The sequence below is a fragment of the Actinosynnema sp. NPDC053489 genome (assembly GCF_044544865.1).
Taxonomy (GTDB): Bacteria; Actinomycetota; Actinomycetes; order Mycobacteriales; family Pseudonocardiaceae; genus Actinosynnema.
This window is the reverse complement of sequence record NZ_JBITXT010000004.1, coordinates 171,247-226,896: the sequence shown is the minus strand read 5'-3', so window position 1 is coordinate 226,896 and position 55,650 is coordinate 171,247. Positions and strand designations below refer to the sequence as shown.

Below are 55,650 nucleotides of genomic sequence, written 5' to 3'. Positions count from 1 at the left end.
CACGGAAACAAACCGCGCAAGACGTCAGGCGCGCTAATCCGCCGGCCCGTTCGGTCCCGTCCGGACGGACGGGTGGTGTGAGAAGTTAACGACCGGGTGTGCGCTCTCGGTCACAGTCCGAGGCGGGTGACGGCGTTGTCCTCCAGCGGGTTGGCGGTGCGGATGTAGCGGTGCACCGTGCGCGGGTTCGTCCAGCGGCCCTGCCGCATGATCTCCCGGTCGCTCGCGCCGCCCAGCGCCGCCTGCGTCGCGAACCCGGCCCGCAACGAGTGGCCGCCGAACAGCGCCGGGTCCAGCCCCGCCCGCGCCGCGTACCGCTTCACCACGTCCGACACCGCCCGGTCCGACATGGACCGCCCGCCCAACCGCCCGTGCCGGCTCACCGACGGGAACAGCGGCCCGCGCGCGGCGACCGGCCGGTAGGAGTGGCAGCGGTGCGTCGTCCCCGGGTCGCCCTCGTGCTCCAGCACCGCCCGCGGGTCCGCCGCCGTCAGCACGTCCACCCAGTCCGCGAACGCGCACACGGGGCACGTCGGCCGCCGCGCCCCGCGGGGCAGCACCACCCGCTGCCGCTGCGCGCCGGTCCGGTCGGTCTTCGTCACGCCCAGCTCGACCAGCAGCAGCGGCTCGTGCGTGCGCGGGTCGGCGTCCACGGCCACGTCCTCCAGGGCCACGGCCGCCAGCTCGCTGCGCCGCAACGCGCCCGCGAACCCGACCAGCAGCAGCAGCGCGTCCCGCCGCCGGGCCGCGCCCGTGGGCCACCCCGGGGGCGGCAGCTCCGCCAGCAACGCCTCCAGGGTGCCCAGCAGCACGGGTCGCTTGCGCCGGGGCTGCGCCTGCCGGGTGCGGCGGACACCGCGCAGCGTCAACCGCACGACGTCCGAGCGGGTGGGGGAGGGGAGGCCGCCCGCCGCGTGCACCGCCGCGATCGCCGCCGCCTTGCGCTCCAAAGTGGACGGCCCGAACGCGGGGGAGCCGTCGGGCCTGGTAGCGTCCGCGGCCACCGCCAGGTACACCGCGACGTCGACCGGGTCGGCCGGCAGCGCCGTGCGGCCCTCGGCCTCGCACCAGGCGGCCCACGCCACCCAGTCCGACCGGTAGGCGCGCAGGGTGTTCGCCGACTGGGCGGCCCGCAGGTAGCCCGCCAACGCCTCGGCCTGCTCGTCGTCGAAGCGGCGCCGCACCTGCTCCAAGGCCGCGTGGTCGACCAGCGCCGCGTGCCGCACGCGGTCGAGCCCGGCGCGCACCGGCTCAGGCAACGTCACCGCGCCACCTTAACATGCTTGAAAGTTTTAATACCTTCAGTGTGGACTAATAGACCCCTTGACCAGGGTCGCTACTATGCGAAACCGTGCGCGCCCTACAACACCCGGACGTGGAGGACCTCCGACTCCCCACGGTGCTGAGCGCGCTCGCGGACCCCGTGCGGCTGCGGATCGTCGCCGAGCTCGCCCGGTCGGGTGGGATCGTCTGCGGGCAGTTCGACGTGCCGGTGAGCATGTCGACGTTGTCGCACCACCTGAAGGTGCTGCGGGAGGCGGGCGTGCTGCGGGTGACGCCGCAGGGCAGCTACCGCACGCACGAGCTGCGGCGCGAGGAGATGGAGCACCGGTTCCCCGGCGTGCTCGACTCCATCACCAGGGCCATCGGCTCGCCCTGACCGCCGGTCACCAGCCCTCGAGGAACAGGCAGAACGGGTGGCCCGCCGGGTCGAGGTAGACCCGCACGCCCTCCTGCGGCTGGTAGTCGGCCAGGGTGGCGCCCAACGACTCGGCGTGCGCGCCGGCGGTGTCCAGGTCGTCGACCAGGATGTCGAGGTGGGCCATCATCCGCTGCTCGCCGTCCTTGCCGGGCCAGGTGGGGCGCCGGTAGTCCGGTTCGGTCTGGAACGACAGCCCGGCGCTGCCGTCGGTCGGGCGGAGGGTGGCCCAGCCGGGCTCGTCGTCGCGCAGCGGCCAGCCGAGCAGGTCCCGGTAGAAGCGGGCGAGGGCTTGGGCGTCGGGTGCGTCCAGGACGGTGGCGGTCAGCTTCAACATGTCCCGATTTTCACTCGGCCGGGTGATCTTCGCATGTCGGGTGGAATAGCGGTGGGGGGCGGCCGGATCGCTCCGACCGCCCCCCCACCGGTGGCACCGCTCAGCCCGCGGGTGGCGGGTGCGGCAGCTCGCCGCGCTTCGGTGTCAGCTCCGCGAGTTCGAGCAGCGTCTCGCCGAAGCGGGGGTCGCTCAGCTCGAAGCAGCCCTTGCCCAGGGTGTGGGCGTAGGCGGAGCAGCTGCCGTCGGGCTGCTTGACCAGGTGGGCGCTGGTGGCGAGGTAGCCGAGGGAGTTGTCGGTGCGGGGCATGTAGCGGTCGCCGAGGGAGGAGCCGGCGGAGGCGATGAGCAGGAGCAGGGCGGCGAGCACCCCGATGCCGGTCGACGGCGCGGCCAGGGCGGTGCGGACGCGGGTGACGGCGTCGAGGCGGCGCGTGCCGTAGTAGGCGGCGAAGCCGGTGAGCAGCAGTAGGCAGTAGAGCAGTTCGGCGGTGCTGCGCGGCCACAGCTGGACGGCGTCGGCGCCGTACATCTGGGCGCCGAAGTGGAAGCGCAGGAGCCAGGCGCCGGCGAAGACCGAGGTCAGGGTGATGACGACGGTGCGGCTGCGTGCCACGGCGATGGCGGTGGCGAGGCCGACGAGGGTGAGGACGGTGAACAGGCCGACGCCGCCGAGTTCGCCGGGCGGGGGCCAGGGTCCGGTGTTGCCGGGCAGGTCGCCGCGCCACATGGCGAGGTAGGTGGGTTCGGTCCAGGTGTCCCAGTAGAAGTAGCGGTCCTTGACCGAGCCGGAGGCGGTGAGCAGGCCGAAGAGGTGGCGGGAGGAGACGGCGACGAAGACGGCGGCGGTGATGGCGAGCAGGGCGAGGCCCTTGAGGCGGCCGGTGCGCCAGGGGAACAGGACGAGGGCGGAGAGCAGCACGCCGGGCGCGGACCAGACGAACCAGCCGGAGTAGACGAGGAAGACGAGGCCGAGGGCGATGCCGTAGCCGGCGGCGTGCAGCGCGATGCGGCCCCAGGTGGTGTCGCCGGCGCGGCGCAGTCGGCGCAGCAGGGCGAGCAGGACGGGGATCATCACGACGAGCATGAGGTTGGTGTAGGGCTTGTAGGGGTCGATCAGGGTCGTGGCGGGCACGACGCCGATGCCCAGGGCCCACACGGGGGTGAGCAGGAGTCGCCAGGTGAGGTAGGCGACGGGTCCGAAGAGGGCGGTGCCGAGGATCTGCAGCACCTTGAGGGAGTGCTCGGGCGGGGTGTCGGTGAGCTGGGAGTACCAGGCGATGGCGTGGACCCAGCCGGGTGGGTAGTCGGCCTGCATGGTGCCGGTGTCGATGAGGGTGTGGGCCCAGGTGATGAGGGCGCCGGAGTCGCCGCCGTTGGCGTTGAGGCCCCAGGAGGTGCCGCGCAGGGCGACGAGGACGGCGCCGGCGACGAGTCCGCTGAACAGGCCGGCGGCGGTGGCGGCGGCGAGGCGGCGGGCCAGGGGCGCGTGGGCGGTCCAGCGGGTGCGGGCGGTGACGACGGTGAGGACGAGCAGGAGCGCGGCGACGACGGCGAAGCGGAGTTGCAGGGCGGCGAGGCCGCTGATCTGGCCGATGCGGTCGAGCGGGTTGACGTCGATGCGGCGCGCGAGGAGCACCATCAGCGCCGCGGCGGCCACGGAGACGACGGCTTCGGCGGCGTAGAGGGCGCTTCGGCGGGGTCGTGCGGTGGGTGGCGGCGGTGGTGCGGGCTCGGGGCTGGTCCGCGGCGGTTGTTCTGGCGCGGTCGGCAGCACCGTCGATCACTTCCTCACGGGTTTGGTCGGCCCGAACGCGTGGCGGGCCAGGAGTTTCGCGCTGGCGGTTTGTCTGGAGGCGACCGCTCCGGGGAGCAGGAGCAGGGCGTGCAGGCGGGAGGAGAGGTGGTGGCGGGCGGCCTTGGCGGCGCGGTGCCAGCCGATCTGGTCCATGCGCCGGGCGACGTCGAGGAAGAAGTCGTGCTCCTCGGTGAAGCGCCTGCCGAGTGAGGCGAGGGAGGAGGAGACGCTGGCGTCGTGGCGGCGGTACTGGAAGCAGGTGTCGGGGACGACGGCGAGTTGGCCGCCGCGTTCGAGCAGGTCGAGCATGAGGGCGAGGTCGAGGACGACGCTGAGGCCCTGGCGGAAGGCGAGGTCCTTGAGGGCTTCGCGGCGCCAGCACAGGGAGGGGAAGTAGGTCCAGTTGCCGCGCAGGAGGCTGATGGCGAGGGCTTCGCCGGCCATGACGCGGGGTGTGGTGGTGTCGGGGGCGTAGAGGCTGCGCTTGACGCGGTCGGTGAGGGGCCGGACGACCCGGCCGGTGTGGTCGATGACCTCGACGCCCGCCTGGACGACGTCGGCGTCGGGGTAGCGGCGGGTGGTGCGGCGGATGGTGCTGACGTAGTTGGGCAGCATGGCGTCGTCGCTGCCCATGATGACGAGGAAGTCGCGTTCGGCGAGGTCGAGGCACTTCTGGAAGTTGGCGTTGATGCCGAGGTTGCGCTCGTTGCGCCGGTAGTCGATGCGGTCGTCGCGCAGGGAGTCGAACCACTCGGGCAGGCCGTTGTCGGTGACGCTGTCGTCGACGACGGTGAGGTGCCAGTCGTGGTCGTCCTGGGCGATGACGCTGCGCACCGCGATCTTGAGGTACGAGGTGTCCCCGTAGTGGGGGAGCATGATGTCGATGTCGTTCATGGTCACCTCGTGCCACCGACGATCAGGCTGCGGTGTGGAACACCCATCCCCTTTGCCACGACCCTTCCCCTTGCGCCCTGTCCCTCGTGGTTCCACCCGAGTGCCGGGGACACCGGCTTTCAGGAGGTGGCGACGAGGCAGCCTACTGTGTTGGCGGTGAGCGCAGACATCATGCCCCCGCGTCGGTTGAGCCCCGCTGTCGTCGTGGGGTTGGGCACGTTGGTCCTCGGTGCGTCGGGTTACGCGTTCGTGGCGATCGCGGGTCATTCGCTGTCGGCGGTGGACGCGGCGGCGGTGGCGGCGTTCTACCTGTTGGTGAACATCGTGGGTCCGGGGATCTTCTCGGCGTTGGAGCAGCAGGCGAGCCATGCGACGTCGCGGGCGTTGGCGAGGGGTGAACGGCCTGGTCGGGCGGTGCGCCGGGTGGGTCGTGAGGGTGTGGTGCTGACGGCGGTGGTGGTGGCGGTGCTGGTGGTGGTGTCGCCGGTGCTGGTGGAGCGGTCGTTGAAGGGTTCGTGGTCGTTGTTCGTGGCGGTGGTGGTGGCGGTGGTGACGTCGGCGGCGATCTACCTGGCGCGCGGTGTGCTGGGTGGGATGCGTCGGTTCACGGGTTACGCGGCGACCTTGGCGGGTGAGGGTTTCGCGCGGTTGTCGGGTGCGGTGGTGCTGGCGGTGCTCGGGGTGGCGGTGGCCGGGGTGTTCGGGTTGGTGTTCGCGTTGGGGACGGTGGTGGGCGTGGCGGCGGGTGCGGTGTGGTTGCGGTCGCGGCCGTCGCCGGCGCCGGTGTCGGGTGCGCCTGCGTCGGGTGCGGTGTCGGGTGGCGAGGACCGGGTGGACAGCCTGGTGCCGCTGGTGATGGCGGGGTTGTTGGTGCAGGCGGTGGCGAACGTGGCGCCGATCGTGGTGACGGCGCGGTTGCCGCGGGACGCGGCGCTGGCGTTGGCGTTCTCGTCGGCGTTCATCCTGGTGCGGGTGCCGTTGTTCGTGTTCTCGCCGGTGCAGGCGTTGTTGTTGCCGGGGTTGACGGAGGCGGCGACGCGGGGTGACCTGGGCGCGGTGCGGGGGGTGTTGCGGCGGATCACGGTGTGGGTGCTGGTGGTGGGGGTGCTGGGCGCGGTGGGGTCGGCGGTGCTGGGTCCGTGGGCGGTGCGGGTGTTCTTCGGGGCGGAGGCGCCGTTGTCGTGGGTGTTGATGGGCGCGTTGGGGGTGGGGACGATCCTGTTGATGGTGGCGCAGGCGGTGCAGCCGGCGTTGATCGCGTTGGGGGCGCGGTCGGCGATCACGGGGTCGTGGGTGGCGGGCACGGCGGTGTTGTTGGGGGTGCTGGTGCTGCCGGGGTCGCCGGTGGTGGTGGCGACGGTGGCGCAGTTGGGGGGTCCGTTGGTGGTGGCGGCGGGCATGGCGGTGGCGTTGGGGCGCCGGTTGGCGCGGGTGGGTGCGCCGCACCCCGCGTGAGGTTCACCCGATGGTGAGGATTTCACCTGGTCGTGCGACGGGGGCGTGGGCGCGTTCGGCGGCTTCGGCGGTGGTGAGGGTGTGGCCGACGTGGCTGAGCAGGAGGTGTCGGGCGCCGCGGCCGGCCGCGGCGGCGTCCTCGGGGGAGCAGTGGTGGGGTCCGGCGCCGTCGGCTTCGCACAGGAGCAGGTCGGCGCCGTGGGCGAGGTCGTCGAGGGCGGGGCAGGGGCCGGTGTCGCCGGAGTAGGCGAGGGTGGCGCCGTCGTGGGTGGCGCGCAGGCCGAAGGCGGGCAGGCCGTGGTCCACGGCGCGGCTGGTGAGGGTGAGGTCGCCGACGTCGGCGCGGTGGCCGTCGTGCAGTTCGTGGACGTCGAAGGCGGCGGCGGCCGGGTTGGGTGCCGCGCCGGCGAGGAAGGTCTCGAGCCGGGCGGCGAGGCCGGGTGGCCCGTAGAGGGGGATGGGGGCGCGGGGTCGTTGGTCGGCGAACAGCAGCGCGTAGTAGTAGGGCAGCAGGTCGGCGGTGTGGTCGGCGTGGGTGTGGGAGATCCAGACGGCGTCGATCCGGTCGGGTCGGTGGTGGCGTTGCAGCGCGGCGAGGGTGCCGGGGCCCGCGTCGACCCAGACGGCGGTGTGCCCGGTGCGCAGGAGGTAGCCGGAGCAGGGGTTGTCGGGGCGCGGGTAGGGGGTGGCGGTGCCCAGGACGGTGAGGCTGAAGGTCACGGGGCAGTGTGGCGCAGGACGTGCACGCCCGCCGCGGTTTTGAGGTAGGCCCAGGTGGTGGTGCCGGTGGTGGTGAGGCCGACGTGGGAGGCGGGGGTGGCGGCGAGGTCGTCGGGCAGGGCGACGGGGGTCCAGTCGTGGCCGGTCCAGCGGTGGAAGGCGGGTCTGGTCTCGAAGGAGCGGCGGGTGGCGCGCACGCCCCAGGTCCAGCCGGCGGCGACGCCGTGGACGCTGAGGCGGCCGGTGTCCTCGGGTGGCGGCACGGCGGTCCACTGGCGGCCGTCCCAGCGGTGCACGTGCAGCCCTTCGGTGTCGCGGACGTGGCCGAGCCACACGTCGTCGGGGGCGGCGGCGGCGAGGCGGGCGACGTGGCCGCGTTCGGCGCGGGGTCCGGCGACCTCGGTCCAGGTGTCGCCGTCCCAGCGGACGAGGACGGGGTAGTCGTAGGTGGCGGGTCCGGCGCCGGCGAGGCCGCCGCCGCCCGCCCACACGTCGCGGGGTCCGGTGGCGGTGACGGTGCGGAGCCCTTCGCGGTCGGAGGACAGCGCGGTGCACAGCCGCCAGTCGTCGCCGTCGAAGTGCAGGGCGTCGCGGCCGGTGCCGACCACGTGCACGTCGCCGTCGACGGCGGTGACGGCTTTGGCCCACCTGATGGCGGGTGTGCGCACGACGTGCCAGCGGGTGCCGTCGTAGTGCAGGACGAGGGGCCGGCCGGCGCTGTTGCCGACCGCCCAGACGTCGTCGGGGGCGGCGGCGGACACGCCGGAGAGGCTGGCGGGGGCGGGCAGCTCGGGCAGCGGCTCGACGCGCCAGGACGCGCCGGTCCAGCTCAGCACCAGCGGCGCCGTCGGGCGGCTGGTGAACACGCCGGTGGTGCCCGCCAGCCAGGCGTGGTGCTCGCCGGCGGTCGCCAGGTCGGCCAGTGCGGTGCTGGGCGGCAGCACGGGCACCGGCACGGGTCGGAACACGCGCTCTCCCCTTCGCTGGGCCGTCCCCCGACTCGTCGCGTGATCCAGCTCATCGGGCGCGGTGCCGGCGCGCCAGCCGCCGAACGGCGGTTTGTGGTTGACGCCCCCGGCGGGTGGCCGAATCAGGCGCAGCGGACAAACCCGTCGGTGGCCGACCTACCCGGGTGGCGGCCGGCCGCCGCGCGTACTGTCGTGGATCTTCACCCGCGCCGTGGCCGGGCCTCAGGAGAGCAACCGCGCACGGTGTCCCAGGGGGGTCGGGCCGGCAGTATTGGTGCGGGTGATCACGGTGATCAACGCGTAGACCGAGCCGGGGCCGCCGCACGACCGCGGGCCCCTGTCGTGACGGGAGTCGATGTGACCAGGACCGATGTGACCGAGGCGGCCAAGGCGCTGCGGGCGCTGCACGTGCCGGGCACCCCGCTGGTGGTGCCCAACGCGTGGGACGTCTCGTCCGCGCGGGTCTTCGCCGAGGCCGGCCACCCGGTGGTGGCGACCACCAGCGTCGCGGTGGCGGCGGCCTTAGGCTTCCAGGACGGGCACGACATGCCCGCCGACGTGGCGTTCGACGCGGTGCGCCGGATCGCCGCGGCGGTGGACGTGCCGGTGACGACCGACATCGAGCGCGGCTACGACCTGCCGCCCGCGGAGATCGCCGCGCGCCTGGCCGAGGCCGGCGCGTCGGGCTGCAACCTGGAGGACTCCGACCCCCGCACCAAGGCGATGATCGACGTCGCGGAGCAGGCCGACTTCCTGGCCGCCGTGCGCGCCGCCGACGCCGACGTGGTGATCAACGCCCGGATCGACGAGTTCCTCAACGGCCCCGGCTCGTTCGACGACGCGGTGCGCCGCGCGGAGGCGTACTTCGAGGCGGGCGCGGACTGCGTCTTCCCGATGCGGCTGCCCGGCAACCGGGTGGCGGAGTTCGTGGAGGCCGTCGGCCGCCGTCCGGTGAACGTCGGCCACGGCCCCGGCGCGCCCACCCCGAACGACCTGGCCCCGCTGGGCGTGGCGCGGGTCAGCTTCGGCCCCGGCCTGCACAACGTGCTGATGATGAAGGCGCTGAAGAAGATGGCCACCGACATGCTGGACGGCGGCAGCCCCTACCGCGGCTGAACTACCCGCCGGTAACGCCCATTAGGGTGAGTCCCATGCACGAGTGGGACGCCGACACGCGGGTGGACGCGACGGGGGACGGGCGGTTCGCCGCCCACCTCGGCGACCGGTGGACCAGCGCCGGGGGCCGGCCCAACGGCGGCTACCTCGTCGCGTTCTGCCTGCGGGCGCTCGGCGAGGTGCTGCCGCACCCCGACCCGCTCGCCGTCGGCGCCCACTACCTGCGCCCCGGCGTCACCGGACCGGCCCGCGTGGACACCGAGGTCGTGCGCGCCGGGCGGCGGCTGTCCACCGGGCAGGCCAGCCTGACCTGCGGCGACCGCGAGGTGCTGCGCGTCGTCGCCTCCTACGCCGACCTCGGCGACCCCGCCGGCCGCACCGTGGCCCTGGGACGGGCGCCCGAGCTGCCCCCGCCCGACGAGTGCGTCGACCCCTACGGCGGCCTGCGCCTGCCCGGCGTCACGGTCGCCGACCGCGTGCGGCTGCGCGCGCCCGAACCGTTCGGCTGGGCCGCGGGCAGGCCCACCGGCACGCCCCGCGCCGAGTTCTGGATCGGCTTCGCCGACGGCCGCCCCGCCGACACCGCGAGCCTGGCCACCCTGGTCGACTGCGCCGCCCCCGCCGTCCTGGAACTGGGCGTCGCCGACTCGGCCACCGTCGAGCTGACCGTCCACGTCCGCGCCCGCCCCGGATCGGCCTGGCTCGCCGCCCGCGTCGCCACCCGCCACCTCGCCGGCGGCTACTACGAGGAGGACGTCGAGCTGTGGGACGCGACGGGCCGGTTGGTGGCCCAGTCGCGGCAGCTCGCCGTCTCCGCGGACCGATAATCGGCGGCCCCGCCGGCCCACCCTGGATATCCTTGACCCAAATGAACCAGATGTCGCACGCTGACCTGCGCGAACGCCTGTCCGAACTCATGTCGCGGGACCAGCGGAGGCTGGCACGCAGGCTCGACGGCGCGCGCAAGGTCCGCGACGGCTCCGCCCGCGCCGCCGTCCTGGCCGGGATCGAGGCCGACGTGCGGGCCGCCGAGCAGCGGGTGGCCCTGCGCCGCGAAGCCGTGCCCAAGATCACCTACCCGCCCGAGCTGCCCGTCAGCGCCCGCAAGGACGACATCGCCGCGCTCATCCGCGACCACCAGGTCGTGATCGTCGCCGGCGAGACCGGGTCGGGCAAGACCACCCAGCTGCCCAAGATCTGCCTCGAGCTGGGCCGGGGCGTCCTCGGCCAGATCGGGCACACCCAGCCCCGCCGGTTGGCCGCGCGCACCGTCGCCGAGCGCGTCGCCCAGGAGCTGGACACCCCGCTGGGCAGCGCCGTGGGCTACAAGGTCCGGTTCACCGACCAGTCCGGCGACGACACGCTGGTCAAGCTCATGACCGACGGCATCCTGCTGGCCGAGCTGCAGACCGACCGGACGCTGTCGCGCTACGACACGATCATCATCGACGAGGCCCACGAGCGCAGCCTCAACGTCGACTTCCTGCTCGGCTACCTCAAGCAGCTGCTGCCCCGCCGGCCGGACCTCAAGGTCGTCATCACCTCCGCGACCATCGACCCGGAGCGGTTCTCCCGCCACTTCGGCGACGCCCCGATCATCGAGGTCTCCGGCCGCACCTACCCCGTCGAGGTGCGCTACCGCCCGATCGTGGACCCCGACGACCCCGACGCCGACCCCGACCGCGACCAGACCCAGGCCATCTGCGACGCCGTGCGGGAACTGCAGGCCGAAGGGCCCGGCGACGTGCTGGTGTTCCTGTCCGGCGAACGCGAGATCCGCGACACCGCCGACGCGCTGGCCGCCCTGGACCTGCGCGACACCGAGGTCCTGCCGCTGTACGCGCGGCTGTCGTTCGGCGAGCAGCACCGCGTGTTCCAACCCCACCGCGGCCGCCGCGTCGTGCTCGCCACCAACGTGGCCGAGACGTCGCTGACCGTGCCCGGCATCAAGTACGTGGTGGACCCGGGCACCGCCCGCATCTCCCGCTACAGCCACCGCCTCAAGGTGCAGCGGCTGCCCATCGAACCGGTCTCCCAGGCCTCGGCCAACCAGCGCAAGGGCCGCTGCGGCCGCGTGTCCGAGGGCATCTGCGTCCGCCTCTACAGCGAGGACGACTTCGACGCCCGTCCCGAGTTCACCGACCCGGAGATCCTGCGCACCAACCTCGCCTCGGTCATCCTGCAGATGACCTCCATCGGCCTGGGCGACATCGCCGCGTTCCCGTTCATCGACCCGCCCGAGGCCCGCAACATCACCGACGGCGTGCAGCTGCTGCAGGAGCTGGGCGCGATCCTGCCCACCGAGCAGAAGCTCACCCCGCTGGGCCGCAAGCTCGCCCAGCTGCCCGTCGACCCCCGCCTGGCCCGCATGGTCGTCGAGGCCGACCGCAACGGCTGCGTCCGCGAGGTCATGGTCATCGCCTCCGCCCTGTCCATCCAGGACCCCCGGGAACGGCCCTCCGACAAGCAGCAGGCCGCCGACGAGCTGCACGCCCGCTTCAAGGACCCCGACTCGGACTTCACCGCGTTCCTCAACCTGTGGCAGTACCTGCGGGACAGGCAGAAGGAGCTGTCGTCCAACCAGTTCCGCAGGCTGTGCCGCACCGAGTTCCTCAACTACCTGCGCGTGCGCGAGTGGCAGGACATCTACCAGCAGCTGCGGCAGGTCGCCAAGACCCTCGGCGTGCACGTCAACGACCAGCCCGCCGACCCGCGCAACGTCCACGTCTCGCTGCTGTCGGGGCTGCTGTCCCACATCGGCGTCAAGGACGTCCCCAAGCGCGACCCGGGCAAGCGCGCCGCCACCGAGTACCTCGGCGCCCGCAACGCGAAGTTCGCGATCTTCCCCGGCTCCGCCCTGTTCCGCAAACCACCCCAGTGGGTGATGGCCGCCGAACTCGTCGAGACCTCCCGCCTGTGGGGCCGCACGGTCGCGCGCATCGAACCCGAATGGGCCGAGAAGCTGGCCGGGCACCTGGTCAAGCGCACCTACAGCGAACCGCACTGGGAGGCCAGGCGCGGCTCCGTCGTCGCCCTGGAGAAGGTCACCCTCTACGGCGTGCCCATCGTCACCTCCCGCAAGGTCGACTACGGGCGCATCGACCCCGGGCTGTCGCGCGAGCTGTTCCTGCGCCACGCCCTCGTGCAGGGGGAGTGGACCACCCACCACGAGTTCTTCCACCACAACCGCGCCCTGCTCGCCGAGGTCGAGGAGCTGGAGAACCGGGCCCGCCGCCGCGACATCGTCGTGGACGACGACACCCTCTACGACTTCTACGACCAGCGCGTGCCCGCCGACGTCGTCTCCGCCCGCCACTTCGACACCTGGTGGAAGAAGACCCGCCACACCAGCCCGGACCTGCTCACCTTCGACAAGGCGATGCTGGTCAACGACCGCGCCGCCGTCACCCCCGACGCCTACCCCGACGAACTGCGCCGCGGCGGCATCACCCTGCCCCTGACCTACCGGTTCGAGCCCGGCGCGGCCGTCGACGGCGTCACCGTCAAGCTGCCCCTGCCCGCCCTGACCACGCTGCCCGACGACTCGCTGTCCTGGCAGGTCCCCGGCATGCGCACCGACCTGGTCGTCGCGCTCATCCGGTCGCTGCCCAAGCCCGTGCGCCGCAACTTCGTGCCCGTCCCGGACGTGGCCGCCGCCGCGCTGAGCGGCATCGACCCCGACGAGCCGCTGCTGCCCGCCCTGGAACGCGAGCTGCGCCGGCTCACCGGTGTCGTCGTGCCCCGCGACCAGTGGCAGCTCGACCAGGTACCCGAGCACCTCAAGCTCACCTTCGAGGTCGTCGACGAGCAGGACCGCGAACTGGCCCGCGGCAAGGACCTGGCCGCCCTGAAGGCCCAGCTGCGCGGTCGGCTCCGCGAAACCCTCGCCGCCGCCGCGAGCAACCTCGCCCGCACCGGCCTGACCACCTGGGACGTCGGCGACCTGCCGCGCACCGTGCAGCGGCAGCGCTCCGGCATCGTCGTCACCGCCTACCCAGCCCTGGTCGACAAGGGCGACAGCGTCGCCGTGGAGATCCTCGACACCCCCGGGCGGCAGCGGCAGGCCATGTGGCGCGGCACCCGCCGGTTGCTGCTGCTCAACAGCCCGTCCCCGGTCAAGACGCTGCAACGCGGCCTGACCAACGCCGAGAAGCTCGCCCTCACCCGCAACCCCCACGGCGGCGTCGCGCCCCTGCTGGCCGACTGCATCGGCGCCGCGGTCGACAAGCTCCTGCGCGACGCCGGCGGCCCGGTCTGGACCCAGGCGGCGTTCACCCGCCTCCTCGACCACGTCCGCCGCGGCCTCGGCGAGACCACGTTCGACGTCGTGCACCAGGTCCGCCGCGTGCTGGAGGCCGCCCAGGACGTCGAACTGCGCCTCAACGGCGTGCGCGGCGCGGTGTTCGAGGAGTCCCTGGCCGACATCCGGGCCCAGTTCACCGGCCTGGTCCACAAGGGCTTCGTCACCGAGGCGGGCGCCGACCGGCTCGCCGACGTGCACCGCTACCTGCAGGGCATCTCCCGCCGGCTGGAGAAGCTGCCCGAGAACGTCCGCCGCGACCAGGACTGGATGGACCGCGTGCACGCCGTGCACGCCGAGTACCGGGAACTGCGCGCCGCCCTGCCCGCCGACGAACCGCACGAGGAGCTGGACGAGGTGCGGTGGATGATCGAGGAACTGCGCCTGAGCTACTTCGCCCAGACCATCCGCACCCGCTACACCGTCTCCGACAAGCGCATCCAGAAGGCCCTCGACGCCGTGCCGCGCTGATCACCCCCGCCCGCGGGGTCCCGCCCGCGGAGTCCCCCTCAGAGCGCTACGGGGCCGCTACTCGCACTGCTCCAGCAACGTGCGCAACGCGTCGGCGACCACCGCCCGCGTGCCCGCGTCCAACGGCTCCAGCAGCCGCGCGTACCACCCCATGTGCTCGGCCGGCATCCCGTCCACCAGCCGCGCGCCCCGCTCGGTCAGCTCGATGCGCACCACCCGCCGGTCCGCCGCGTCCGGCACGCGCCGCACCAGCCCCTTGGCCGCCATCCGGTCGATCCGGTTGGTGATCGCGCCCGCCGTGACCAGCGACGCCGACAGCAACGCGCCCGCCGTCAGGCCGAGCCCCGGACCCGCCCGCCGCAGCGCGGTCAGCACGTCGAACTCGCCCGGCTCCAGGTCGAACCGACCCGCGAAGTCCCGCAGCTCCCGCTCCAGCAGCCGCGCCAACCGCGCCAACCGCGTCACCCGCGCCAGCACCGCCATCGGCGCGGTGTCCACGTCCGGGCGCTGCACCGACCACTGCGCCAGCGCCAGGTCGACCGCGTCCGCCATCACCCCTCCCGCCGTGCGGCCCCCCGCCGACCCGCACGGCACCCACCGTATTCGTGATCGACAACCCGCGCGGGCGTCCCGGGAAAAACCGGCACGACGGCCCACCGGCACCCCCGCGCCCGGCCCAGCCGCGGCCTCCGCCCGCCCGGCACCCAGCGTGCGCCGACCCGACGATCGCGGGCCCGTCCGATCAGGCCCCCTGACCGCCCCGCAGCTGCACCACGACCACCGTGATGTTGTCGTGCCCGCCCGCCCGCAGCGCGACGTCCACCAGCTCCCGCGCCACCTCCACCGGCGGCACACCGCGCGGCAGCACCGCCAGCAGGTCCTCCGGCTCGGGCACGTAGTTCCACAGCCCGTCGCTGCACAGCACCAGCAGCCCCGGCGTCTCCACCTTGAACGTCACCGACTGCGGCGCCTCCACCCCCGAGTCCGCGCCCAACCACCGCGACAGCACGTGCGCCCGCCGGTCGGTCAGCGCCTCCTCCTCGGTCAGCACCCCCTCCGCGACCAGCTGCGCCGCCCACGTGTCGTCCGTGGTCAACCGCGCCGCACCCGCCCCGGCCACCAGGTAGGCGCGGCTGTCGCCCACCCACCCCACCGTCGCCGAGTCGTCGGTCACCACCGCCGACACGAACGTGCACGACGGCGCCACCTCGGCCGCCTCCGGCCGCGCCAACCGGGCCACCCCGTCGTTGGCCGCCACCACCGCGTCCGTCGTCGACGCCTCCGCGTCCGTCCCCGACCGCAACCCCGTCAGCAGCACGTCCACCGCCGTGTCCACGGCCAGCTGCGACGCCTGCTCGGCCCGCTCCGAGGACGCCACCCCGTCGCACACCACCGCCACCACACCACGCCCGCGGACCCGGCCGAACGCCATCGAGTCCTCGTTGCGCCGCCGCCGCCGACCCCGGTCGCTGACCCCCGCCACCCCCGGCAGCACGAACTCCACCCGGTCCCGCGCCGACGGCCGCGCCCGCCCGCACCGCTCGCAGAACCCGTCGGCGTCGAACTCCTCCCCGCCGCACTCGCACCCCGGCGGCCACTGCGAACCCGGACCGCCCACCGGTGTCCGCCGCACCCGCAGGTTGCGCCCGCACGCCTCGCAGAAGCGGTCCTGCGCCGCCACCGGCGCCGAGCACTCCGGACACGACTCCATCGTCACACCAACGTCCTGGGCCGGACCGCGTTCGCGCGGTCGACGAGAGCGATGCGCTCCTCGGGGGTGTCGGCCAGCCGCGCCAACTGCCGGTAGCCGCGCTCCAACCCCAGCCGCAGCCCCGACTCGCTCACCTCGCAGCCCAGCAGCACCCCCACCGGCCCCGCCCCGCCGCGCGGCAGCACCTCCAACGCCACACCCAACAACTCCACCGTCAACCCGGCCCGCCTCGCCACGTCCAACTCCAACCCCGACAGCCTCGCACCGGCCGCCATCACCTCGGCCAACGCCTCCGCGCCACCGCCCCCGCGCGCACGCTCCCGCGCCGCGCCCAACTGCGCCCGCACCGCCGCGACCTGCGCCGCCACGTGGTGCACCGACGTGTCCGGCACCGAGTGCAGCACCCGCACCGCCGCGTCCCGCTCGCCCCGCGCCACCAGCACCCGGGCCAACCCGAACGCCGCCGACACGAAGGAGTGGTCCGTGCGCCACACCACCTCGTACCCGGCCGCGGCCGCCGCCCGGTCGCCCAGCGCCTCCGCGCACACCGCCACCGCCAGCTTCGGCGCCGCCTCGCCCGGCAGCGCGTCGCGCACCTGCTCGAACGCCGCCCGCGCCCGGTCCTCGCGGCCCGTCACCAGCGCCGCCACCCCCCGGTACCAGCCGGGTCGCCAGTCGTCCGGCGCGGGCGTGCCCGGGTCCTCCGGGTCGAACGGCGAGGACAACGCGTCCAGCTCGCCCACCGCCTCGGCCACCCGCCCCGCCTCGATCAACGCCCGCACCACCTGCAACCACACCTCGACCGTCCGCACCGGCGCCACCCGCAACGCCGCCACCACCTGGTCCGGGTCACCCGTCGTCGCCGCCGTCGCCAGGAACCCGGCCGCCGGATCGGAGGTGTCCACCTGCGGCACCGGCAACCCCAGCGCCGCCGCCCGCACGTCCACCGCGCCCTCCGCGCCGAACGCCCGCCGCTCCGGCGTGAACTGGCCCGACACCCCCGGCCGCGGCACGCCGTCCTGCTGCGCCAGCACCTCCCGCAGCACCCCGGTCAACTGCTCGGCCATCTCCTCCGCCGACGCGAACCGCTGCTCCGGGTCGCGGTGCGTGGCGCGCAGCAGGAACCGGTGCAACGAGTCGTGGCGGGCCAGCAGCGGCTGCTCCGACGGGGACGGCAGCGACTCCCGGAACCGGCCGCGGAAGTCGAACGCGAAGCTCATCACCGCCAACGCCCGACCCACCGTGTACAGGTCGGAGGCCACCGACGGGCCGACCGTGCCGATCTCCGGCGCCTGGTAGCCGATCGTGCCGTAGATGGGGGAGCGGCGGTCGTCGACGCGCCGCACCGCGCCCAGGTCGATCAGCTTCAACTGCTCCTCGGTCTGGATCACGTTGTCGGGCTTGAAGTCGCAGTACAGCAGGCCCACGCCGTGCAGGTAGCCCAGCGCGGGCAGCACCTCCAGCGCGTAGGCGATCGCCTGCGCCACCGGGAGGGCCTCGGTGCCCGTGCCCCCCGCCCGCAACTGCTTGATCATGTCCTTGACCGACGTGCCGCCGACGTACTCCATCACGATGTAGTCCACGAGCTCGCCGGTCGTCCGGTCGGCGTGCCGCACGAAATTGTGGATCTTGACGATAGTAGGGTGCTCCACCTCGGCCAGGAACCGGCGCTCCGCCATCGCGGCCGCCATCGCGTCGGCGTCGCCGGAGTCCAGCAGGCCCTTCAACACCACCCACCGGTCGCTGACGGCGTGGTCGGCGGCCAGGTAGATCCAGCCCAGCCCGCCGTGGGCGAGGCAGCCGAGCACCTCGTACTGGCCGTGCAGCACCTCGCCGGGCGCGAGCTTGGGCGTGAACGAGTAGTGGTGCCCGCAGTGGGGGCAGAACCCCTCCACCCGGCCCGGTTCGCCGGCGCGGCTGCGGCCGACCTCCTTGCCGCAACCGGAGCAGAACCGCTTCGCCTCGGGCACCTCGGGGTGGGTGAGCACCGCGGTCTTCGGGTCGCGGTAGGGCACCCGGGGCACCTCGACCAGCCCGGCGCCCAACCGGCCCCGCCCCGACGAGCGGGTCGAGGTGGACGCCCGCCGCGACCGCGCCGCGGACGCCGACGTGGGCGACCACGCAGCCGTGCCCGGCCCGCTGAACGCCCCCGTCACCGGTCCGCTGTCGAACCCCGGGCCGGCGTGCGCGCCGGTCACGGGCCCGCTGTCCGCCGCGAGCCCGCCGCGAGCCCTGGTCACCGGCCCGCTGTCCACACCCGCACCCGCCGACCCGCCCGCCCGTCCCGGGGCCGTAGTGGTCAGGACCGGCGCGTCCAGGCCGCACGTGTCGCAGCAGCCGGCGGCGTCGACCTCACCGCCGCAGCCCTCGCGCGGACACGTCCTCATCGGCCCTCCGTCCTCGGCGGCACCGCACCCTCGTCGCGTCCCGCCACACCCGGAGAACGCGCACGCCGCCCGTCCAGTGCCCCGACGCCCACGTCAGTCCCGGTACACCGCGACGGGCGGCTCGGGCGGGTCGCCGAGCCACCGCTGGTGGATCCGCGCCCACGTGCCGTCCGCCCGCAGCCGCTCCAGCAGCGCGTTGACGAACCGCACGAAGTCCTCGCCCGCCTTCGGGAACGCCATCCCGTACGGCTCGGACGTGAACTGCGGCCCCACCACCTTCGTGTACGGGTCCTGCGCGGCGAACCCGGCCAGGATCGTGTCGTCGGTGGAGATCGCGTCCACCTGCCCCTGCTGGAGCATCACCAGGCAGTCCGTCCAGTTCGGCACCGACACCGCCACCGGCCCCGACGCCGCGGCCGCCACGTTGGCCAGCGAGCTGGACCCCTTCGTCGCGCACACCCGCTTGCCGCCCAGCGACCCGATGCCGGTGACGTCGGAGTTCGCCGGCACCAGCACCCGCTGCCCCGCCTGCAGGTACACGGTGGAGAAGTCCACCCGCTGCCACCGCTCGCAGGTCGCGGTCATGGTCCGCACCACGATGTCGACCTCGCCCCGCTCCAACGCCGGTATCCGCTGCTCCGAGGTCAGCACCGTGAATTGGATCGCGCCCGGGTCGCCGAAGACCGCCCGCGCCACCTCCCGCGCCAGGTCCACGTCGAACCCCTCCAGCTCCCCGGAGAACGGGTTGCGGAACCCCATCAGGTACGTGTTCTGGTCCACGCCCGCGACCAGCCGGCCCCGCTGCTGCACCCGCGCCATGGTCGACCCGGCCGGCATCTGCCCCGGCGGCGGCAGCGGCCCGGTCGGGCGCAGGCTCGCCGTCGGGTCGCACGACGCCGGCGGCACGTCCTGCCCGCTCGGCGGCGCGGTCAGCTCCACCGCGTCGGCCGGGCGCGGCGGCACGGGCGAGCCCCCGCCGATCGGCGGCGCGCCGCTGGGCACCGGCGCGCACGCCGCCAGCACGAGCAGCAGCACCGCCGACAGTCGCCTCATCGGTACTCCTTCAACCGCTGCCACAGCCCGAACGACGACGCCACCGCCGCCAGCAGCGCCAACGTCACCACCGCCGGCACCGCGCCGACCAACGCCGCCCGCGCCAGCCCGATCGCGTCGGTCAGGTCCGCCCGCGCCGAGCCGATGGCCCGCACCAGCGCCGAGTCCAACGCGTCGAACGCCGTCGCCGCGCCCCGCGAGTCCTGGCCCAGAGCCAACGCCACCGCCCCGGTGTAGTCGCCCCGGTCGTCGGCCGCGCGGACCGCGCGGTGCGCCGCCTGCCAACGCGCGTGCTGCTCGACGGCCTCCGCCACCGGCTGCGTCGGGCGCAGCTCCCGCGCCCGGCCCAGCAGCTCGTCCAACGCCCGGTCCGACTCGGCGTACTCGGCCTCGTAGTTCGCGCCGCTGCCCCGTGCCACCAGCGCCAACGTCTCGTCGCCCCGCGCGGTCAGCGTCGCGATCCGGGCCCGCGCCAGCACGTCCACCACCGCCGCGCCCTCCCGGCTCGCCGAGGCGTTGCAGACCACCAGCAGGCTCGCCACCAGCACCCACAGCAGCGACACCACCGTCAACGCGGTCGCCACCACCAGCCCCGGGTTGAGCAGCCGGTTCGTCCGCCGGGTCAGGTAGCGCTGCACCCACAGCAGCACCACCAGCGCCGCCGCGCCCAGCAGCGGCTCGGGCCACGGCAGCGACCCGGCGTCCTCCAGGTCGCGCACCACGTTCGCCGTCTCCACCCCGTACAGCTCGCGCGCCGCGGGCAGCAGCCGCGTCTGCATCAACGCCGACGCCTCCCGCAGGTACGCCGCGCCGACCGGGCTGCCCTGCCGGTTGTGCGCGCGGGCGGTCTCGACGAGCCCGGTGTACACCGGCAGCTGACCCGACAACGTCGACAACGCGTCGGTCAGCTCGGGGGAGCGGGTCGGCTCGCTGGTGGCCGCCGACAGCGCCGCCGCGGCCTTGGCCACGTCCGCCTCGTACCGGCCGCGCAACGCGGCCGACTCCACCCCGCCGGACAGGAACGCGCTCGACGCGGTGGCGTCCGCGTCCGCCATCGCCCGGTAGACCTCCTGGGCGGCGAACGCCAGCGGCTCGCTGCGGTCGGCCAACGCCTCCAGCGCCGCCGACCGGCGCTGCACCGACGCCGCCGTCACCGCGCCGACCAGCAGGCTCACCGCCACCAGCAGCAGGGCCAGCAGGCTCAACCTGCCCGGCGTGCTGCGGGCCAACCCCGTCACCCGGCGCAGCGCACCGCGGTCGCGCGAAGCCTCGACCAGCACGACCGCCCCCTTCCCGAGGTGATCGGCGCCACTCCCGCCCCGACAGCGTAGATCGGGGTCCCGCCGATCGGGACGTCCCCGGCGGGGTCGCGTCGACCGGTTCGAGCGGATCGGGTGACACGATCACCCCCGGCGCAGCCGGTCGCGCACCTCCATCAGCGCCACGCCGAGCAGGTTCAGCCCGCGCCAGGTCGCCGGGTCGGCCGCCCGCTCGTCGTCGGCCGCCAGCCCGATGCCCCACACCCGGTCCAGCGGGCTGGCCTCCACCAGCACCCGGTCGCCGGTGCCCAGCAGGAAGCCGCGCAGGTCGTCGTGCGCGGTGAACTTGGCGAGGTTGCCGCGCACCACCACGTCGACCCGGTGCGCGGCCCACACCTCCTGGTCGAAGCCGCGCACCTCGCGGCCCAGCGCCTTGGCCTCCGCGGGCGTGCGGGCGGCGAGCACCCGGTCGGCGGTCTCCTCGTCGCCGAACAGCAGCGCCTTGCCGCGCATCATGAAGTGCTCCGCGGTCCGGTAGGTCAGCCCGTCCGCGGTGAACGGTGCCTCCCACCACTGGCTCAGGCACTGCTTGCCGACCGGCGCGCCGGGCCGCGCCTCGTGGCCCCAGAAGAACAGGTACTCGGTCACGCCGCAGACCGTGCCACACGCCCGGGCGGGCCGGGTCAGCGCGGGGGCAGGGGGAGCGGCAGGGCGGGCAGGCCGTCCATGCTCACCGCGTTGAACTCCTTGCTCTCGCAGTAGGCGCCGAACTCGTCGTCGGACTTGCGGCCGAAGTACTCCGCGTGCAGCGTCCGCTCCTCGCGGTAGTCCATGAACGGCACGGCGAAGCCGCACGTGTCGCTGATCAGCTTCGCCGTCACCACCACGACCGCCCGCACCGCGGGCCCGTCGGCGTCGCCGAACCCGGCCGCCAGCTCCGGGAACCTCGGGTCGTCGCGGAACACCGGCTCGCCCGTGCCGTGCACGCGCACGATGTTGGGCGGCCCGTCGAACGCGCACCACATCAGCGTGATCCGGCCGTTCTCACGCAGGTGGGCGATGGTCTCCGCGTGGCTGCCGCCGAAGTCCAGGTACGCGACCCGCCGCTCGTCGAGCACCCGCCACGTGCCGCGGCGGCCCTTCGGCGACAGGTTGACGTGACCGTCGGCGGCCAGCGGCGCGGTCGCCGTGAAGAACACCGGCTGGTCCTCGATGAACCGGCGCAGACGTCCTTCGATGCGTTCGTAGGTCTTACCCATGGGCCCAGTATCACCCGCCACCGCGCCGCGTCCCCCGACCTCACCCCGCACCGGGCGGCGGACCGGAACCGGCGACGGAGCCGAGCCCGTCGAGCAGCAGGTCCCGCTCGGCGTCGTTGCCCGCCAGCTCCAGCGCCCGCCGGTACGCCCCCTCCGCCTCCCCGTCGCGCCCCAGGCGGCGCAGCAGCTCGGCGCGCACGGCGTGGAACAGGTGGTAGCGCGCCAACGACCCGCCCAGCCCGTCCACCAGCGCCAGCGCCGGCCCCGGCCCGTCGACCTCGGCCACCGCCACGGCCCGGTTCAACGCCACCACCGGGCTCGGCGTCAACACCAGCAGGTGGTCGTACAGCCGCACGACCTGCGCCCAGTCGGTGGGCGGCGGGTCGCTGTGCACCGCGTTGATCGCCGCCTGCACCTGGTACGGGCCCGGCCGGCCCCGGCGCAGGCACCACCGCACCAGCTCCCGCCCCTCGGCCAGCATCGCCGCGTCCCAGCGCGAGCGGTCCTGGTCGGCCAACCGCACCAGGCCCCCGTCCGGACCGGTCCGCGCCGGCGCGCGGGCGCCCAGCAGCAGCATCAGCGCCACCAACCCGACCGCCTCCGGCTCCTCGGGCAGCAGCTCCACCACCAGCCGGCCCAGCCGCACCGCCTCCGCGCACAGGTCCCCGCGCACCAGCGCGCCACCCGAACTGGCCGAGTAGCCCTCGTTGAACACCAGGTACACCACCGCCAGCACGGCCCGCAGCCGCTCCGGCAGCTCCTCCCGACCGGGCACCCGGTAGGGGATGCGCGCGTCCCGGACCTTCGCCTTCGCCCGCACCAGCCGCTGCGCCATCGTCGCCTCCGGCACCAGGAACGCCCGCGCGATCTCCGCCGTCGACAACCCGCCCAGCAGCCGCAACGTCAACGCCACCCGCGCCGCCGGGTTCAACGCCGGGTGGCAGCACGTGAAGATCAACCGCAGCCGCTCGTCACCCACCGCACCCACCTCCTCGGGCTCGTCACGCGCGTGCAGCAGCGCGGACCGCGCCTGCCGGTCGTCCCGCGTGGACTCCCGGCGCAGCCGGTCGATCGCCCGGTTGCGGGCCGTGGTGATGATCCAGCCCGCCGGGCTCGGCGGCACCCCGGTCTCCGGCCACCGCCGCACGGCCTCGGCGAACGCGTCCTGGACCGCCTCCTCGGCGACGTCGAGGTCACCGAAGACGCGGACCAGCACCGCGACCGACCGGCCGTACTCCGCCCGGAAGACCCGCTCGACCTCCGACACGTCAGCCGGGCACTTCCCGGAACGGCCGGACCTCGACCGGCAGCCGGCACGCCGCCGCCAGCCGCCGACCCCACTCCAGCGCCACGTCCAGGTCCGGCACGTCGATGATGCTGAACCCGCCGATGTGCTCCTTGGTCTCGGTGAACGGGCCGTCCGTGACGACCAGCTCGCCGTTCCCGCCGTGGCGCAGCGTGGTCGCCGCGTCCGGGGTGTGCAGCCCGCCGGCGAACACCCACACGCCCCTCTCGCGCATGTCGGCGTCCACCGCCTGCACGTCCGTCATGATCTCCCGCATGACCTCCGGCCCCGGCTCGTCCCCGCCGGTCGGCTCGATCACGCTGAGCAGGTACTGGGTCATCCCGCGCTCCTCCAGGTGTCGGTGTCCTCGCACCCCCTACACGAACGGCCGGCCGCCACATCGACACGACGCCCGGAAACCGGGCGCGAAAAAATCTTCAGACCAGCCCGACGAGCTTGCCGATCCGCCTGCCGTGCTCCAGGTCGTCGTGCGCCTGCCGGATCTCGTCGAGCCGGTACACCGCCGTCGGACCCAACGCCACCTCACCGCCGGCCAACCGGTCGAGGAACCGCTGCAGCACCGCCGCGGGCAGGTCCGAGCTCTCGCCGCCGTACGCCGTCAGCCGCACGCCCTTGGGCAGGTAGCCGATGGGGTAGAAGTCCTTCACGACCCACTCGTTGGACAGCATCCCGGCGAAGCACACCGTGCCGTGCACCCTCGTCGCGGCCAGCGTGTCCGGCAGCGTCGGCGTGCCGACCAGCTCCAGCGCCGCGTCCACCCCGTCGGGGAACAGCTCGCGCACCCGGCCCGCCACCGCGCCGTCGTCGGGCAGCGGGTGCGCCACCCCGTGCTCGCGCAGCACGTCGAGCCGGTCGGGGCGGCGCGTCGTGGCCAGCACCGTCGCCCCGAGGTCGTTCGCCAGCGCCGCGGTGGCGAACCCGAGCGCCGACGTGCCGCCGCGGATCAGCAGCGACTGCCCCGCCCGCAGGTCCAGCCCCGTGGTCAGCGAGCCGTACGCGGTCTGCAACGTCTCCGGCACCGCGCCCAGCACCTCCCAGGGCAGCTCCGACCGGAACGGGATCAGGATCTCCCGCGGCACGACGGTGTACTCGGCGTACCCGCCGTCGAACACCCGGCCCATGCCGCCCATCATCGCCGCCACCTGCTGCCCGCGCGGCAGGTCGCAGTCGCTGTCGACCACGCCGACCGCCTCGATGCCCGGCACGCGCGGGAACGTCACCCCCTCGGCCAGCCCCAACCGGGTGTGCAGCTCCGACCGGTTCAACCCGAACGCCCGCACCGCCACCCGCACCCACCCCGGCGGCGGCTCGGGCACCGGCAGCTCGGCCACGGCCAGGTTCTCCACCGGGCCGGGCCCGCTGAGCACCACCGCCCGCATCGACCGGCTCATCCGTGGTGCTCCAGGACCACGTTCAGCACCCGCACCAGCTCCTCGCGCTCGGCCGCCGACAACGGCTCCAGCAGCGACTCCTGGGCATGCCCCAGCACCCGGTCCAGGAGTCGCAGGTGGGCCGCCCCCGCCGGGGTGACGGTCACGATGTTGCGCCGCCGGTCCCCGGGATCGGGGCGGCGCAGCACGAACCCCTTGTCGGCCAGCTCGTTCACCGTGGCCACCACGTCGCTGCGGTCCAACCCGCCCCGCCTGCCCAGGTCGGCCTGGCTGGCCGGACCGAACTCCTCCAGCGCCGCCAGCAGCGAGTAGTGGTAGCGCCGCGCGCCGACCGCGCCCAACGCCTCCGACACCAGCCGCTGCGCGTGGGTCGTGGCCTGGCCGAGCAGCCAGCTCGGCGTGCCGCGCAGCCGGTGGGGCGCCCCTGAGGTCTCCATGCGGCCGCAGTCTAGTTGGCCCGGCCAACGATCCACCGGTTTATCCTAGTGCTAGGATAAACCGGTGGCCGTCGACCTCACCCCCGCCGAACTGACCCTGCTCGGGCTGCTCGTGGAACAGCCCCGCCACGGCTACGAACTCGAAGAGGTCATCACCGCCCGCGGCATGCGCGAGTGGACCGAGATCGGCTTCAGCTCCATCTACTACCTGCTGGCCAAGCTGCGCGACCGCGGCCTGATCACCGAGGTCGGCACACCGCCGCCCGGCCGCGGCAAGGCCCGCCGGGTCTACCGGCCGACCGACGACGGGCGCGAGGCGTGCGCCCGGGCGACCGAAGCCGCCATCGCCGAACTCCACCCCGTCTTCCCGCGCCTGCTCGTCGGCCTGGCCAACCAACCCGCCGTCCCGCCCGACCGGCTCCGCGCCGCCCTCGCCCACCGCGCCGACGCCGTCACCGCCAAGATCGCCGAACTCCGCGCCACCCGCGCCGCCCAACCCCACGCGCCCCGCTTCGCCCTCGCGATCCTCGACCACTCCCTGTCCCAACTCGACGCCGAACAGCGCTGGCTGGCCGCCTACCGGGCCGAACTCGCCACCGCACCCGACCAGGAGGACCACCGGCCGTGACCACCGACCGCTACGACGTCAAACGCCACCTCAAGCAGCTCTACGCGCCCCGCAACACCGACTGGGCCCTCGTCGACGTCCCCGAGCAGCAGTTCCTCGCCGTCGACGGCCAGGGCGACCCCAACACCAGCACCGCCTACGCCAACGCCGTCGAAGCGCTCTACGCCGTCGCCTACACCCTCAAGTTCGCGAGCAAGCGCGACGGCCGCGACCTCGTCGTCGCACCGCTGGAAGGGCTGTGGTGGGCCGACCGGCCCGAGGTCTTCACCACCCGCGCCAAGGACTCCTGGCACTGTCGGATGCTCATCAGCCAACCGGACTGGATCACCGACGACCTCATCGCCCGCGCCAAGGACTCCGTCGCCGCCAAGAAGGACCTGCCCGCCCTCCCCGACCTCCGCCGCGAGGTCCTGTGCGAAGGGCTCAGCGCCCAGGTCCTCCACCTCGGCCCGTACGACGACGAAGGACCCGTCCTGGCCCGCCTGCACCAGGAGTGGCTGCCCGCCAACGGCCTGCGCGAGACCGGCCTGCACCACGAGGTCTACCTCGGCGACCCCCGCAGGGCCGACCCCGCCAAGCTCCGCACCGTCGTGCGCCAACCCGTCCGCCGCGACCGGCCCGCGTGACCGGCGGCGGGGTCGACCACCCGGCCGACCCCGCCGCCCACGACACCGCGGGACCCGACGACCGCCCTAGATCAACCCGGGGTGCCCGAACTGCGCGATCCGCAGCCCGCCCTCCACCACCACGGTGTCCACCACGCGGAACCCCAGCCCCTCGTACAACGCGATGGCCGGCGCGTTCGCCGCTCCCGTCGACACGATCGCCGGCCCGCCCTCGGCCAACACCTGCTCCACCAGCCGCCGCGCGAACCCCAACCGGAAGTGGCTCGGCGCCACGCCCAACCGGTCGATGTCCAGCACGCCGTCGACCTTGGTGTACCCCACGAAGGCCACCAGCTCGTTGTCGACGTACCCACCCAGCCACCGCAACGGCAGCGTCCGGATGTCCTCCACCGACTCGTGCAACCCCGGTATCGCCGTGCTGCCGATCAGCTCGGCCTCCACCGCGTACGACAGCTGCGCGACCCGGTGCACGGCCTTCGCCGTCTCGTCATCGGTCAGATCCAGCGGGACGATCATGCCGCCATCCTCTCCCACGGGTGATTCCGCCGGTTACCCCAACCGATCAGCCGCGGAACTCCCGACGACGGGCTCGCCGAACCACCGCGCCAGCGGCCCCACCAGCCCACCCTGCTCCTCGCCGACCCACGCCACGTGACCGTCCGGCCGCAGCAGCACCGCCGGCGCGCCCCACCCCTCGCCGCCGTCCACGACCCGGTCCACCACGTGGTCCACCCGGTCCTCCCACCCGGCCACCGACAACCGACCGGTCCCGTCCAGCAGCAACCCGCGACCGGCGTGCGTCAACCCGTACAGCCGCCCCCGCCCCAGCGCCACGTCCCGCAACCGCCTGCCCAGCAGCTCGTGCCCCTCGCCGAAGTCGTAGCGGACCCCGATCGCGGTGAGCTCCTCGACCAGGTACCGCTTCACGTCCTCGAAGTCCATCAACCGCGCCACCAGCCGCCGCACCGCCTGCGGACCCGGCTCGGTCGAGATCAGCTCCATCTGCGCGCGCGTGTTGTCCAGCACCGCGGCCGCCACCGGCCGTCGCTCGGCCTCGTAGGTGTCCAGCAACCCCTCCGGCGCCCACCCGCCGACCACCGCCGCCAACTTCCACCCGAGGTTGAACGCGTCCTGCACGCCCAGGTTGAGCCCCTGCCCACCCGTCGGCGGGTGCACGTGCGCCGCGTCGCCCGCCAGCAGCACCCGCCCCCGCCGGTACCGCTCGGCCAACCGCGTCGCGTCACCGAACCGGGACAGCCACCGCGGCGAGTGCACCCCGAAGTCCGTGCCCGCCGTCGCCACGAGCTGCCGCTTCACCTCCTCCAACGTCGGCGTGCTGCGGCGGTCCTCCGCCACGCCGTCGGCGGGCACGCCCACCCGGTACGCGCCGTCGCCGAGCGGGATCAGACCGAACCGCTTCTGCGTCTTGCGCACCTCCGCGACCACGGCGTCCACCTCCTCCCGGGAAACGCCGATCTCCACCTCGCCCAGCAGCGTCTCGACCCGGGACGGCTCGCCGGGGAAACCGATCCCCACCGCCTTGCGCACCGTGCTGCGACCGCCGTCGCACCCGACCAGGTACCGCGACCGCAGCCGCGTGCCGTCGGCCAGCTCGACCGCCACCCCCTCGTCGTCCTGGTCCACCCCGACCAGTTCGCACCCGCGCCGCACCTGCGCGCCCAGCTCGGCCGCGCGCTCGGCCAGCAGCCGTTCGATCACGGGCTGCGGGATGGCCAGCACGAACGGGTGGGAGGTGTCCAACCGCCGCGGCGCGGGCTTGGTGATGCCCGCGAAGAACCCGTCGAGCGGGTGCCGCCTGCCCAGCGCGAGGAACCGGTCCAGCAGGCCGCGCTGGTCCATCACCTCGATGCTGCGCGCGTGCAACCCCATCGCGCGGACCACCTTCGTCGGCTCGGCGTCCCGCTCCAGCACGAGCACGCGCACGTCGTGCAGCCGCAGCTCCGCCGCCAGCATCAGCCCGGTCGGCCCCGCGCCGACCACGATCACGTCGATCATGCAACCCCCACTGCCGGCCGGGGTTTTCGCAGGTCCCCGGCGTAGGGCGGAGATTCTGCGGCACGGGCGGGGTCTTGCCGCAAGACCCCCTGTGCGCTATACGTTGATGGTGGGGGAGCGGTCCGCCCTCCGCGACCCACCGGTCCACTCCGCCACCGCCGGGAAGCGTCGGGGAACGATCCGGTGGCCCACGGCATCAGTCACCGAAGGCCGCCCGGTGGGCCGCTGCGCAGGTGGGCGGGAGGTCGTCCGGGACGGCGACACTGCCCGTGATCGTCGTGCGCGGCACGAGCGGGAGCGCGCGCACCCGGGTGGACCGGAGCTCGGCCACCTGGTCGGCGGGCAGCACCGTCCAGGCGCGCGGGTCGGAGCCGACCTCGACGATCGTGTCCTGCGCGGTCCCCGCCCGGTGGCCCGGCCGCACCCGGACCCCGGCTTCCCGCAGCGCGGCGACCACGGCAGGGTCGTGGTCCTGGGACGTCAGGAACGGGCCGGTGGCCAGTTCGGCCACCCCGACGACCTCGTCACCGGCGGCGGGGTGCCGCGCGGACACCACGGCGAACAGGGCCTCGGTCCACGTCGGCAGCACCCGCACCCCGGGTGCCGAACGCACCCCCCGTGCCAGCGCCAGGTCGATCTCGCCCTGCCGCAGGGCGTTCAGGCGCGCGGGCAGCGGCAGGTCGACGAGCACGACGTCGAACGCCGGAGCCCGCTCCCGCAACGCGTCGATCCCCCGTTCCAAGCGGGCGGTGAACTGCCCGGTGCCCGTCCCGATGCGCATGACACCCGCCTGCTCGTGCGCCACGACGCGGACCCGGTCGGCGGCCGCGAGCGCCTCCCGCGCCGCGTCGAGCACCCGTCGCCCGGCCGCGGTGAGCCGGACCCGACGCGGTGAGCGGTCGAACAGCCGGACGCCCAGCTCGCGCTCCAGTCGCGCGATCTGCCTGCTGACCGCGGGCTGGGCGATGTGCAACCGGTCGGCGGCCCGGCCGAAGTGCAGCTCGTCGGCGACCGTGGCGAAGTACCGCAACGCCCGTAGTTCCACCGGCCCTCCCCGCGACGATGCCGTCAGGTTATCGTTGCGCGTCGGCCCTGGTCCTGGTTCGCCGCGGGCCGCGGTGCTGTAGTCGGGGCATGAGCATCGATCTCGGCCTGCTCGGCGCCCACCTGCGCGAGCACGAAGCGAACCCCCGAGCCGCGGCGGAACTCGAACGAGCCGGCTACGGCACGCTCTGGCTGGACGCCTCGCCGCCGGCCGACCTCGCCCTCGCGGAGGAGCTGCTCGACGCGACCACCCGGTTGGCCGTCGGAACGAGCGTGGTGAACGCCTGGACCGCCGACGCGGAGACCGTCGCCGCCTCCTACCACCGCATCGAAGCCAGGCACCCCGGCCGGTTCCTGCTCGGCGTCGGCATCGGGCACCGCGAAGTCCACACCGAGTACGCCTCGCCGCACGCCACGCTGGTGTCCTACCTGGACCGGCTCGCCCGTGCGGGCGTTCCGGCCGCCCGCACCGTGGTGGCCGCGCTCGGGCCGAAGATGCTGCGCCTGGCCCGCGACCGGACCGCCGGGACCATTCCGGGCATGGTGACCCCCGAGCACACCCGGCGGGCGCGCTCGATCCTCGGTGCGGGCGCACTGCTGCTGCCCGGGCACTTCGCCCTCGTCGAGCCCGACACCGAGCGGGCCCGCGCGGTCGCCCGGTCCGCACCGCCCGGCACCGCGCTGCGCGTCACCAACTACGCGAACAACCTCCGGCGGCTCGGCTTCACCGAGGACGACCTCTCCCACGCCGGCAGCGACCGCCTCATCGACGCGCTCGTCGCCCACGGCGACCCGGCCACCGTCGCGACGCGGCTGCTGGCCCACCGGGACGCCGGGGCGGACCACGTCGGCGTCTACCCCCTCGGCGACGACCCGATCGCGACGCTCCGCTCGGTTGCCGAAGCGGTGCACGCCGAACGCTGACGGTTCCGCCACACGACACCTCCGGAGGCGGCGATCCGGCTCCGGCTCTTACTTCCGATAAGGTTCACTTATCGGAAGTCACCCACTCTGCGGTTCATTACGTTTCGTTGTGTCACATAACGTTTGAAACGACGTAACTCTGCTACGATTTAACCGTGACGACGACCGAGACCTCCGGGACGACCTGCAACTACCCGGGCTGCACGCGTCCGGTGTTCCGCGGCAGCGGGCCCGGCCGGCCCGCCGAGTACTGCGACCTGCCGGAGCACACCCGGTGGCGGGCCTGGCGGGAGCGGCAGCGGTTGGCGCAGGCGGAGGAGGCCGGTCACGAGGTCGTCACCGTGACGAAAGGCCCGCAGGGCATCACCGCGGGCAAGATCAGGGCCGAGGAACTGCTGGAGCGGTTCCGGGTGCTGGCCGAGCAGCTCTCGACCACGCTGACCGGTGCCGTGGCGGAGCTGTCGGCGATCGCCGACCCCAGCGTGGCCGAGAGCCAGGTGCAGGCGGTCGAGGCCGCGGCCGCGCGGCGGGTCGCCGAGGCGGAGGCGGCGGTGGCGACGGCGGAACGGCGGCGGCGTGACGCCGAACAGGCCCGCCAGGCCGCCGAGGCCACCACGGAGGACGCGGTGCGCGCCGCGGAACAGGCCGAACGCGACGCCGAGTCGGCCTACCGGCAACGTGACGCCGCCCGCGCCGAGGCCGACGCTGTCGTGAAGCGGGCCGAGGAGGAGGTCGCCGCCATCCGCGTCGAGACCGCGGCCGCGGTGGAGGAGATCCGGCGCGACGCCCAGGCCCGGGTCGAGCAGGCGAAGGCCGACGCGGTCGCGCACGCCGAACAGGCCCGGAGGCAGGCCGTGCGGGAGGTCGACCAGGTCCGCGCGGACGCCCGGGAACACGTCGACCAGGCCCGCCGGGAAGCGCAGGCCCAGGTCGAACGCGCCCGCGCCGAGGCCCAGGCCCGGGTCGACCAGGCGCAGTCCCGCCTCGACCACGCCCTGGCCGAGGCGAAGACCTCGGTCGACCAGGCCCTCGCCACCGCCCGCGCCGAAGCCGAGGCCGCGACCTCCGCCCGCCTCACCGCCGAACGCGCCGAGCAGTCCGCCCGCGACGCCCGCGCCGAACTCGCCCGCGCCCGCGCCGAGCTGACCGACGAACGCGACACCCACCGCGCCCAGCTCGACCGGGTGGAACGCGCCACCCGCGAACGCCTCGACGCCGTGGAACAGGCACGGGCCCAAACCCTGATCCGGGCCGAACGCGCCGAATCCCACGCCGACCGCCTGCAGGCCGAACTGGACGCCCTGCGGGCCGGACGCGCGTGATCACGCCGTCCCCGCGGGTACCCGGCCACGACAGCGGCTGAGCAGTCCTCGAGGCAGTACCCGGGTCAGGGGCGGCGGTCGCGGAAGGTCCGACGCAGGTCGGTCACCCAGGCTTCCGGGTTCTCCCAGGGGATGAAGTGGCCGCCGCGCTCGTGCGCGGTGACGTTGACGTGGTTGAACCACGCGCCCTGGGGACCGTTCTTGAACGCGCGGACGCGGTCGTCGGCGGTGTGGATGCCCGGCGGGTTCTCGTAGGTGACGAAGGTCAGGCCGACCGGGGCTTCCACGACCGGTGTGCGGTCGTGGGACGGCGTCCAGGGGTAGCGGTTGGCGTTGGCGTAGTAGCGCATCGACGTGGCGATGGAGTTGTTCACCCAGTAGATCGTGGCGTGGGTGAGCAGGTCGTCCTTGCCGAACACCGACTCGACGTCGCCGCCGTTGTCGCTCCACGCGTTCCAGCGCTCCAGCAGCCAGGCGAGCAGTCCGGCGGGCGAGTCGCTCAGCCCGTGGGCCAGCGTCGCCCCGTCCAGCACGTGCACGGCCAGGTGGGACGCCGAACGGCGGTCCATCTCCACGATCCGGGCGCGGACGTCGGCGGGCTGGTCGTCGGTCAGCGGCCGGTTGCGGCCGAAGTCCCAGGCGCGGGGGCCGTTGAAGAAGTCCAGCGGCAGCCCGGAGCCGATGTGGATGCCGTACAGCGCGTCGGCGTACTTGTGGCCGAGCTGGCTGGTGACGATCCCGCCGATGTCGCAGCCCGCGGCGGCGTACCTGTCGTGGCCGAGGGTGTCGGTCATCAGGGTGTGCCAGAGGTCGGAGACCTTCCAGAAGTTGACGTCCGGGAAGCCGGTGAGCGGGCCGGGGAAGCCGAAGCCGGGCAGGGACGGGACGATGACGTCGAACGCGTCGGCCGGGTCGCCGCCGAACGCGGCCGGGTCGGCGAGCGGGTCGATCACCTTCGACCAGTGCCAGAACGTCCACGGCCAGCCGTGGGTGAGGATCAGCGGGATGGGGCGGGGGCCGCGGCCCGCCTTGCGCAGGAAGTGCACCGGGACGCCGTCGACGGTCACCTGGTGGTGGTCGTAGGCGTTGATGGCGGCCTCGGCCCGGCGCCAGTCGTAGGTGTCGCGCCAGTACGCGACCAGTTCGCCGAGGTAGCCGGCCGGGACGCCGTAGGACCAGTCGTCGTTGTCCTCGTCCAGCGGCGGGCGGGTCGCCGCGAGCCGGGCGCGCAGGTCGTCGAGGACCTCGTCGGGCACGTGGATCGGGGTGGGTTCGAGGGCAACGGTGGTCACGGCGCGGTTCCTTACCGGGTCGGCGGCTCGTTGATCACGCTAGTCGACCGGCCCGCCCGGGTGGGAACAGCCGTCGGCGGACGCCCGCCACCGGGGTGGGGTGTGCCGCGGTGGCGGGCGTGGGCGTCAGGGGGTCGCGTTGACCTCGCGGCGCAGCGCGACGGCGTCGGCGCGGACCCGCTCGGGCGGTTCGCGGTCGATCAGGGCGCGGCGCATCAGCGCGGCGACGGCGGGCTGGTGGGCGGGGGTGAAGCCGCGCCGGGTGATCTCCTGGGTGCCGATGCGCAGGCCGCGCAGCCCTTCGTCGATGCGCTGCCAGGGCAGGCCGATGCCGCTGAGGTAGATGCCCGCCTCGCCCAGCAGCACGGCCGCCGCGTCGCCGCCGCCGAGGGTGAGGGCGTCGACGGCGAGGTGGTGGGAGCGGGTGAAGGTGCCGTCGTGGCGGGCGACGTCGAAGCCGTTGTCGGCCAGTGCCGCGCCGAGCGCCTGGGCGTTGGCGACGCAGGCGCGGGCGTAGTCGGGGCCGCGTTCGGCGAGTTCGGCGGCGGTGACGGCGAGCGCGCCCAGCCGGCCGGCGTCGTAGTTGGCGAGCATGCCGGGGTAGGCGACGTTGGAGACGCGTTCGGCCAGCTCGGGGTCGCGGGTGACGACGCAGCCGCCGGACGGTCCGCCGAACGACTTGTAGGTGGAGAACGTCATCAGGTGCGCGCCCTCGTGCAGCGGGCGCTGGAACTCCCGGCCGGCCACGAGCCCGGCCACGTGGGAGGCGTCGTAGACGAGGATCGCGCCGATTTCGTCGGCGACGGCGCGCACGGCGGCGACGTCGTGGGGGAACAGCATCAGGCTCGCGCCGATCACCACGATCCGCGGCCGGTGCACCCGCAGGAAGCCGGGCAGCCTGCCGTAGTCGAGGTCCAGCTCGTCGGGCAGGTAGGGCAGGTCGACCACGGTGAGGCCGCGGATCGCGGGCACGCCTTGGGCGTGGTGGCTGGCGTGGCCGCCGGCGAACTCGGGCAGCACGGCGATCTTGTCGCCGGCGCGGGCGAACGCGGTGTAGACGGCGAGGTTGGCCAGGGTGGCGCTCTGCAGCCGCACCTCGGCGTAGCTGCCCTCCATCAGCGAGGAGACGAGCATCGGCGCGAGGACTTCGAGGGTGTCGAGGTGGTCGAGGCCGACCTGGTACTTCTCGCCGGGCCAGCCCATGCTGGGCCGGCTGGACACCGACGCCCGCAGGGCCGCGGCGGCGGTGGGGCTGAGCACGTTGGTGCCCGCGTAGAGCACGATGCCGTCGTCGTCGACCTGGGTGGTGTGCGCTTCGAGGGCCTTGCGGACGGTCCCGGCGACACCGGCGGCGGTCAGGTCGGCGGAGACGGCGGCTTCGACCTCGGTGAGCCGGCGTTGCGCCTGCGGCGAGGCCCAGGGTGCGATCCTGCTGTTGGTCACGGTGCGCACGCTAGGGCGTCGGCGGCGGGTGGGGCGACCGTCCGGGGACTGGACTTGTTCCTACAGTTGTCGGAATGCAGGAGCTGCTGGACGAGCTGTCCCGTCTGCTGGGACGCGGGGTGTCGGTGGACGACGTGGCGGGCCGGGTGGTCGCGCACAGCGCCCAGACCGACGACGTGGACCCGGCGCGGGTGCGGGCGATCCTGACCCGGCGGGTGCCCGCGGACGTCGCCGCGTGGCAGGAGCGGCACGGCGTGGCGACGGCGACGGGTCCGGTGCGGGTCCCGCCGAACGCGGCGCTGGGTTTCCAGCAGCGGGTCGCGTTCCCGTTGCGGCACAACGGGGTGCTGGTCGGCTACCTGTGGGTGCTGGGTGACGTGCCGCGGCGGGACCTGGGCGGGCGGTTGGCGGCGTTGGCGGCGCAGGTCCCGGTGGGTGAGCGCACGCCGGTGCGGGTGGTGGTGGCGCTGGAGCCGCGGGTGGTGCGGACCGTGCCCGCCGGTGACGCGCTGCCGGAGCTGGCCGGGCACGTGGGGGTGAGCGACCCGCACCCGCCCGACCGGACGGGCGCGGCCTACCAGCAGGCGTTGGCGGCGGCGGAGCTGGCGCGGTTGGACCCGGCGCTGCCGGACCGGGTGCGGTGGGCGGAGCTGGGCGCGTACCGGCTGCTGCTGGGCGCGCCGCCGCAGGAGGTGCTGGCCGGGTTGTCCGACGTGCTGCTGAGCACGCTGGAGGTGTACCTGGACTGCGGGTGCGAGGCGCGGGCCGCGGCGGAACGGCTGCACCTGCACCGCACGAGCCTGTACTACCGGCTGGGCCGCATCGCCGAGCTGACCGGCCGCGACCTGTCCGACGGCGGCGCGCGGCTGGAGCTGCACCTGGCGTTGAAGCTGGTCCGGCTGGCACGGCGGCCGTAGGTGTCGCGGCGATGACGAGCCGGCCGCGGCGTCGTGGGCCGGTCGCCGTCGGCCCGGCCTCCGCCGGCTCCCGCTGGTGGCCGAACAGCGTTGGCGCGCCGAGCCGCTCGCCGAGCCGCTCGCCGGGCACCGGTCGACTCAGCGGGCTGCCGGTGCCGGCGGTGTGACGGCCTCGCGCAGCTCGGCGGTGGCCTGGGCCATGAGCTGGGCGAGGGTGGTGTCCGGTTCGGTCAGCCAGCGGGGCATGGCGCGCCGGTGGATCGCCAGCACCACGTCGATGACGAAGCGTGCTCTGCCGGGCTCGACGCCGCGGCGTTCGAGCGCCTGTGCCAGCGCGTCGGCGATGTCGGCGAGCTTGATCAGGTCGCGTTCGGCCAGTGCCGGGTTGGCGGCGATCACCCTTCCCCGGCGCAGCAGGAACTCGCGTGGGCGGAAGACCTCCTCGGCGGTTCCCAGCGCGGTCAGCAGCGCCTCGATCGGGGGGAGGTCGGGGTCGGCCGCCTGGACCCGGGCGACGAGGTGGGCCTTGAGTTCGTCGCCGGCGAAGAGGACTTCCCGCTTGTCGGGGAAGTAGCGGTAGAAGGAGCGCTCCTTCAGGCCGGCGGCGTCGGCGATCTGCGCGACCGAGGTGCGCTCGAACCCCTGGGTCTCGAACAGCTCGAGCGCCGCGCGCTCGAGCCGGCCCTGTGCGTCGGATTCCCATCGCGGCATGCCCACGAGGGTACGACAACAGGAGCTGTCGTCGGCGGGTATGGTTCATGACAACAGATGCTGTCATCAATGGGAGATGCCCGTGAAGGCTCTGCAATTCGACCGGTTCGGTTCCCCGGACGTGATCGTGCTCCGCGACGTCCCCCTGCCGGAGCCGGGACCCGGCCGGATCCGGATCGCCGTGCGCGCGTGCGGCCTGACCCCGGCCGACTGGCACGTCGTCGACGGTCTCCTCGCCGACCACCTGCCGCCGCTGCCGCGCGGGCTCGGCCTCGAGGTCGCGGGCACCGTCGACGCGCTCGGCGAGGGCGTCGACGGCGTCCGGGTCGGCGACCGCGTGTTCGGCCCGGCCACCTTCGACGGCCCGACGGCCGGCGCCGCCGAGTACGCGCTGATGCCGGCCTGGGCGCGCATTCCCGAAGGCGTCACCGACGAGCAGGCCGCCGCGCTGCCGATGGCGGCCGAAACGGCGTGGCGCGCGCTCGACGACCTCGGTGTCCAGCCGGGTGAGCTGTTGCTCGTCCACGGCGCGGGTACCACCGTGGGCGAGGCGGCGGTGCGCTTCGCGCTGCACCGGGGCATCCGGGTGATCGCCACCGCCGGGCCGACCCGGGCCGCCGCCTTGGCGGAGGTCGGCGCCCGGGTGACCGCCTACGGCGAGGGCATGGCAGACCGCGTCGGCGCACTGGCCGCGGGCCGCGTCGACCGGGCCCTGGACACGACGCCCACCGGGGGCCGGATCGACCGTGCCGACCGGCCCAGCCCGTCCGGTGGCTCGCTGCCGACCCTGGTCGGGCTGACCGGGGATCCCGACCGCGTCCTCACGGTCTCGGACTTCGCCGCCGCGGCCGAACTGGGCGTCCGGATCACCACCGGGATCCGCTACGACAGGATGGACGAGTTCGCCCGGCTCGCCGGCGAAGGCATCCTGGTCGTACCGGTCGCCCGCACCTACCCGCTCGACCGGGTCCGGGAAGCGGCCGAGCTCAGCCGATCCCGCCGACCCGGCGGCAAACTCGTGCTCGTCCCGTGATCGCCCTGCCGGCCCGCGGTGGTCCACTCCGGCGGGACCCGCCGGGTGGCGGCGGTCGCACCCGTGGGGTCGGTGGGGTGCTGCTGTGGATCAACGGCCCCTTCGGGGGCGGCAAGACGCAGGTCGCGCACGAGTTGCGGCGGCGGCTGCCGGGCAGTTGGGTGGCCGACCCGGAGCCGGTCGGGTTCGGGTCGCACCGGGTGCTGCCGACGGCAGGCTGCGCGGGCGGTGCGCCGCGCCTGGACGTCGGCGCGGCACATCCGCTTCGGCTAGCGACGCGGCCCGGGGGTCACGAGGACAGGAACCGGTCCAGGACGCGGACGCCGAACCGCAGGCCCTCCACCGGCACGCGCTCGTCCACGCCGTGGGGCATGGCGCGGTAGTCGTAGCCGGGTGGCAGGGACAGCGGCGCGAAGCCGTAGCAGTCGATGCCCAGCCGGGTGAACGCCTTGGCGTCCGTGCCGCCGCCCATGCAGTAGGGCACGACCACGGCGTCGGGGTCCTCCGCGCGCAGGGCGGCGGCCATCGCGTCGAACCACGGCGAGTCGACGGGCGCCTGCACGGGTGGTTCGTCGGCGAGGAACTCGCGGCGCACGTCCGGGCCGAGCGCGTCGTCGATGGCGGCCATCAGCTCGTCCACGGCGCCGGGCAGCGTGCGCACGTCCAGGTCGGCGGAGGCGCTGCCGGGGATGACGTTCACCTTGTACCCGGCTTGCAGCACGGTGGGGGTGACGCTGTTGCGCACGGTGTTCTCGACCAGGCGGGCGGCGGGCCCGAGGCGGGCGATGGTGCCGTCGACGTCGGACAGGTCGACCGGCACGCCCAGCGCGGCGCCGACGCGGTCCAGGAACGCCCGCACGGCGGGGGTGAGCCGCACGGGGTGTTCCAGGGAGGTGACGCGGGCGAGGGCGCCGAGCAGCTTGACCACGGCGTTGTCGTCGTTGCGGCGCGAGCCGTGCCCGGCCCGGCCGGTGGCGGTGAGCCGCAGGTGGGAGGTGCCGCGTTCGGCGGTGCCGACGGGGTAGACGCGGTGCTCGCCGACGCGGTGGCCGTAGCCGCCGGACTCGCCGATCGCGGCCGCGCAGCCGGCGAAGAAGTCGGCGTGGTGGTCGACCAGCCAGTGCGCGCCGTGCGCGCCGTGGTCCTCCTCGTCGGCGACGAACGCCAGGACCAGGTCGCGGCGCGGCCGGCGGCCCTCGCGGGACCAGTCGGCCAGCACGGTCAGCACCATGGAGACCATGTCCTTCATGTCGACCGCGCCCCGGCCCCACAGGTAGCCGTCGCGCTCGACGCCGGCGAACGGCGGCACGCTCCACTCGGCGGGGTCGGCCGGCACCACGTCCAGGTGGGCGTGCACGAGCAGCGCGGGCAGGTCCGGCTCGGTGCCGGGGACGCGGGCCAGCACGTTGCCGCGGCGGGGCGCGGACTCCAGCAGGGTCGCGGGCACCCCGATGCCCTCCAGGTGCCCGGCGACGAACTCGGCGGCCTCGCGCTCGCCGGCGGAGTCGCCGCCGCCGCGGTTGGTGGTGTCGATGCGCAGCAGCGCGGCGCACAGGTCGACCACGTCCTCAGCCATAGATTCCCTCCACCGCTCCGGCCGCGATCGCCGTGACCACCTTGAAAGCCTGCATCGCCAGCGTCATGGACGCAGAGTCGAACCCCACCCGACGCGCGTCGAGTCGCTCGACCGTGGGTACGACGGCCGCCGCGGCGGCCAGGTGGGTGGCGTCGAACTCCACCTCGACGCGGTGCGGCGCGACCTCGCCCGGCACCCTCCCGGCGCGGCCCGCGGCCGTCTCGGCGGCGGCGGTGATCCACTCGGCCGTCACCCGAGGGGGTGAGCAGATGGCGGCGTAGCGGCTGACGCACTCCTTGACGGCGACCAGGTCCGCGTCGGGCGCGTAGTCGCGGGCGTCGTCGCAGGCCTTGTCGTCGCCGGTGACCAGGAGCACGGGGACGCCGTGCTCGGCGGCCAGGGCGGCGTTGAGCCTGCCCTCGCCGGCCGGGACGCCGTCGAGCCACACGCCGGTGACGGAGTTCTCCAGGTAGGTGTGGGCGAGCACGCCCTCCTGGCCGGCGCCCGCGTGGTAGCCGAGGAACACCACGCCGTCCACGCCGGAGTCGATGCCCTGCATCATCGACAGCGGTTTGTGCCGGCCGGTGAGCAGCCGCGCCCGCGGGTCGAGGTCCTCCAGCAGGAGGTTGCGCTGCGACGAGTGCGCCTCGTTGACCAGCACGTCGGTCGCGCCGCCCGCGTGCAGCCCGGCGACGCAGGCGTTGACGTCGCCGGTGAACAGCCGGCGGAACCGCTGCCACTGCTCGGTCTGCGGCACGACGTCGGCGGTCCAGGTGACCCCCGTCGCGCCCTCCATGTCCGCCGAGATCAAGATCCGCATGGGTTCACCGTACCGAGGCCATGTCGTTTCTTGACGCACGCCACAGCGGAGTGGTTATTTCTTGACTTCCACTCACGGGCGGGAGGCGATCACTGTGGGTATCCGAAAGCTCGGCGCGGTCACGGCGGCGTGGGCGTTGGTGGTGTTGCCCTCGCCCGCACCGGCGCAGGCACGGGCGCAGGCGCAGCAGGCCGTGACCCTGCGGGTGGCGATCACCCAGCAGGTGGATTCGCTCAACCCGTTCCTGTCGGTGTTCCAGGCCGGGACCGAGGTCGGTCGGCTGATGTACGACTACCTGACCGCCTACGACGTCAAGGACCAGCACCCGGTCGAGGGGCTGGCCGACCGCTGGGAGTCCTCCGAGGACCGCCTGACCTGGACCTTCCACGTGCCCGAGGGCAAGAAGTGGTCCGACGGGCAGCCGATCACCGCCAGGGACGCCGCCTTCACCTACCAGTTGATGATGCGCGACGAGGAGGCCGCCACCGCCAACGGCAGCTTCACCGCCGACTTCGAGTCCGTCGCCGCGCCCGACGACCGCACCCTGGTGATCAAGACCAAGCAGCCGCAGGCCACCATGCTCGCGCTGGACGTGCCCATCGTGCCCGAGCACGTGTGGTCCGGGGTCGGCGACATCGGCGACTACCGCAACGACCGGACCCCCGTCGTGGGCAGCGGCCCGTTCGTCCTCACCGAGTACCGGGCCAACGAGTTCATCCGGTTCAAGGCCAACAAGGACTACTGGCGCGGCGCGCCCAAGTACGACGAGCTGGCGTTCACCTACTACAAGACCACCGACGCCGCCGTGCAGGCGCTGGCCAAGGGCGAGGTCGACCTGGTCAACCGGATGGGACCGGCGCAGTTCGACTCGCTGAAGGACAAGCCGGGCATCACCCGCAACCAGGCGCAGGGCCGCCGCTTCAACGAGATCGTGATCAACTCCGGCGCGGCCACCCGCACCGGCCAGCCCATCGGCGACGGCCACCCGGCGCTGAAGGACGTCGTCGTGCGCCGCGCCATCGCCAAGTCCCTGGACCTCGACGCGATCATCGCCAAGGTCAACGGCGGCTACGCCCAGCGCGGCACCGGACCGATCCCGCCCGTGTTCGCCGACTACCACCTCGACCGGCCCGAACCGGCGCACCCCTACGACCCGGCCGCGGCCAACGCCGACCTGGACAAGGCCGGGTACGCGCGCGGCGCGGACGGCATCCGCGTCTCACCGGAGGGCGGGCCCCTGCGGCTGCGGCTGCTCGGGCACTCCGGCCGCGCCTACGACGAGCAGGCCGGCGAGTTCGTCAAGCGGTCGCTGGCCGACCTGGGCATCGCGGTCGACGTGCGGATCGTGTCGGACAACCAGCTCAACGAGTCCAGCACCGCCGGCACGTTCGACCTGGTGTTCTCCGGCTGGGGCACCAACCCCGACCCCGACTTCATCCTCTCGCTGCACACCTGCGGCCAGCGGCCCAACGCCGAGGGCACCGGCGGCACCACCGACACGTTCTTCTGCGACCCCGAGTACGACGCCCTCTACGCCCGGCAGCGCGCCGAGTTCGACCCCGCCAAGCGGCGCGAGCTGGTCCTGCGGATGCAGCAGCGGTTCTACGACCAGGTCCCCGCCGTCGTCCTGGGCTACGACAACGCGCTGGAGGCCTACCGCTCCGACAAGTTCGCCTCGTTCCCCGTGCAGCCCGACCCCGGCGGCGTGATCATGGCCCAGAACGGCATGTGGGGCTACTACGGCGCCACGCCCGTCGCGGCGTCCGGGGACACCGGCTCCGGCACCGGCCTGGTGCTGGGCGTCGTGGGCGGCGCGATCGTCGTGCTGGTCGGCGCGGTGTGGCTGGTCGGCAGGCGGCGCGGCGCCCGCGCCGAGGACCGCGAGTGATCCGGCACCTGGCGGGCAAGGTCGCCGGCGCGCTGGCCAGCCTGCTGTTCGTCGTCGCGCTGGGGTTCGTGCTGTTCCGCGTCATCCCCGGCGACCCGGTCGTGGCCATGACCAGGGGCCGGCCGGTGACCGGCGAGCAGCTCGCCGCGCTGCGCGAGCGGCTGGGCGTGGACAAGCCGCTGACCGAGCAGTTCGTCGACTACCTCGGCGCGGCCGTGCGCGGCGACTTCGGCACGTCCTACGTCTACAGCAGGCCGGTGCTGGAGCTGATCGGCGAACGGCTGTGGCCGACCGTGCTGCTGACCGGCACCTCGACCGTGCTGGCCGTGGTGATCGGCCTGTGGCTGGGCATCCGGGGCGCGTGGCGGCGCGGGTCGCGGGCCGACCGGGTCTCCACGGGACTGGCGCTGGCGCAGTGGGCCATGCCGACGTTCTGGCTGGGCATGCTGCTGTCGCTGGCCACGGGCGACCTGTTCCCCTCCGGCGGGATGCGCTACCCCGACACGCCGCCGGACTTCCTGTCGCAGGCGCTGGACGTGGCCCACCACATGGTGCTGCCGTGCCTGACCATGATCGCCGTCGTCTACGCGCAGTACCTGCTGGTGATGCGGTCGTCGTTGCTGGAGGAGATGCACGCCGACTACCTGACCACGGCACGCGCCAAGGGCCTGCGCGACGACCTGGTGCGCCGCCGCCACGCCGTGCCCAACGCGCTGCTGCCGACCGTGACCCTGGTGTTCCTGCACCTGGGGCTGGTGGTGTCGGGGGCGATCACCGTGGAGACGGTGTTCTCCTGGCCCGGCCTGGGCCTGTTGACCTACGAGGCGCTGACCGGACCGGACCTGCCGCTGCTGCAGGGCACGTTCGTGGTGCTGGCGGGAGCGGTGATCGCCATGAACGTGTTCGCGGACCTGCTGTACCGGGTGCTGGACCCGCGGGTGCGTGCGTCGTGACCGCCATCGCGTGGCAGCGGCGGCGGGCGGCGGCGCGGGCGACGTGGCGCGAGTTCGCCGCGCGGCGGGCGGGCCTGGCCGGGCTGATCGGGCTGGCCGTCATCGCGCTGCTGGCCGTGCTCGCCCCGCTGGTCACCGACGCCTCCGGGCTGGACGTGACCCGGGTGACCGCCCGGCCGTGGGAGCCGCCGTCGGCGCGGCACTGGCTGGGCACCGACCACAACGGGCGCTCGGTGCTGCTGCTGACGTGGTGGGGCACCCGGGTCTCGCTGGTCGTCGGGCTCGCGGCCACGGTCCTGTCGGTGCTGATCGGCACCGTGGTGGGCATCGCGGCGGCGCACTTCGGCGGCTGGGTGTCGGCGGTGCTGATGCGGTTCACCGACTTCTTCCTGGTGCTGCCGTCGCTGGTGCTGGCGATCGCGCTGTCCACCGTGCTGCCGCGCGGGCTGGGCACGATCGTGCTGGCGATCGGGGTGACGGCGTGGCCCGCCACGGCCCGGCTGGTGCGGGCCCAGACGTTGTCGGTGGAGGCCCGCCCCTACATCGAGCGGGCGCGGGCGCTGGGCGGCGGGCACGGGCACGTCATCGGCCGGCACGTGCTGCCCGCCGTGCTGCCGCTGGTGTTCGTGAACACCACGCTGACCGTGGCCAGCGCGATCGTGGCGGAGTCGACCCTGTCGTTCCTGGGGTTGGGCGACCCGACGCGGGTGTCGTGGGGGTCGCTGCTGCACGCGGCCAACCTGCACGGCGCGGTGTCGCAGCGGGCGTGGTGGTTCCTGGTGCCGCCGGGGCTGGGCGTGGTGTGCGTGGTGCTGGCGTTCACGCTGTGCGGGCGCGCCCTGGAGACGGTGCTCAACCCGCGGTTGAAGGGGGAGCGGTGAGCCGCCTGCTGGAGTTGCGCGACCTGAGCGTGCACTACCGGACCGCGCGCGGCGAGGTCGCGGCCGTGCGGTCGGTGTCGCTGGCGCTGGACGCCGGGCGGACGCTCGGCCTGGCGGGCGAGTCGGGCTGCGGCAAGTCGACCGTGGCCATGTCGGTGCTGCGGCTGCTGCCCCGCGACGCCCGCGTCGAGGGCGAGGTGCTCCTCGACGGCGAGGACGTGCGGGCCATGTCGTGGGGCCGGCTGCGGGCCGTGCGGTGGGCGGCGGCGTCGGTGGTGTTCCAGGGCGCGATGCACGCGCTGAACCCGGTGCACCGGGTGGGCGCGCAGATCGCCGAGCCGATGCGGCTGCACGGCGTCACCGGGTCGGTGTCGGACCTGCTGGAGCAGGTGGAGCTGCCCGCCCGCGCCGCCCGCGCCTACCCGCACGAGCTGTCCGGCGGGCAGAAGCAGCGGGTGATGATCGCGATGGCGCTGGCGTGCGAGCCGCGCCTGGTCATCGCCGACGAGCCGACCACGGCGCTGGACGTGGTGGTGCAGGCGCAGGTGCTCGACGTGCTCAAGCGGCTGGTGTCCGAGCGGGGCATCGGGCTGGTGATGATCAGCCACGACCTGTCGGTGCTGGCCTCGACGTGCGACCGGCTGGCCGTGATGCGGCACGGTCAGGTGGTGGAGGAGGGACCGGCGCGGCGGGTGATCGCCGAGCCGACACACCCGCACACGCAGGCGCTGGCGGCGGCGTTCCCGACCGTCGGCGACCCGGCGTCGCGGTACGTCACCGCGTCCGAGGCGCCGCCGGACGGGCCGGCGCTGCTGCGCGCGGAGGGCGTGCGGGTCGACTACGGCGACACCACGGCCGTGGCCGGGGTCGACCTGGAGGTGCGGGCCGGGGAGATCGTCGCGCTGGTCGGCCAGTCCGGCTCGGGCAAGACGACGCTGGCCCGCACGCTGCTGGGCCTGCGCCGGCCCACCGCCGGGCGGGTGCTGTTCGAGGGCGCGGAACTGCCCCGGTCGGCGTCCGGGCTGCGCGCCTACCGGCGGCAGGTGCAGCTGGTGCTGCAGGACCCGACCAGCGCGCTGAACCCCCGGCACTCGGTGTACGAGGCCGTCGCCGAGGGGCTGCGGGTGCACCGGGTCGCCGGCGACGAGACCGCGCGGGTGGCCGAGGCGTTGTCGCAGGCCGAGCTGCGCCCGCCGGAGCTGTTCTTCCCGTCGCTGCCGCACGAGCTGTCCGGCGGGCAGCGGCAGCGGGTGGTGATCGCGGGCGCGCTGGCGCTGGGACCGAGGCTGCTGGTCGCCGACGAGCCGGTGGCGTCGCTGGACGCGTCCGTGCGCGGGGAGATCCTGGCGCTGCTGCTGAGGCTGCGCCGCGAGCTGGGCCTGGCCGCCCTGGTGATCACGCACGACCTGGGGCTGGCGTGGACGATCGCCGACCGGGTCGCGGTGATGTACCGGGGCGAGCTGGTCGAGCAGGGCACGGTGGAGCAGGTGCTGCTGTCGCCGCGGCACGACTACACGCGCACCCTGCTCGCCGCCGTGCCTCACGACCAGCGCACCACCCGGCCGGACCGGACCAGCTCGCCGTAGTGCTCGACCCGGCGCGCGCCCAGCGCCAGGTCGAGCAGCGGCCCGGCCGCCCGGGCCGGCGGGGCCGCGCCGCTCATGTCGGCGAACCACGGCCGGGAGGCGTCGGTGTCCACCAGGCCCGGGCACACCGCGGCGATCAGCGTGCCGGCCGCGGTGTCGGCGTCGCGGCGTCGCGCGGCCACCGCCCGCACGGCCGCGACCTGGCCGACCTTGGACGGGATGTTGATCCAGTCGGGCCAGCCCAGGGCGGGGGCGGTGCCGTCGAGGACGGCGTCGCGCCAGGCGAGGACGGCGGCGTCGACGCCGTCCAGGTCGCGGGTGTCGAAGTGCCCGTGCAGGTGCGGGGGCAGGTGGTGGGGGGTGCCGAAGGAGCTGGCGACGACGAGGAACGCGCCGCCGGGACGCAGCAGCGGGGTGAGGGCGCGCAGCACGCGGGTGGTGCCGAGGTTGTTGGTGGCCACGAACGGGACGATCTGGTCGTTCCACGGCGTGCCCGGGGTCAGCCGCGCGGCGGCGTTGGAGAACACCACGTCCACGCCGCCGTGGCGGTCGCGCAGGTCGTCGGCGAAGGCGGCGACCGCGTGCCCGTCACCGACGTCGAGCGCGCGGGCGCGGACGGAGGGGTGGTCGACGCGCGCGGCGGCGTCGGCGACGCGCCCACCGTCCCGGCCGGTGAGGTAGACGACGTCGGTGGGGTCGGCGCGGTGGGCGAGCCCGGCGGCCAGGGCGAAGCCGAGGCCCTGGTTCGCGCCGGTGACGACGGAGATGCGGGTCATGTCCGCCATGGTCGTGCTCCGCGGGGAACCGATCGGTTCCCGACCCGCTCGCCCGGCGAGCCCCGTCGCGGCCGTGCCGGTGGTGGGTCCGGTCAGGGTGTGGCCGAGGCCCCGGTCGTGGCCGTCGTCGTGGGCTCCGGCGCGGCGTGCTGTCGGGCGTCGAGGAGTTCGCCGGTGTGCTCCTCGGCCCACGCGGCCAGGGCGCGGACGGGGGTGAGCAGCGAGCGGCCCAGGCCGGTGAGGGCGTGGTGGCCGTCGGAGGTGGTCAGCAGGCCGTTGTGGCGCAGCCGGGCGAGGGTCTGGGTCAGCATCTTGTTGCTGATGCCCCCGATCCGGTCGAGCAGTTCGCCGTAGCGCAGCGGGCCGTCGCCGAGGGCGACGACGACCACCACCGACCAGGTGTGGCCGACCACCTCCAGGGTCGTGCGGGCGGGGCAGTCGGCGAGGAACACGTCGAAGTCGCTCACCCCGTCACAGGTACCGCTTGAGCTCCCGCTTCGCCAACGACATCCGGTGGACCTCGTCGGGCCCGTCGGCCAGGCGCAGGGTCCGCGCGGCGGCCCACAGCTCGGCCAGCGGGAAGTCCTGGCTCACGCCGCCCGCGCCGTGGGCCTGGATCGCCTTGTCCAGCACCCACTCCGCCATCAGCGGCGTGCCGATCTTGATGGCCTGGATCTCGGTGTGCGCGCCCTTGTTGCCGACGGTGTCCATCAGCCAGGCCGTCTTGAGCACCAGCAGCCTGGCCTGCTCGATGCGCACCCGCGACTCGGCGATCCACTCCTGCACCACGCCCTGGCGCGCGATCGGCCGGCCGAAGGCCACGCGGGAGACCGCGCGCCGGCACATCAGCTCCAGCGCGCGTTCGGCGATGCCGATCAACCGCATGCAGTGGTGGATGCGGCCGGGGCCCAGGCGGGCCTGGGCGATCGCGAAGCCCTCGCCCTCGCCGGCGATCAGGTTCTCCGCGGGCACCCGCACGTCGTCGAACACGATCTCGGCGTGCCCGCCGTGCGAGGCGTCGGTGTAGCCGAACACGTGCATGCCGCGCTTGACGTGCACGCCCGGCGTGTCGCGCGGCACGAGGATCATCGCCTGCTGGCGGTGCCGCTCGGCGTCGGGGTCGGTCTTGCCCATCACGATGAAGATCGCGCAGTTGGGGTTCATCGCGCCCGACGACCACCACTTGGTGCCGTTGACGACGTACTCGTCGCCGTCGCGGACGATGCTGGTGGCGATGTTGGTCGCGTCGGAGGACGCCACGTCGGGCTCGGTCATGCAGAACGCCGACCGGATCTCCCCGTCGAGCAGCGGCCGCAGCCACCGCTGCTTCTGCCGCTCGGTGCCGAACATCGCCAGCACCTCCATGTTGCCGGTGTCCGGCGCGGCGCAGTTGAGCGCCTCGGGGGCGAGGTGCGGGCTGCGGCCGGTGATCTCGGCCAGCGGCGCGTACTGCAGGTTGGTCAGGCCGCCGCCGTGCTCGGGGTCGGGCAGGAACAGGTTCCACAGGCCCTGCGCGCGCGCCTCGGCCTTGAGCCGCTCCAGCACCGGGGGGCGGGCCCACGGGTCGTCGGCGTCGCGCAGCTGCTGCTCGGCGACCGGTTCGGCGGGGTAGACGAACTCGTCCATGAACCGCAGCAGCCGGTCGCGCAGTTCCTCGGTCCTGGCGTCGTAGGCGAAGTCCATCAGTGCTCCCCTGTGGTCGCGGCGAGTCCCTGCCGGACCAGCGGCAGGGTGAGTTGGCCGATCCGGTCGAACCCCGCGCCCACGGTCTTGCCGCGGGTGTAGCGGAAGTGGATGCCCTCGAGGATCACGGCGAGCTTGAAGTAGGCGAACGCCGTGTACCAGGCCAGCCCGCCGATGTCCGCGCCGCTGCGCTCGGCGTAGCGGCGCACGAGTTCGTCGGTGTCGGCGAACCCGGGCAGCGTGGGCACGGTGCCGGTGATCGGGTCGTCCTCGCGCGCGCCGGTGCCGTTCCAGTACACGCACAGCAGGCCGACGTCGGCGAGCGGGTCGCCCAGGGTGGCCATCTCCCAGTCCAGCACCGCGCTGATGTCGAGCGGGTCCTCGGTGACCAGCACGTTGTCCAGCCGGTAGTCGCCGTGCACGATCGTGGCGCGGGCGGAGCGGGGGACGGTGGCGGCCAGGCGGTCGCGCAGGTCGTCGATGCCGGGCAGGTCGCGGCTGCGGGAGGCGTCGAGCTGCTTGCCCCACCGGGCGACCTGGCGTTCGAGGAAGCCCTCGGGGCGGCCGAAGTCGGTCAGGCCGACGGCCGCCGGGTCGACGGCGTGCAGGTCGGCCAGCACGTCGACCAGCCGTTCGGACAGCACGCGCGCCTTGTCGGGGGTCAGCCACGGGCACTGGTCGCGGTGCCGCAGCGCCACGCCGGGCACCTCTTCCATGAGGTAGAACGGCGCGCCGATGACGTCGGTGTCCTCGCACAGCAGCTCGACGCGGGGCACGGGCACGGCGGTGCCGGCCAGCGCCTCGATGACCCGGTGCTCGCGGGACATGTCGTGCGCGGTGGCCAGCACGTGGCCCAGCGGGGGGCGGCGCAGCACCCACCGCCGGTCGCCGTCGGTGACGCGGTAGGTGAGGTTGGAGCGGCCGCCGGGGATGAGGTCGCCGGTCAACGGGCCGGTGCCCAGGTGCGCGGCGAGCCGGTCGAGGTCCAGGCCGGGCAGTTCGGTCATGCGGCGACTCCCCTGAGCTGGTCGATCACGGCGCGCGTGGTGTCGGCGTCGGTGTGCCGGTGGGCGTGCAGGCCGACCGCCCGTGCGGCTTCGACGTTGACCGGGGCGTCGTCGAAGAACACGCACCGGTGCGCGGGCAGGCCGATCAGGTCGAGGGTGTGCCGGAAGATGCGCGGGTCGGGCTTGCGCAGCCCGATCCGGCCGCTGATCACGATGGTGTCGAACAGCTCCAGCAGCAGTTCCTCGGGGTAGCCCTCGCCCCAGCTGTTGGACAGCAGCACGGTGCGCAGGCCGTCGGCGCGCAGTGCGCGGACCAGGTCGACCATCTTCGGGTCGGGGTGGGCACTGCCGAACATGCGGCGCAGCAGGCCCTTGGACGCCACCTCGCGCCCGTCGAGGGTGAGCAGTTCGGCGGCCAGGAGCGCCTCGAACTCGGCGGGGGTCAGCTCGCCGGTCTCCAGGCGGGTGACGGGGTTGTCGGGGAGCGCGTCGCGGCCCATCCACGCCTTGATGGTGCGCCCGTAGCGGTCCCGGTCGATGTTCTCCGACGTCAGCCAGTCCTCGATGAAGGCGGGCACGGAGACCGTGAGCACGCCACCCCAGTCCAGCACCACCGCGTCGATGCGCCGTTCGTCCACGGCGCGAGGGTACCGACCGGTCGGTATGTGGGCAAGCGGGTCAGGTCCGCCCCAGGCCGGTGAGGCGGGTGAGGACGGCGAAGCCGTCGTCGGTGCCCGGCCAGTGGGCGCGGACGGCGTCGAGCCCGGCGCGGCGGACCACCGCGCGCAGCACGGCGGTGACGACGATGGCGTCGTCGGCGTAGCCGAGGACGGGGATGAAGTCGGGGACGAGGTCGATCGGGACCGCGAGGTAGACCAGCAGCAGCCCCAGCCGGACGCGGACGCCGCGCGGGAGGGCCGGGTCGGCGGCCAGGCGGCGGACCAGGCGCAGGACGTCGGGCAGGATGCGCAGCGCCTCGCGCAGCAGACCGCCTCTCGGGCGCAGGACGACCAGCGCGGCCACGAGCGCGAGCCAGGTCAGCAGGAGCGCGCCGGCCACGCCCAGCAGCAGGTCCCACCAGGACGAGCCCGTCACGGCCGGTCCACCCGGGGCCGCGGGGCTTCGGCGCGCAGCGCGGCGTCTTCGAACGCGGCCAGTTCGGCGGCGGCTTGGTCCACGGCGTCGCGGGCGGCCCGGCCGGCGGGGGCGTCGAAGTAGTCGCGGGCGGCGATCTTGCCCAGCCAGGCGCGGAAGCGCTCGAGGTCGGCCTCGGACTCCTCGACCTCGGCGTAGGTGGCGTTGCCCCGGGCCCGCTCGTCGGCCAGTTCCCGGCGCAGTTCGGGCAGGCGTTGCAGCACCTCGGCGTACTCGGCGTCGCGGGCGGCGTTCAGCTCGGCGACGACCGCCTGCCGCTCGTCGGGGTCGGTGAGGGCCAGGGACAGCACGCGGGCGGTGCCGCCCTGGTGGCGGATGCGGTCGGCCAGTCGGCGCACCTCGCGCGCGACCTCGGGGCGGGCGGGCAGCAGGCAGACCGACTGCTGCAGGTACAGCGCGCCCAGTGAGCGCAGCTTGCGCCAGACCTGCACGCGCAGCGAGTCCGGCGCGCCGGCGGTGCTGGCGCTGACCAGCAGCCAGGGTTCGTTCGTCACACGGTGAGGTTACGCCCGTAACACGCGGTTCAGGGCGCGGGTGCGGCGTTGCGGAGGCGGATGCCGCTGAAGCCGAGCGAACCGGTGGTCACCCGGTGCCAGAACGGCCACAGGGTGGTCGTCAACCGCAGCTCGATGCCGGCGGCCTCGTGCAGGTCCGGCAGGTCGCCGACCGGCTCGGGTGGGCCGAGTGGCGCGACCGGCGTGGTGGCCACGTGGGCGTGGGGCGGTTCGCCGAACGGCCGGAACGCGCCGGCGTCGAAGCGGTAGGCGTAGAGGCGGGCGGTCTGCAAGCGCCGCAGCCAGCCGTACTCGATCACGTGCACGCGATCGGTCCCCAGCCACGCCCGGTCCTCGGTGATGGTGGTCGGTTCGACCCACGCCATGGCGCGCGGGCACTGGCGCGGGAACCAGTAGTCGGGCGCGCGGGTCGCGTCGACCGCCCACACGTACGCCCCGGGCTGGCGGGCGGTGGCGGCGACGTGGGGCTCGAACCGGGTGATGGTCGGGTCTTCGGAGAAGTGCAGCACTTCCCCCGGTGCCGGTCGCATGGTCGTCGATCCTGGCGGCAACCGGTCGTCGCGCTCCACCCGGTTTCCGGCCTGCCCGACCGTTCGCGCCGACCATTCGCGCCCCGCCGTGGTCGACACAGTGCACGGTCGTGGTCGACACCGCGCACGGCGGGGGTGGGACGTCGGCGACGTGCGCCGGGCCTGCCCGTCGCAGACCCGCGCACGTCCGGTACCCGACGGCCGTGGTCGCTCAGGCGTTGATCTCCTTCGGCCCGGCGTCGGACTGGCCGATGGCGATCTTGCGCGGCTTGGCCTTCTCCGCGACCGGGATGCGCAGCGTCAGCACACCCGAGTCGTAGTCGGCCTTGATGCGGTCGACGTCGAGCGAGTCGCCCAGGAACAGCTGGCGGGAGAACACGCCCAGCGGGCGCTCGGACAGCTGCATCTCGACGTCGTCGGTGCGGTTGGGGCGGCGCTCGGCCTTCACCGTCAGGACGTTGCGCTCCACGTCGAGGTCGATGGCGTCCGGGGTCACGCCGGGCAGGTCGAACTCCACCACGAACTCGTCGCCCGCGCGGTAGGCGTCCATCGGCATCGGCGTGGGCCGGGACCAGGTGCCCGGTCCGGTGAAGAACTGCTGCGCCAGCCGGTCCAGCTCGCGGAACGGGTCCGTGCGCATCAACATCGGGAACACCTCCTGCTTGTCATGGTCTCTGCGCTGGTGTCTTGCGCTGCCGGTTCAGTTGTAGCACGTCGTCATTACGTTGACAAGTGCCGGTGTCGTCAGTAGGTTGACGCCATGGCGATCGGAGATTACGAGACCGTCCGGGCGGCGGCAACCGGTGAGGACCTCAGCGCCGGGCAGGTGCTGTCGGCCCTGGTCCTCCTGCGGCGGCTGCGCGACGAGCTGGCCGGGTGGGAGCCCCAGCTGATCGCCGCGGCCCGCGAGCTGGGCACGAGCTGGGCCGAGCTGGCGCCCGCGCTGGGGGTGGCCAGCAGGCAGGCGGCGGAGCGGCGGTACCTGCGGCTGCGGCCCTCGGAGCTGGGTTCGACGGCGGAGGGCCGGGTGCGGGCCGAGCGGAACCGGCGCGCGGCCGATCGGGCGGTGTCGCAGTGGGCCCGGGACAACGCCGCGTCGCTGCGCAGCCTGGCCGGCCAGGTGGGGCAGGTGGACGTGGTGGTGCGGGCGGCCCTGGCGGAGGACGACGCCGTGGCGCTGATCGAGCCGCTGATGGCGGCCCTGGCGAAGGTGCGCGAGGCGCGGCCGGAGCTGGCGGCGGAGATCCAGGCGATCGGCGAGCAGGCGGAGGGGGTGCGGCGGGACACGACGACGTTGCGGGAGGGGCAGGCGCTGGGCGACAACCGCTGACCCGCGCGGGCCGGCCGGTGCGGTTGAAGGGGCGGGGCTCGACTGGCCGGCCGTCGACCGGGGCGGGTGATGGGTGACCGGCTGCCCTTTGGGCCGGTCGGCTGGTACCGGCGGGTGGTCGATCGGTGACGCCGAGCCGATCAGTGGGACCCGGGTGGGTCGGCTGGTACCGGCGGACGGTCGGCCGGTGACGCCGGGCCGGTCGGCGGGATCCGGGCGGTCGCGGGTGGCCGGGTGGGTTCGGTTGGCACGGATGACCGGCCCGACGGCCGTGTCCGGGCGAGGGGTCGGCCGTGTCCGGCCGGCGGGCGAGGCCGGTGGGTGGGTCGGGGTGTGCCGTTGTCCCCGGCTCGTGGGGCGGCGGCTGTGGGCGGTTGGTCGTGCCGGGGGTCGTCTTCGGTCGCCGGTGGGATCAATCGATCGGCTCGGTTCCGGTCAACCTTTTCCCGAGGCGATCCGGTCCTTTCGCCGATCGCGGTGCCCCCGTCGTCCCTGCCACGGTGGAGGGGTTCCGCGAGGCAGGGGGAGATGGGATGCGGGTGTCGAAACGGGTCGTCGTGTGGGTGGCCGTGGCGTCGTCGGTGGTGCTGTCGGGCGCGGGGGTGACGTCGGCCGCGCCCGCGCGGCCCGCCCGACTGGGCGACTGGGCGACCTGGTCGAAGGACCTGGCCGGGTCGCGGTTCGCGGCGGCGGAGTGGCGGATCACGCCGGCCAACGTCGGCCGGCTCAGGCTGAAGTGGGCGTTTTCGTTCCCGAAGACGGTGATGCCGGTGCGCAGCCAGCCCGCCGTGGTGGGCGGGGTGGTGTTCTTCGGCGGGTCGGACGGGAAGTTCCACGCCCGGGACGCGCGGACCGGCGCGGAGGTGTGGACGACGGACCTGTCCGGCATCTCGCCGGGTCCGCGGCCGGCGATCCCGTGGGACAGCCCGTCGGTGTCGGGCGGGCGGGTGTACTTCGGGGACCTGCGCGGGTTCGTGTACTCGCTGGACCAGGCCACGGGGCGGGTGGTGTGGGCGCGGCAGGTGGACGCGCACCCGGCGGCGACGGTCACCAGCTCCCCGGTCGTGTACGACGGGAAGGTCTACGTCGGCACGTCCAGCGGTGAGAACGCCGCCAACGACCAGAACGGGACGGGCGACGACCCGAACTACCCGTGCTGCACGTTCCGCGGCCACGTCGACGCCCTCGACGCGGCCACGGGTGAGCTGGTGTGGCGGCACCACACCGTGCCGGAACCCCGGGCGGTGGGCACGTGGCCCAGCGGCGCGACCCGCTACGAGCCGTCGGGCGCGGGCGTGTGGAGTTCCCCGGTGGTCGACCCGGCGACCGGCACCCTCTACGTGGGCACGGGCCAGAACTACACCGGCAGCGCGGGCGACTTCGACACGCTGCTGGCCCTGGACCACCGCACGGGCGCGGTGAAGTGGCGCAACCAGGTCACCCGGGCCGACACGTGGCGCGGGCTGTGCAACAGCCCCGACGGCGCCGGCTACTGCCCCGGCCTGCGGGACGGCTCGGCGTTGGACTACGACATCGGCGCGACGCCGAACCTGTTCACGGTGAACGGGCGCAGGCTCGTCGGGGTCGGGCAGAAGCTGGGCGTCTACCACGTGTTCGACGCGGCGACCGGCGAGGTGGTGTGGCGCCGGCAGCTGGGCGTGCCGCTGCCCGGCGGCGGCATCTCGGGCATCCAGTGGGGCACGAGCTTCGACGGCCACCGGCTCTACGTGGCCACCTACTTCGCCGACCCGGGCACGGTGTTCGCGGTCGACCCGGGCACGGGCCGGGTGCTGTGGAGCACGCCCAACCCGGCCGACGGCTGCACGACCGGTGGTGCCGCCGCGTTCCCCGACATCTGCACCCGGGCCCACGGCCCGGCGGTGACCACCAGCCCCGGCCTGGTGTGGGAGGGCGGCAACGACGGCAAGCTGCGCGCCTACTCCGCCCGGGACGGCCGGGTGCTGTGGAGCTACGACACGGTCCGCGACGTCATCGGCGTCAACGGCCTGCCGGGCCGGGGCGGTGCCATCTCCGGTGGTGGCGGCGGCGCGGTCGTGGCCGACGGGATGGTGTACGTGCAGGCCGGCTACGCGCCGGAGTACCCCGACCCCGACGGCGGCGACGTGCTGCTCGCGTTCGGGTAGCCGCTCAGACCGGGAAGGTCCGGGCGAGGAACGCGGTGGTGAGGTCCCACGCGGCCGCGGCGGCGCGCGGGTGGTGGAACAGCGGGGCGACGTGGTTGTGGAAGGCGTGGCCTGCGTCCTCCTGGACGTGGACCTCGGCGTGGGGCACGTCGGCGGCCGCGTCCACCACCCGCTGCACCGCGTCACGCGGGATGTAGGGGTCGTGGCCGCCGAAGTGGAACTGGACCGGGCACCGCACGGCGGGCAGGGCGTCGACGCGGTCGGGCACGGTCGAGCCGTAGAACGACACGGCGACGTCGGGCCGCGCGGTCACGGCGACCTCGTAGGCGATCGACCCGCCCAGGCAGAACCCGAACACCCCGGCGCGGCCGGTGCGGGCGCGCAGCCGGTCCAGGGTCGCCACGACGTCGGACACGCCCAGCGCCGCGTCGAAGCGCGAGGCGACGTCCACCGAGGCGGCCAGCCCGGCTTCGTCGTGCCCGGAGGACCAGCCGGGGGCGACGCGCCAGAACAGCTCGGGCACGGCGACGACGTAGCCGAGCGCGGCGAGGTCGGCGGCGACGGAGCGCAGGTAGTCGTCCAGGCCGAAGATCTCCTGGACCAGCACGAGACCGGGTCCGCGCCCGGAGGCGGGTTCCCACAGGGGCGCGTCGAACTCGCCGTCGGCGACCGTGATCCTCACCGGTGCACCGTAACGGTCCCGGCACCGCCGTCGACCTCCACGGGCACGCCCAGCGGCACGGTGAGCTGACCGGGGCAGTGCCCGAACGCGACGTCGGAGACGATCGGCACGCCGAGCCCGCCCAGCCGGTCGGCGAGCACCGCCGCGGGGTCGCCGCAGTTGGTCCACGAGCCGAGCACGAGCCCGGCGACCCCGGCGAACCAGCCGGTGCGCAGCAGTCCGGTGAGCATCCGGTCGAGGCGGTAGGGCTCCTCGTCGACGTCCTCCAGCAGCACGACCGCGCCGGGCGGCGGCGGTGCCTGCACCAGGCTGAGGTTGCCGCCGACGGCGACGCCCCGCGCGACGCCGGGGACCAGGCCCACCCCGCCGTAGGAGGTCACGCCGGTGAACAGGGCGGCGCGCAGCCGTTCGCGGGCCCGCGCGTCCTCGACGAACGCCCTGGTGGCGACCATGGGGCCGAACCAGGTGGGCACGCCGTGCGCCCACAGCCGTTCGTGCAGCACGGTGGTGTCGCTGGAGCCGACGAACACCTTGGGCCGGGCGGCGACGGCGGTCCAGTCGACCAGGTCGACCATGCGCAGGCTGCCGTAGCCGCCGCGGGCGCACAGCACGCCGGCGGTGGCGGGGTCGAGCCAGGCCCGTTCGAACGAGCGGGCGCGGTCGGCGTCGGTGCCCGCCAGGTAGGGCAGGGTGGGGTGGGTGTCGAGGACGTGGGGGTCGGGCCGCACGTCCAGGCCCCACTCGCGCAGCCGGGCGACCCCGGCGTCGAGCAGGTCGGGCGGGCAGGGCCCGGCCGGGCTGACCACGGTGACGCGGTCGCCCGGCCGCAGCAGCGGCGGCGCGGCCGGCGAGGTCACCGGCGCAGTTCCAGCACCGGCACGCCGGGGGGCGTGAACCCGAACACCTGCCCGTAGAACGACAGCTCGGCCCCCAGCGCGGCCACGACGGTCTCGGCCTTGCGGAACCCGTGCTGCTCGCCCTCGAACGTGAGGTAGGCGTGCGGGATGCCGGTGCCGTCCAGGGCGCGGGCGAACCGGTCGGCCTGCTCGGGCGGGCAGATCTCGTCCTCCAGCCCCTGCAGCAGCAGGACGGGCCCGGCGAGGTGTCCGACGCGGTGGGAGGGTGACCGCTCGGCGTACCGGTCGGCCGCGGCGGGCCAGGGCCCGACCAGGCCCTCGACGTAGCGGGACTCGAAGTCGTGGGTCTCGCCGCCCGCGCCGGTCCAGCCGGCCAGGTCGAGGATGGGGAACGCGACCGTGCCGCACCGGTAGGTCTTCACCGAGGTCAGCGACGCGGCCGAGGTCCAGCCGCCGGCGCTGCCGCCGCGGATGGCCAGCCGGTCGCCGTCGGCGGTCCCCTCGTCGGCCAGGGCCCGGGCGACGGCGGCGCAGTCGCGGACGTCGACCACGCCCCACTGCTCGCGCAGCCGTTCCCGGAAGGCCCGCCCGTAGCCGGTGGAGCCGCCGTAGTTGACCGCGACGACGCCGATGCCGCGGCTGGTCAGGTAGGCCAGCTCGGCGTCGAGCACGGGCGCGCAGCGGCCGGTGGGGCCGCCGTGGACGTGCACGACGTAGGGCGGCTTCTCGTCGTCGGGTCCGGCGAAGTCGGGG

At 74.2% G+C, this 55,650-nt stretch carries 54 protein-coding genes (1 of these 54 only partly in view); 17 read left to right on the top strand and 37 right to left on the bottom strand.

Going from position 1 to position 55,650, the window contains the following annotated elements; genetic code table 11:
• Positions 1-110: 110 nt before the first annotated feature.
• Positions 111-1,265 (bottom strand): site-specific integrase, encoded by a 1,155-nt coding sequence (locus ACIGNX_RS10810; protein WP_396538589.1) that lies wholly within the window; start codon positions 1,263-1,265, stop codon positions 111-113.
• Between the two features lie 86 nt (positions 1,266-1,351).
• Between ACIGNX_RS10810 and ACIGNX_RS10805 the strand changes: the two genes are divergently transcribed.
• Positions 1,352-1,660, top strand: coding sequence for an ArsR/SmtB family transcription factor (locus tag ACIGNX_RS10805; RefSeq protein WP_396538587.1), 309 nt, complete (start codon positions 1,352-1,354; stop codon positions 1,658-1,660).
• 7 nt (positions 1,661-1,667) lie between these two features.
• Here ACIGNX_RS10805 and ACIGNX_RS10800 read toward each other — a convergent pair whose 3' ends face one another.
• From ACIGNX_RS10800 to ACIGNX_RS10790, 3 genes are all read right to left on the bottom strand, one after another.
• The gene (locus ACIGNX_RS10800; protein ID WP_396539187.1) at positions 1,668-2,033 is read right to left on the bottom strand and encodes a VOC family protein; all 366 of its coding nucleotides are present in this window, start codon (positions 2,031-2,033) and stop codon (positions 1,668-1,670) included.
• A 103-nt stretch (positions 2,034-2,136) separates the two neighbouring features.
• Positions 2,137-3,810: a hypothetical protein gene (locus ACIGNX_RS10795; protein ID WP_396538585.1), complete on the bottom strand. Its 1,674-nt coding sequence runs from the start codon at positions 3,808-3,810 to the stop codon at positions 2,137-2,139.
• 6 nt (positions 3,811-3,816) lie between these two features.
• A complete protein-coding gene (locus tag ACIGNX_RS10790; RefSeq protein ID WP_396538583.1) occupies positions 3,817-4,725 on the bottom strand; it encodes a glycosyltransferase family 2 protein in 909 nt (302 codons plus the stop codon).
• 156 nt (positions 4,726-4,881) lie between these two features.
• Between ACIGNX_RS10790 and ACIGNX_RS10785 the strand changes: the two genes are divergently transcribed.
• On the top strand, positions 4,882-6,180 hold the full coding sequence (locus ACIGNX_RS10785; protein WP_396538581.1) for a hypothetical protein: 1,299 nt from the start codon (positions 4,882-4,884) through the stop codon (positions 6,178-6,180).
• Positions 6,181-6,183: 3 nt separating this feature from the next.
• On the opposite strand, the gene ACIGNX_RS10780 is transcribed toward ACIGNX_RS10785, so the two are convergent.
• Complete coding sequence (locus ACIGNX_RS10780; RefSeq protein WP_396538579.1) at positions 6,184-6,900, bottom strand: MBL fold metallo-hydrolase; 717 nt, start codon at positions 6,898-6,900, stop codon at positions 6,184-6,186.
• Complete coding sequence (locus ACIGNX_RS10775; protein ID WP_396538577.1) at positions 6,897-7,868, bottom strand: hypothetical protein; 972 nt, start codon at positions 7,866-7,868, stop codon at positions 6,897-6,899. Before ACIGNX_RS10775 ends, ACIGNX_RS10780 begins: the two co-directional genes overlap by 4 nt.
• Before the next feature lie 357 nt (positions 7,869-8,225).
• Between ACIGNX_RS10775 and ACIGNX_RS10770 the strand changes: the two genes are divergently transcribed.
• From ACIGNX_RS10770 to hrpA, 3 genes are read left to right on the top strand one after another with little or no spacing between them, the layout of a single operon-like run.
• Positions 8,226-8,984, top strand: coding sequence for an isocitrate lyase/phosphoenolpyruvate mutase family protein (locus ACIGNX_RS10770; protein WP_396538575.1), 759 nt, complete (start codon positions 8,226-8,228; stop codon positions 8,982-8,984).
• 35 nt (positions 8,985-9,019) lie between these two features.
• Positions 9,020-9,811, top strand: coding sequence for a thioesterase family protein (locus ACIGNX_RS10765; RefSeq protein WP_396538573.1), 792 nt, complete (start codon positions 9,020-9,022; stop codon positions 9,809-9,811).
• Between the two features lie 41 nt (positions 9,812-9,852).
• A complete protein-coding gene (gene hrpA, locus ACIGNX_RS10760; protein WP_396538571.1) occupies positions 9,853-13,755 on the top strand; it encodes an ATP-dependent RNA helicase HrpA in 3,903 nt (1,300 codons plus the stop codon).
• 57 nt (positions 13,756-13,812) lie between these two features.
• Here hrpA and ACIGNX_RS10755 read toward each other — a convergent pair whose 3' ends face one another.
• The 11 genes from ACIGNX_RS10755 to ACIGNX_RS10705 all read right to left on the bottom strand — a co-directional run bounded on the left by ACIGNX_RS10755 (position 13,813) and on the right by ACIGNX_RS10705 (position 24,558).
• Positions 13,813-14,307: a MarR family winged helix-turn-helix transcriptional regulator gene (locus tag ACIGNX_RS10755; protein WP_396538569.1), complete on the bottom strand. Its 495-nt coding sequence runs from the start codon at positions 14,305-14,307 to the stop codon at positions 13,813-13,815.
• Positions 14,308-14,497: 190 nt separating this feature from the next.
• Positions 14,498-15,466 carry a protein phosphatase 2C domain-containing protein gene (locus ACIGNX_RS10750; protein ID WP_396538567.1) on the bottom strand — a complete coding sequence of 323 codons (969 nt, stop codon included), beginning with the start codon at positions 15,464-15,466 and terminating at the stop codon, positions 14,498-14,500.
• 2 nt (positions 15,467-15,468) lie between these two features.
• Positions 15,469-17,853, bottom strand: a complete 2,385-nt coding sequence (locus ACIGNX_RS10745) for a tetratricopeptide repeat protein (protein WP_396538565.1) — start codon at positions 17,851-17,853, stop codon at positions 15,469-15,471.
• Positions 17,854-17,946: 93 nt separating this feature from the next.
• Positions 17,947-18,906 (bottom strand): transporter substrate-binding domain-containing protein, encoded by a 960-nt coding sequence (locus ACIGNX_RS10740; protein ID WP_396538563.1) that lies wholly within the window; start codon positions 18,904-18,906, stop codon positions 17,947-17,949.
• Positions 18,903-20,186: a hypothetical protein gene (locus tag ACIGNX_RS10735; RefSeq protein ID WP_396538561.1), complete on the bottom strand. Its 1,284-nt coding sequence runs from the start codon at positions 20,184-20,186 to the stop codon at positions 18,903-18,905. The genes ACIGNX_RS10740 and ACIGNX_RS10735 overlap by 4 nt, the downstream gene beginning before the upstream one ends.
• Positions 20,187-20,309: 123 nt before the next feature.
• Entirely contained in the window at positions 20,310-20,813 is a 504-nt protein-coding gene (locus ACIGNX_RS10730) for an NADAR family protein (RefSeq protein ID WP_396538559.1), read from the bottom strand.
• Positions 20,814-20,848: 35 nt separating this feature from the next.
• Positions 20,849-21,424 carry a pyridoxamine 5'-phosphate oxidase family protein gene (locus tag ACIGNX_RS10725; protein WP_396538557.1) on the bottom strand — a complete coding sequence of 192 codons (576 nt, stop codon included), beginning with the start codon at positions 21,422-21,424 and terminating at the stop codon, positions 20,849-20,851.
• A 40-nt stretch (positions 21,425-21,464) separates the two neighbouring features.
• The gene (locus ACIGNX_RS10720; RefSeq protein ID WP_396538555.1) at positions 21,465-22,691 is read right to left on the bottom strand and encodes an RNA polymerase sigma factor; all 1,227 of its coding nucleotides are present in this window, start codon (positions 22,689-22,691) and stop codon (positions 21,465-21,467) included.
• Between the two features lies 1 nt (position 22,692).
• Positions 22,693-23,049, bottom strand: coding sequence for a YciI family protein (locus tag ACIGNX_RS10715; RefSeq protein ID WP_396538553.1), 357 nt, complete (start codon positions 23,047-23,049; stop codon positions 22,693-22,695).
• Positions 23,050-23,146: 97 nt separating this feature from the next.
• Positions 23,147-24,109: a zinc-binding dehydrogenase gene (locus ACIGNX_RS10710; RefSeq protein WP_396539185.1), complete on the bottom strand. Its 963-nt coding sequence runs from the start codon at positions 24,107-24,109 to the stop codon at positions 23,147-23,149.
• A gap of 8 nt (positions 24,110-24,117) precedes the next feature.
• The gene (locus tag ACIGNX_RS10705; protein ID WP_396538551.1) at positions 24,118-24,558 is read right to left on the bottom strand and encodes a MarR family winged helix-turn-helix transcriptional regulator; all 441 of its coding nucleotides are present in this window, start codon (positions 24,556-24,558) and stop codon (positions 24,118-24,120) included.
• A 64-nt stretch (positions 24,559-24,622) separates the two neighbouring features.
• Between ACIGNX_RS10705 and ACIGNX_RS10700 the strand changes: the two genes are divergently transcribed.
• Entirely contained in the window at positions 24,623-25,186 is a 564-nt protein-coding gene (locus ACIGNX_RS10700) for a PadR family transcriptional regulator (protein ID WP_396538549.1), read from the top strand.
• Positions 25,183-25,812 carry a GyrI-like domain-containing protein gene (locus ACIGNX_RS10695; RefSeq protein ID WP_396538547.1) on the top strand — a complete coding sequence of 210 codons (630 nt, stop codon included), beginning with the start codon at positions 25,183-25,185 and terminating at the stop codon, positions 25,810-25,812. The genes ACIGNX_RS10700 and ACIGNX_RS10695 overlap by 4 nt, the downstream gene beginning before the upstream one ends.
• A gap of 66 nt (positions 25,813-25,878) precedes the next feature.
• Here the strand turns inward: ACIGNX_RS10695 and ACIGNX_RS10690 are convergent, their stop codons facing one another.
• From ACIGNX_RS10690 to ACIGNX_RS10680, 3 genes are all read right to left on the bottom strand, one after another.
• The gene (locus ACIGNX_RS10690) at positions 25,879-26,328 is read right to left on the bottom strand and encodes a GNAT family N-acetyltransferase (RefSeq protein WP_396538545.1); all 450 of its coding nucleotides are present in this window, start codon (positions 26,326-26,328) and stop codon (positions 25,879-25,881) included.
• 33 nt (positions 26,329-26,361) lie between these two features.
• Positions 26,362-27,828, bottom strand: a complete 1,467-nt coding sequence (gene rox, locus ACIGNX_RS10685) for a rifampin monooxygenase (protein ID WP_396538543.1) — start codon at positions 27,826-27,828, stop codon at positions 26,362-26,364.
• A 196-nt stretch (positions 27,829-28,024) separates the two neighbouring features.
• Complete coding sequence (locus ACIGNX_RS10680; protein WP_396538541.1) at positions 28,025-28,873, bottom strand: LysR family transcriptional regulator; 849 nt, start codon at positions 28,871-28,873, stop codon at positions 28,025-28,027.
• Between the two features lie 89 nt (positions 28,874-28,962).
• Here ACIGNX_RS10680 and ACIGNX_RS10675 point away from each other — a divergent pair, with 89 nt between their 5' ends.
• Entirely contained in the window at positions 28,963-29,796 is an 834-nt protein-coding gene (locus ACIGNX_RS10675; RefSeq protein WP_396538539.1) for a TIGR03620 family F420-dependent LLM class oxidoreductase, read from the top strand.
• Positions 29,797-29,951: 155 nt separating this feature from the next.
• Positions 29,952-31,118 (top strand): hypothetical protein, encoded by a 1,167-nt coding sequence (locus tag ACIGNX_RS10670; protein WP_396538537.1) that lies wholly within the window; start codon positions 29,952-29,954, stop codon positions 31,116-31,118.
• Between the two features lie 65 nt (positions 31,119-31,183).
• Here the strand turns inward: ACIGNX_RS10670 and ACIGNX_RS10665 are convergent, their stop codons facing one another.
• Together ACIGNX_RS10665 and glyA are read right to left on the bottom strand one after the other, a co-directional pair.
• Positions 31,184-32,410 (bottom strand): epoxide hydrolase family protein, encoded by a 1,227-nt coding sequence (locus ACIGNX_RS10665; protein WP_396538535.1) that lies wholly within the window; start codon positions 32,408-32,410, stop codon positions 31,184-31,186.
• Between the two features lie 126 nt (positions 32,411-32,536).
• Positions 32,537-33,853 (bottom strand): serine hydroxymethyltransferase, encoded by a 1,317-nt coding sequence (gene glyA / locus ACIGNX_RS10660; RefSeq protein WP_396538533.1) that lies wholly within the window; start codon positions 33,851-33,853, stop codon positions 32,537-32,539.
• Positions 33,854-33,927: 74 nt separating this feature from the next.
• Between glyA and ACIGNX_RS10655 the strand changes: the two genes are divergently transcribed.
• Positions 33,928-34,770, top strand: coding sequence for a PucR family transcriptional regulator (locus tag ACIGNX_RS10655; protein WP_396538531.1), 843 nt, complete (start codon positions 33,928-33,930; stop codon positions 34,768-34,770).
• A gap of 138 nt (positions 34,771-34,908) precedes the next feature.
• Here the strand turns inward: ACIGNX_RS10655 and ACIGNX_RS10650 are convergent, their stop codons facing one another.
• Positions 34,909-35,481 (bottom strand): TetR/AcrR family transcriptional regulator, encoded by a 573-nt coding sequence (locus ACIGNX_RS10650; RefSeq protein ID WP_396538529.1) that lies wholly within the window; start codon positions 35,479-35,481, stop codon positions 34,909-34,911.
• Between ACIGNX_RS10650 and ACIGNX_RS10645 the strand changes: the two genes are divergently transcribed.
• Positions 35,480-36,514: an NADP-dependent oxidoreductase gene (locus tag ACIGNX_RS10645; protein WP_396538527.1), complete on the top strand. Its 1,035-nt coding sequence runs from the start codon at positions 35,480-35,482 to the stop codon at positions 36,512-36,514. The two genes, ACIGNX_RS10650 and ACIGNX_RS10645, sit on opposite strands and share 2 nt — an antisense overlap.
• Before the next feature lie 289 nt (positions 36,515-36,803).
• Here ACIGNX_RS10645 and ACIGNX_RS10640 read toward each other — a convergent pair whose 3' ends face one another.
• Both ACIGNX_RS10640 and ACIGNX_RS10635 read right to left on the bottom strand, forming a co-directional pair.
• The gene (locus ACIGNX_RS10640; RefSeq protein WP_396538525.1) at positions 36,804-38,090 is read right to left on the bottom strand and encodes a M20/M25/M40 family metallo-hydrolase; all 1,287 of its coding nucleotides are present in this window, start codon (positions 38,088-38,090) and stop codon (positions 36,804-36,806) included.
• Positions 38,083-38,910 carry a M55 family metallopeptidase gene (locus ACIGNX_RS10635; protein ID WP_396538524.1) on the bottom strand — a complete coding sequence of 276 codons (828 nt, stop codon included), beginning with the start codon at positions 38,908-38,910 and terminating at the stop codon, positions 38,083-38,085. The genes ACIGNX_RS10640 and ACIGNX_RS10635 overlap by 8 nt, the downstream gene beginning before the upstream one ends.
• Before the next feature lie 94 nt (positions 38,911-39,004).
• Between ACIGNX_RS10635 and ACIGNX_RS10630 the strand changes: the two genes are divergently transcribed.
• Genes ACIGNX_RS10630 through nikE form a run of 4 tightly spaced genes read left to right on the top strand, consistent with a single transcriptional unit; the run spans position 39,005 to position 44,218 of the window.
• Positions 39,005-40,798: an ABC transporter substrate-binding protein gene (locus ACIGNX_RS10630; protein WP_396538522.1), complete on the top strand. Its 1,794-nt coding sequence runs from the start codon at positions 39,005-39,007 to the stop codon at positions 40,796-40,798.
• Entirely contained in the window at positions 40,750-41,751 is a 1,002-nt protein-coding gene (locus ACIGNX_RS10625; protein WP_396538520.1) for an ABC transporter permease, read from the top strand. The genes ACIGNX_RS10630 and ACIGNX_RS10625 overlap by 49 nt, the downstream gene beginning before the upstream one ends.
• The gene (locus tag ACIGNX_RS10620) at positions 41,748-42,632 is read left to right on the top strand and encodes an ABC transporter permease (RefSeq protein ID WP_396538518.1); all 885 of its coding nucleotides are present in this window, start codon (positions 41,748-41,750) and stop codon (positions 42,630-42,632) included. Before ACIGNX_RS10625 ends, ACIGNX_RS10620 begins: the two co-directional genes overlap by 4 nt.
• The gene (nikE, locus tag ACIGNX_RS10615; RefSeq protein WP_396538516.1) at positions 42,629-44,218 is read left to right on the top strand and encodes a nickel ABC transporter ATP-binding protein NikE; all 1,590 of its coding nucleotides are present in this window, start codon (positions 42,629-42,631) and stop codon (positions 44,216-44,218) included. The genes ACIGNX_RS10620 and nikE overlap by 4 nt, the downstream gene beginning before the upstream one ends.
• Here nikE and ACIGNX_RS10610 read toward each other — a convergent pair.
• From ACIGNX_RS10610 to ACIGNX_RS10570, 9 genes are all read right to left on the bottom strand, one after another.
• Complete coding sequence (locus tag ACIGNX_RS10610) at positions 44,173-44,994, bottom strand: SDR family NAD(P)-dependent oxidoreductase (RefSeq protein ID WP_396538514.1); 822 nt, start codon at positions 44,992-44,994, stop codon at positions 44,173-44,175. The two genes, nikE and ACIGNX_RS10610, sit on opposite strands and share 46 nt — an antisense overlap.
• Before the next feature lie 92 nt (positions 44,995-45,086).
• The gene (locus ACIGNX_RS10605; protein WP_396538512.1) at positions 45,087-45,461 is read right to left on the bottom strand and encodes a winged helix-turn-helix transcriptional regulator; all 375 of its coding nucleotides are present in this window, start codon (positions 45,459-45,461) and stop codon (positions 45,087-45,089) included.
• A gap of 4 nt (positions 45,462-45,465) precedes the next feature.
• On the bottom strand, positions 45,466-46,677 hold the full coding sequence (locus ACIGNX_RS10600; RefSeq protein WP_396538510.1) for an acyl-CoA dehydrogenase family protein: 1,212 nt from the start codon (positions 46,675-46,677) through the stop codon (positions 45,466-45,468).
• Complete coding sequence (locus ACIGNX_RS10595) at positions 46,677-47,684, bottom strand: phosphotransferase family protein (RefSeq protein WP_396538508.1); 1,008 nt, start codon at positions 47,682-47,684, stop codon at positions 46,677-46,679. Before ACIGNX_RS10595 ends, ACIGNX_RS10600 begins: the two co-directional genes overlap by 1 nt.
• Complete coding sequence (locus tag ACIGNX_RS10590) at positions 47,681-48,322, bottom strand: HAD family hydrolase (RefSeq protein ID WP_396538506.1); 642 nt, start codon at positions 48,320-48,322, stop codon at positions 47,681-47,683. The genes ACIGNX_RS10595 and ACIGNX_RS10590 overlap by 4 nt, the downstream gene beginning before the upstream one ends.
• 40 nt (positions 48,323-48,362) lie before the next feature.
• Positions 48,363-48,779, bottom strand: coding sequence for a YkvA family protein (locus ACIGNX_RS10585; RefSeq protein ID WP_396538504.1), 417 nt, complete (start codon positions 48,777-48,779; stop codon positions 48,363-48,365).
• Complete coding sequence (locus tag ACIGNX_RS10580) at positions 48,776-49,333, bottom strand: Chromate resistance protein ChrB (RefSeq protein WP_396538502.1); 558 nt, start codon at positions 49,331-49,333, stop codon at positions 48,776-48,778. The genes ACIGNX_RS10585 and ACIGNX_RS10580 overlap by 4 nt, the downstream gene beginning before the upstream one ends.
• A 29-nt stretch (positions 49,334-49,362) precedes the next feature.
• A complete protein-coding gene (locus tag ACIGNX_RS10575; protein ID WP_396538501.1) occupies positions 49,363-49,884 on the bottom strand; it encodes a DUF6886 family protein in 522 nt (173 codons plus the stop codon).
• 211 nt (positions 49,885-50,095) lie between these two features.
• Complete coding sequence (locus ACIGNX_RS10570; RefSeq protein WP_396538499.1) at positions 50,096-50,530, bottom strand: Hsp20/alpha crystallin family protein; 435 nt, start codon at positions 50,528-50,530, stop codon at positions 50,096-50,098.
• Positions 50,531-50,644: 114 nt separating this feature from the next.
• Here ACIGNX_RS10570 and ACIGNX_RS10565 point away from each other — a divergent pair, with 114 nt between their 5' ends.
• Positions 50,645-51,214, top strand: coding sequence for a hypothetical protein (locus ACIGNX_RS10565; RefSeq protein WP_396538497.1), 570 nt, complete (start codon positions 50,645-50,647; stop codon positions 51,212-51,214).
• Between the two features lie 533 nt (positions 51,215-51,747).
• Positions 51,748-53,358, top strand: a complete 1,611-nt coding sequence (locus tag ACIGNX_RS10560; protein WP_396538495.1) for a PQQ-binding-like beta-propeller repeat protein — start codon at positions 51,748-51,750, stop codon at positions 53,356-53,358.
• A 4-nt stretch (positions 53,359-53,362) separates the two neighbouring features.
• Here the strand turns inward: ACIGNX_RS10560 and ACIGNX_RS10555 are convergent, their stop codons facing one another.
• The 3 genes in view from ACIGNX_RS10555 to ACIGNX_RS10545 are tightly spaced (each overlapping or abutting the next) and all read right to left on the bottom strand, a layout consistent with a single transcriptional unit that may run on beyond the window.
• Entirely contained in the window at positions 53,363-54,040 is a 678-nt protein-coding gene (locus ACIGNX_RS10555) for a dienelactone hydrolase family protein (protein WP_396538493.1), read from the bottom strand.
• Positions 54,037-54,897 (bottom strand): LD-carboxypeptidase, encoded by an 861-nt coding sequence (locus tag ACIGNX_RS10550; protein WP_396538491.1) that lies wholly within the window; start codon positions 54,895-54,897, stop codon positions 54,037-54,039. The genes ACIGNX_RS10555 and ACIGNX_RS10550 overlap by 4 nt, the downstream gene beginning before the upstream one ends.
• Positions 54,894-55,650 carry the 3' portion of a prolyl oligopeptidase family serine peptidase gene (locus tag ACIGNX_RS10545; protein WP_396538489.1) on the bottom strand. Its footprint extends 1,157 nt past the window's final position, so the window shows 757 of its 1,914 coding nt (coding positions 1,158-1,914); the start codon falls outside the window, past its right edge; it ends in the stop codon at positions 54,894-54,896. Before ACIGNX_RS10545 ends, ACIGNX_RS10550 begins: the two co-directional genes overlap by 4 nt.

Bases quoted from the DNA above. Each gene is read 5' to 3' on its own strand.
- hrpA (WP_396538571.1), top strand. From the start codon at position 9,853: ATGAACCAGATGTCGCACGCTGACCTGCGCGAACGCCTGTCCGAACTC.
- ACIGNX_RS10710 (WP_396539185.1), bottom strand. From the start codon at position 24,109: ATGCGGGCGGTGGTGCTCAGCGGGCCCGGCCCGGTGGAGAACCTGGCC.
- ACIGNX_RS10610 (WP_396538514.1), bottom strand. From the start codon at position 44,994: ATGACCCGCATCTCCGTCGTCACCGGCGCGAACCAGGGCCTCGGCTTC.
- ACIGNX_RS10690 (WP_396538545.1), bottom strand. From the start codon at position 26,328: ATGATCGTCCCGCTGGATCTGACCGATGACGAGACGGCGAAGGCCGTG.
- ACIGNX_RS10655 (WP_396538531.1), top strand. From the start codon at position 33,928: ATGCAGGAGCTGCTGGACGAGCTGTCCCGTCTGCTGGGACGCGGGGTG.
- ACIGNX_RS10755 (WP_396538569.1), bottom strand. From the start codon at position 14,307: ATGGCGGACGCGGTCGACCTGGCGCTGGCGCAGTGGTCGGTGCAGCGC.
- ACIGNX_RS10645 (WP_396538527.1), top strand. From the start codon at position 35,480: ATGCCCACGAGGGTACGACAACAGGAGCTGTCGTCGGCGGGTATGGTT.
- ACIGNX_RS10575 (WP_396538501.1), bottom strand. From the start codon at position 49,884: ATGCGACCGGCACCGGGGGAAGTGCTGCACTTCTCCGAAGACCCGACC.
- ACIGNX_RS10675 (WP_396538539.1), top strand. From the start codon at position 28,963: ATGAGCATCGATCTCGGCCTGCTCGGCGCCCACCTGCGCGAGCACGAA.
- ACIGNX_RS10715 (WP_396538553.1), bottom strand. From the start codon at position 23,049: ATGACCCAGTACCTGCTCAGCGTGATCGAGCCGACCGGCGGGGACGAG.
- ACIGNX_RS10790 (WP_396538583.1), bottom strand. From the start codon at position 4,725: ATGAACGACATCGACATCATGCTCCCCCACTACGGGGACACCTCGTAC.
- ACIGNX_RS10725 (WP_396538557.1), bottom strand. From the start codon at position 21,424: ATGGGTAAGACCTACGAACGCATCGAAGGACGTCTGCGCCGGTTCATC.
- rox (WP_396538543.1), bottom strand. From the start codon at position 27,828: ATGATCGACGTGATCGTGGTCGGCGCGGGGCCGACCGGGCTGATGCTG.
- ACIGNX_RS10650 (WP_396538529.1), bottom strand. From the start codon at position 35,481: ATGCCGCGATGGGAATCCGACGCACAGGGCCGGCTCGAGCGCGCGGCG.
- ACIGNX_RS10635 (WP_396538524.1), bottom strand. From the start codon at position 38,910: ATGCGGATCTTGATCTCGGCGGACATGGAGGGCGCGACGGGGGTCACC.
- ACIGNX_RS10745 (WP_396538565.1), bottom strand. From the start codon at position 17,853: ATGAGGACGTGTCCGCGCGAGGGCTGCGGCGGTGAGGTCGACGCCGCC.
- ACIGNX_RS10765 (WP_396538573.1), top strand. From the start codon at position 9,020: ATGCACGAGTGGGACGCCGACACGCGGGTGGACGCGACGGGGGACGGG.
- ACIGNX_RS10560 (WP_396538495.1), top strand. From the start codon at position 51,748: ATGCGGGTGTCGAAACGGGTCGTCGTGTGGGTGGCCGTGGCGTCGTCG.
- ACIGNX_RS10750 (WP_396538567.1), bottom strand. From the start codon at position 15,466: ATGGAGTCGTGTCCGGAGTGCTCGGCGCCGGTGGCGGCGCAGGACCGC.
- ACIGNX_RS10640 (WP_396538525.1), bottom strand. From the start codon at position 38,090: ATGGCTGAGGACGTGGTCGACCTGTGCGCCGCGCTGCTGCGCATCGAC.
- ACIGNX_RS10570 (WP_396538499.1), bottom strand. From the start codon at position 50,530: ATGTTGATGCGCACGGACCCGTTCCGCGAGCTGGACCGGCTGGCGCAG.
- ACIGNX_RS10705 (WP_396538551.1), bottom strand. From the start codon at position 24,558: ATGGAGACCTCAGGGGCGCCCCACCGGCTGCGCGGCACGCCGAGCTGG.
- ACIGNX_RS10565 (WP_396538497.1), top strand. From the start codon at position 50,645: ATGGCGATCGGAGATTACGAGACCGTCCGGGCGGCGGCAACCGGTGAG.
- ACIGNX_RS10600 (WP_396538510.1), bottom strand. From the start codon at position 46,677: ATGGACTTCGCCTACGACGCCAGGACCGAGGAACTGCGCGACCGGCTG.
- ACIGNX_RS10740 (WP_396538563.1), bottom strand. From the start codon at position 18,906: ATGAGGCGACTGTCGGCGGTGCTGCTGCTCGTGCTGGCGGCGTGCGCG.
- ACIGNX_RS10595 (WP_396538508.1), bottom strand. From the start codon at position 47,684: ATGACCGAACTGCCCGGCCTGGACCTCGACCGGCTCGCCGCGCACCTG.